Origin of the sequence: Embleya sp. NPDC020630 (assembly GCF_044334985.1) — a bacterium.
Classification (GTDB): domain Bacteria; phylum Actinomycetota; class Actinomycetes; order Streptomycetales; family Streptomycetaceae; genus Embleya.
Genome location: NZ_JBIRUB010000034.1, coordinates 1 through 55,113, shown reverse-complemented (window position 1 = coordinate 55,113; position 55,113 = coordinate 1). Strand labels below are relative to the sequence as shown.

Sequence of the window (55,113 nt, the reverse complement as noted above, 5' to 3'; positions counted from 1 at the left end):
CCCACGAAGAAGTGAGTGACATGGCGGTCGACACCGACATCGCGGCCGCGGATACGGAGCAGGCCCCCCGGGGCCTGCTCCGCCGCGTCGAGGACGTCGTCGGGGATCTGCCCGGGCCCTGGCGCGAGGCGTTCGCGGGGGTGCCGCGGCACGCGTTCCTGCCCGACGTGATCTGGCTGCGCACCGCGGACGGCCTCGGGCACGAGCGGGTGGACCGCAGGGAGGATCCGGCGCGGTGGTGGGACGCGGCCTACGCGGACGTCCCCGTGGTCGTGCAGGTGCGCGACGGAATGCCATGGGAGCCCGGGCAGACGCCGTGGCCGTCGTCGTCGGTGTCGCAGCCCTCGATCGTCGCCGCGACGCTGCTCGCGCTCGAACCGGCCGTCGACGACACGGTGTTGGAGATCGGCACCGGCGCCGGCTGGAACGCCGGGCTCCTGGCCCACCGGCTCGGCGGCGATCGGGTGGTCACCGTGGAGGTGGATCCGGTCCTGGCCGCGGGCGCGAGCGGGCGCCTGGAGGCGCTCGATCTGCGGCCGCGCGTGGTCACCGGCGACGGCGAACAGGGATGGGCGCCGGGCGGACCGTACCGGCGGATCGTATGCACCTGCTCGGTCACCCGCGTCCCCGGGGCGTGGCTGGAGCAGACCGCGCCCGGCGGGCGGATCGTCACCCCGTGGGCCACCGCCTGGACCGCCTACGGCACCCTGCGCCTGGACATCGGCGAAGACGGCGGAGCCCGGGGGAGGTTCGGTCCCGGCGGGGCGTTCATGGCCATGCGCGGCCACCGCTCCCCCGTCGCCGACGTCGCCGACGTCGTCCGCCCCGACCACCGGCCCGACACCTCGACCACGACGCTGTCGCCGTGGGCCGTCGCGGGCGGCGACCGCCACGACGAGGCCGTCATGGGCCTGCTGCTGCCCGGACTGTGGACCCACTGGAACGACGAACCCGAAGAGACCGGCGTGCGATCACGGCTGTGGGTCGGCGACGACGCCGGGACATCGTGGGCGAGCGTCGACTACGACGGACACCAACTCGACACCTTCCACGTCCGCCAACACGGACCCCGCCGCGTCTGGGACGAGGTCGAGACAGCGTGGGGGTGGTGGAACGAGCACGGACGTCCCGCCTTCGACACCTTCGGCCTCGACGTCCTGCCCGACGGGGAGCAGCGGGTGTGGTGCGACAAGGCGCCCGGTGCGGCCTGGGCGGTACCCCGACACTGACGGCAGCCTGCCGACGTACGTGCGGGGGTCGTCGGTACGAAGGCGCTCCACCCGGAGTAATCGATTCCCAGGGGGCGCGCCGGGGCGCGGGAGACCACCGCGGCACGGTCGCCCAAGCCGCTCGACCGGACCGACCGCAGACGCGACGTCGTCCCCGCGCCTGGCTGGCGCGGACCGGTCGTCCCGCGCAGGCGGTGTACACCCGCGACCGGCGGAAACGACAGGACCCGCCCCTCCCGGTGAAATCCTCCGATTCGTGCGGCATGCCGACCATGCCCCACCCGGGCCGGGAAGCCGAACGCCTGGGCACTCCGGGGCGGTTGCGGGACAAGGACGCCAGCGACGTCCTCCAGGTCATGATCGCCTCCGATCCGGGTGACGTCGCCGCCCGCGCGGCGCGCATCCTCGAGCATGGCGACAGCGCCACCGCCGCCGCTGCCGGGCTGGCGCACCTGCGCGCGTTGTTCGGTGCGCCGCGCTCCGTGGGTGTCGACATGGCCGCCCGCGCACTCGCCGGCGCCATGCCCGAAGCCCGTCTGCGCGCCACGGCCGTCGCGTTCACCGCCGCACTCCCGATCGGCTGAGCGGGGCGCTGCGGCAAGGGTGACCCCGGGCTGGTGGCGGGCGTTCGGGAGTGGTGTGCTCGGTGCCGCGCACCCCGGTCCTCTATCGGCGGGGTGCGCGGCCGGTGGGGCTTGGAGTTCAGGGGAGGGGCAGCGCCGCCGGCCAGTTCAGGAACCGTCGGGCGTCTCCTCTGATGTCCGTGCCGTACTGCGTGCCGTCCGGGCGGTGGAACGAGGTTTCGTTGAAGGCCAGTCGATCGTGTCGGGGCAGCCGTGCGGCCCGGTAGGCGGCCACTTGGGTGTCGTCGAGCATCTGCGCGACCACCATGCTGCCGTTCGGGGCGAACCGGACCAGGACAATGAAATCCCAGGACGGGTCGAACCCGCCGCGCAGGCCGTCGAGCATCGCCTCGTAGCCGCGATCGCGCTCGTGTCGGGCCGCGATCGCGAGGGCCAGGCCCGAGCGTTCATCCACCGTGGCATCCACCACGCGTCGGCCGTCGACCCGGCCGTTGAACGCACGGGCGACGGCGATCCGGGCGGCGAGTTCGACGTCGCGCTTGCTGGGGTTGGGGGTCGCGAGCCGGTCCCGCCAGGTGTCGCCGGCCCGGAGCAACTCCAGCACCTTCTGGTGGCCCAGGCCGGTGGCTTTGTGGATCTCTTTCGCGCGGTCCTTGAGGGTTTTCTCGTCCCGCTGGTTCTCGGTCATTCTGTGCTCCTCGGCTCGGAACGTCCGGTCCCCACGCAAGACCGCGCGCTCCTGCGAAGTGGGAACAGCAGGATGACGATCTGCGCGGGCCCCCGGGGACCTTCGCTGCGGAGTGCCTGAGGCGGCGTGGGACGCACGAGCGGCTGCAGCAATCGGCGAGCGCGTCGCCGTGGGCAGCACAGTAGCCCACGGCCGGCTTCCGCGTGCAACGAATCCTCGGACAGGTGGGATCGGTTCGTATCCGGCGGCTCCGGGTGTCCGCCCAGCGGTGGCTCCGGACTTGCGGCTGTGGGCCAGGCACAGGTTCGCGGTCGGTGGGGGCTCATCTCCCCTGGGCGGCAGAGTCGGCGGCTCGGGGGCTGCCGTCATGTCGGGGGCGCCTCACCGTGCCCGGGGCATCGGGATGGTTCGTTCATCGTTGCGTCGTGGCGCGGTTCGGCGCGGGGTGCGGTTTGCCGCGGGCGGCGTCGACGAGAGTTCGGGCCACGGCGCGCAGGGCGTCCCAGCGGTCGTCCAGTGGGGTGATGCCCGCTTCGGCGTCGGTGAGCATGGTTCTGATCCGGTCCTGGACGTTCTTCTTGTCGACGAGTTCGCCTTGATACTCGCGGACGTCGCCTTGGAGGAAGGAGGTCCAGCGGACGTCGACGAGGGTGCCCGTGTGGGGGTCGCGTAGGCAGTCGAGGCCGAAGTAGAACTCCACCGAGCAGGCCCGCCCGTTGACGTCGTCGCCGGACCCGGACGGTGTGGAGGGGCCCAGGGTCGGGTAGTTGCGGGCGTAGTCCAGGTACGGCAGGCGGCGCACGCGGAATCGGTCGGGCAGCGCAACCTTGGCGAGTTGCCTCTCGGCGGCATGTCCGGCCGCGTCGTTGTCCAACAGCGCGACGACCCGGTTCATCACGCCCGCCGCAGCGAACGCCTTGACGTTCGCCACGACCCTGTCGGTGCCTCCCGCGGCGTTCGTCTGCTTCATGTCCAGGAACGTGAAGTAACCGGCCACGTCGGGCCGTACGAGGCGCAGTCCTCGGGTGAGGACCTCCACGTCGAAAACGCCCTCGGTGATCACGATGATCGGTCCCGTGCTCTCCGCGGCGGCCTGAAGCTCCTCAAGGGCTGTGGCGGAGAGTTTCTCGTGTCGATCGAAGTAGTAGCCGGCGTGCAGCAGGTCGGACAGGTCCAGGCGCAGTTGGGTGGTGGGGTCGATCCCGTGCAGGAGGGCGCCCAGGAGCAGGCGCGGGTCCTGGTCGTGCTCGTATTCGCGTTCCCGGACGAAGTCGAAGACTTCGAGGCACAGTTGTTCCAGGCGTGACAGGTCCCGGGTGCGGGGGTCCGTACCCCAGGTGTCACGGTATGCGCGCAGTCCGATGTCGACCAGTTCGGCACAGGTGAGGGGGGCAGTGTCGGAGGAGTGGACGAGGTCGTAGAGATCGTTGCCGGGCTCGTAGGAGAGTTCGAAGTACTCCCGCAGCTCGTCTGTGCAGCGTGAGGCGTCGAAGCCCATCAGGTCCAGACGGGTGACGATCGTCGCGACAGGCGCGGCGTAGCCGTACAGGTCGGTTCGAGGTATGGAGTCGAACTCCTCCCAGATTCCGCCCGGATGGTCCCCCTCGCCGCCCTCGTCCGGGTCGTCGTCAGCCGACCATCGGTTCAAAGCGGTCTCGTCGCGGGCTCCCTCGTCAAGGTCGTCCTGCGGGTCGGGGGTGTCGTCGGGTCGGGCATTGAACTCGTCGATGGCGATCGCGTAGGGCTCGTGCATGTATTTGTCCTCCTCGCGGAAGACGGTGAGCAGCAACGCGGGTACGCGGTTCTTCCCCCACCGGATCTCTCGATCCGTTCCCAGCGTCAGATGCCACTTGTCGCCCATCGGTGCTTCGTTCCCGTCGTCGATCCGCAAGGGGCGGCACATCATGGCGCATCGTTTCGCCGACCGTCGAGCGCATTCCGCTCGTGGCGGCCGAGAGCCGTACCCCTGTGCGGTGGTGCGCTCGGCCGCCGCACGTTTCGCGCACGACCCGCAGTACGCGCCGCTGTGGGACCCGCCGACACTGCCGTGAACGCCATGGCGGTTCGGGGCGCGCGGCGACGGGCCGGGTGTCGTGCGGCGCCCAAAAGGACGTACACACCGACACCGCCCCCACGAACGCATCGGCGTTGCCCCGGCCGTCGACACCCACGGGCGACTCTCGACACCAAGAGATCGGATCGTCGACTGCCGCACCCGCAGCGGTACGGACCCGCCCCGGACCAAAGCCGGCGCATCGGCGGCCGAATGCCGCAGCTTCTGGGAGGATCCTCGCCGACAACCAACGGACGGGCGGGGGCACAGGGGTGAGGATCAGCAGGATCACGGCACAGGACTTCTTGTCCTTCGCCGATGTGAGCGTCGACCTGGGGCCGGACCTGACCGTGGTCACCGGCCCGAACGCCGCGGGCAAGTCGAACCTGTGCCGGATACTCGACGTCGTGTCCGCGTTCCTGGGCCGCCATCGCGACTCGGAGAAGCACGATCTGCTGTCCCTGTACGAGCAGGCAGGCCACAACGAGGCCTCCGCCTTCACGTTGACGGTCTCGTTCGAGTTGGACCAACCGTGGGAACGGGACCTGGTCACCACGTTCGTACAGGCCTCCAGCGTCAGCCACGGCGTCCGGGAGGCCGACGCGGGGGGTTGGGATCCCCCCTTCGTCGAGGATTTCGAGCAGAGCGCCGAGACCTCGATCACCGCCGAGTCGGTCGCCGCGCTGTTTCGCGGCACGCTCCGGTTGGACTTCGACTCCCACCGACCCGGCGGCTGGTCCTGCGCCTGGCAGTTCGATCACGGCGAGAACGCCTTCCACATCCAGTTGGAGGGTCCCCTGCAACGTTCGCTCCTCCCCGGAGCAGCCAAGGGCTGGAAGGCCGTTGCGATGGACCCGGTGGAGGAAATGCCCACGCTTGCGGGGGACGGCTTCCTGGGTGTCCTGGACAAGCTCGAGTATCCGATCACGTTCGACGTGCCCCCGCTGAACGCCGGAGTCCGCTCCCGGTCCGTCTCCATGGCTACGCTCGCCCGGGCGTTGCGGCTGGGCGAGCAGCATTCCGTGCCGTTCGTCGCCGTCATCGGGAAGATCTGGGCCGCGGGTGTCTCGGTGACCGTCAACCGGCGCCTGCCCGCGCGCCGACGTTTCTCCCTGGAGGAGTTGGCGGGCCCTCTGGACCTGAGCGACGGCAGCAACGTCGCAGCCCGGTTGTACCGGTTGAAGAACGGTACGCGTGAGCAGCGCGAGGGCTTCCGCAGAGCCCGGGAGATGTTCCACGACGTCACCGGGGCTCGCCTGGATGTGCAGGCCTTCGCGGAAACCGACGGGATGGTCGTCGATGTGATGATCGACGCCGGTCGGGGCGAACGTCGTGCGGAGTTCTGCGGTGCTGGACTGCAGGAGGCCGTCCTGCTGGCGGTCCTGACCGCGGGCGGGCCCGGCCGTGTGATCGTCCTGGATGAACCGGCGGTCCAGTTGCATCCGACCATGCAGCGACGCATCGCCACGACCGCTCTGCGTGCGGGGCAAGCCCTGTTGATCACCCACAGCGCGGACCTGGTCCCGGTGGCCACGACGGACGACCTCGAGCGCATCGTCCGCCTCGCCCCGGGACCGGATGGAGCGACCACTGTCCGGCGCGTCGCCCCGGCAGCGTCCGTCTCGGATCGGGCCCGCTGGATCCGTAACCTTGCCGCCGCCGACACCAGGGCGCTGCTGTTCGCTCGCGCCGTGATCCTGTGCGAAGGCGCCACCGAGACCGGCGCCTTGGGACATTGGTGGAACACGGCCGACCGGCCCGGGCCGGAGGCGGCCAACGTCCCACTACTGGACGTCGGAGGCGACAACGCCTTCGGCAGCTACATCGACTACCTCACCGCGTTCGGCATCCCCTGGGTCGTCATCGCCGACGGCCCGGCCCTGCGTTGCACCAGCGGACTCGCCAAACAACTCGCCAGGCAAGGGTTGCAACCGCCCGACCAGCCGGACGACGCGGACGACTTCACCGCCTGGAACGACTACTGGAAGTCCGCCGGCGTGTTCACCCTCGCCGACGGGTTCGGCCACGACGGCGGCAAGTCCGGTGAACTGGAGGCCTACCTGCAACGCCTGGATCCCCAAACCTTCGAGCAGGTCTGCAACGAGACGAAGAGCAAGCCGCATCGGGGCGCCCTCTTCGCCGCCCGCCACCCCGAGCCGCCGGAGGTCGCCGCCCTGTACAAGGACGTGGCCGCACACCTGGGCCTCGACTGACGGGCCCCGTGCGTGCCCGGGGCCGACGCGCTGACCGGACTTCGGTGTTCGCGCGGCCTGCCTCGGGATCCGGCGAGCGTAAGTCCGCGCGTCAACGAGGACGTCGGGGCGTGATGGCGGCCGCCATTCTTGCGGCGCATCGGGAACGAACGCCCGGTGCCGGCCCGGAGCCGTGACGTTTTTCGGGGGTTCGTCGGAGCCAACCGGCGGGAACGTAGCTCTTCCACGACGGGGGTGGATACTCTTCCGGCATGGGGAGCACAGCGATGGCAGACGCGCGGTTCGACATCCCCCTCTACACGCAGGCCGAGGTCTCGCGGTATCTCGACATGCCGGAGAAGACCCTGCAGGACTGGGCCAAGGGCTACGACCGGTCGTTCCCGAGCGGGCGCGTCGTGCATCGCGATCCGATGATCACGCGCCTGACGCCGGAACACCCGTCCGGGCCCAGCATCCCGTTCGTCGGCCTCGCCGAGGGAGTCTTCCTCTCGGGTCTGCGCCGGGCCGGGATGAGCATGCAACAGATCAGGCCCGCGCTGGAGATGGTCCGGGACAAGCTCGGCGTCGCGCACGCGTTGGCATCGCAGCGGTTGTACGTGGCCGGCGCGCAGCTGCTGTGGGAGGTGAGCGAGGACGACGACCTCCAGCGGGAGGCTCGGGATCAGGCCCGCAAGCTCATCGTCCTCAAGAACGGCCAGTACGTCTTCCGTGAGGTCGTCGACCGCTACCTGCGGCGCATCACCTACGAGAACGACTACGCGTCGCTGGTGAGCCTGCCGGAGTACGAGGTCGCCGAGATCGTCGCAGAACTGGGCATCAACTACGGGCGCCCGTACTTCACCGCCACCGGCACCCCCCTGTACGTCGTCACCGGGCGCCTGTCCGCCGGCGAGGACATCGACGAGGTCGCCGACGACTTCGACCTCCCCGTCGACCAGGTCACCGAGGTGGCCGAGAGGGTCCGGCGCGGCGCCGCGTGAGCGAACAGGCGAGCGTCAGGCTCTTCCTCGACCGCAGCACCAACTCCAAACGCTTCGCCGCCGCCGTGCGCGAGATGGTCACCGACGTCGTCACCATCGGCGACCGCTATGGCATCAAGGCCGCGGAGAAGGTCAGCGACACGACCTGGCTGAGCGACGCCTCCGCCGAAGGCCGCATATGCGTCGGCGCCGACGGCAAGATCCTGTACAACCCCCTGGAGCGACGGGCCATCTGCGTCCACGCTGCCCGGTATGTCGTCTTCTCCAACAACAACATGCCGAGCGCGACCACGATCAAACTCTTTCGCGAGCACCTGCCGAAGATCGCCGCCCTGAAGGACCGCGCGGGGCCGTGGGTGTTCAAGATCGCGCCGCACGGAATGTACGAGGCGAAACTCGACTGCCCCAAGTGGCTCGAACTCCCCGGAACCCGAGAGTAACCACCCCGACGGCCCATCCGGACGCCCAGGCCGATCACGAACGCGCCCCAGCGATGTGCGCCTGTGCCGCGAGCCGTCGGGAAGGCCGATGCGTCACTTCTTCTTCGGCGCTTTGATGAAGCTGCGAGGGAGCGGGAGAGTCATGCTGTGGATGACGACGGCCAGTGCCTCGGCTTCCTTCTCGGTCAGTTTGTCCACCAGGGGCGCGAGCTTCATGACACGAGCCGAGACCTCGGCGCCGGGTTGAACACCGAACCAGTCGGCGGCGATCATCGCGCGCACTTGGTCCCGGGTCGTGCCGAACAGTTGCGCGATCCCGTCCCATTCGTCGGGGGTTGGCGGTCCGGTGCGCCCCTGCGGGCCCTTCCACGGGCCGTATTCCACGACGTTGCGCCACCAACTGTGGGAGCGGGCCCTGTCGCAACCGACCTGCATGGCGATGTAGTCCATGCGCTGAGCGAGCGCCTTCGTTGTGTCCCTGAAGGGAGAGTCCGTCATACCCCGAGAATAGACGATATCAACGAAGCGCACTTGAGTATGACAGCAGAAGTGAACGGCGCGAATCCTGTCTTGAGAGCGGGGATGGTTGTATCCGGCGAGGCTTCCCAAGTCGGCCCGCCTTCTTGAGCGGTTGGACCGCGCCGCCTCTGCCTTCGTGCGGCCGGGGTGCGTGTCTCCCGGGCGCGGTAGCCTCCACCGGTGACCCACAGCGGGCTGCCCGAGGGGTTGCCCGAACACCGGGCGATCCTGGAGAACACCGACTGGGCTTCCCTGATGGCCCCGCAAGGGAGCGGCGGGTTCCTGCCCGAGGCGCTGACGCGACTCCTCGACGCCGACCCCGCGGTCCGGGCGGCCGCCGCGGAGGAGGCGCTGATCGGGCACCAGAACACCATCTACGAAGCCACCGTGCCCGTCGCGCGGTTCGTCGCCGCGATCCTGGATCATCCAGTCGTCGCGGCGGGCGAGGACGACACCGCGGCAGAGGTGGGCGCGTCACGTCCGCCGACTCGCGCGGTCCTTCTGAAGTGGCTGGACGACACGGCGTTCGACGCCGACGACGAAACCGTGGCCTGCGGCAACCGGGCCTGCCAAGGCCGTTACCTCGACATCCATGTGGACCTGAAGGCCTTCCGGGACCTTCGCCCCCGGTTGTTCCGCGCGGTCCGGCCGTTCCTCGACGCGGACGACCCCGCCGTGTGCGACGCCGCCGTCCTCGCCGCCATCCCGCTCGTGGAACACCCCGACCTCACCGGCCACCACGACGAACTCGCCGCGCGCACCCGCCGCCTGCTCGCCACCCGCACCGACCGCTACATGCGCGATCGCGCGCTGGACGCGCTCAAAAGCTGGGGCCGCGACATCAGCGCTCTGGAGAGCCCCGACGACATCGAGGCCCGTGAGACCTGGGCCCGTTCCCGCGCAGCACGCGAAAACCCCGGCGATGGGGAATGGGACGGTTACGCCGACGACCCGCCGTTCTGACAGCCGACAGCTCACCGGCGGACCCGGGCACGCGAGCACACGGGCCGGAAGATGCAGGTGGAAGCCCGCCGTCCTTCCGGGACTTCAACCCCCGCTCGGACCGGCTCTATTCCGCCCGGCCCTGCCGGGCGGAGACGAACACACGTTGCCGCGCCACCGTGGACAGCGCGAGTCCCCGAAGGCTCAGCCGGCGCTCCCCCGGCTTCGGTGCCCGTAGCGGCTGAGGTCCGCGGAACGCCGGCCCGGGGGTTGGAGGTCGGCGTAGGGGTGGCGGCGGGCGCCGGTGCCGTGGACCAGGACACGCCGGGGTTGGGCGGGGGTGGGGTGTGGGGCGGGGGCGCCGAGGAGGTCGAGGGCGGCGCGGGGGCCGTGGTCGCGGCGGGCGGCGGCAATCTCGTCGAGGTCCCAGGCCATGGCGGCGACGATCGTGCGCCTTCGGCCGCGGACCTGGACCTTCCCGCGAATCAGCAGGAGGCCGGAGTGGAAGACGGTGTGGGCGCAGGCGGGCTGGGAGTCCTCGAAGAAGGCGATGTCGACGAGTCCGGAGCCGTCGTCGAGGGTGACGAAGATGACGCGTTTGCCGGAGGCGATGGGTGGGGTCTGGGTGGAGGCGCGGACGCCGGCGACCAGGACGGTGCGGCCGGGGGGTGTGTCGGCGAGGTGGCGGGCGTCGACGGCGCCGATCTCGCGGAGCAGTCGGTGGTGGTGGTCCATGAGGTGGTGGGTGACGTCGATGCCCAGGATGTGCAGTTCGGCGCCGAGGGCTTCGCGGGTGGTCATCTCGGGGAGTCCGCTGGGGCGGGTCGCGTCGAGGAGGCTGTCGGCGAGGGGGAGTTGGCCGTCGCCGACCTTGCGGGTGCGGCGGTGGAGTTCGGGGAGTTGCAGGAGCAGGTCGCGGCGGGTCAGGCGCCCGTCGTGAACTGTGTCGAGGGCACCGATGCGGGCGAGGTGTTCGGCGGTGGGCAGGGTGGGGCGGGCACGTTGCCACAGGTCCGTCAGGCAGGTGTAGGGGCGGCCGGCGGCGATGCGGGCGCATTCCTCGTCGGTGATGCCGCGCACCGCCGACAGCGCCAGGCGCACACCCCACGTCCCATCACCCGTCCGTTCGAGGGCGTGGTGGGGGCGGGAGCGGTTGACGTCGACCGGCAGGATCGGCACACCATGGCGGCGGGCGTCGGCGACGATCACCCGCCGCGGCCACATCCCCGGGTCGTGCTCGAGCAGGCCCGCGTACAACGCGGCGGGATGATGCGCCTTCAACCAGGCGGACTGCAGCGCGGGGACCGCGAAAGCTACAGCGTGCGCCCGGCAGAAGCCGTAGGCGCCGAAGTTCTCGACCACCCGCCACACCTCGTCACGCACCTCCGGGGCGTAGCCGCGGGCGGTGGCGTGTTCGTGGAACCAGGCGCGGACCTGTGGCATGCGTTCGCGGTCGGACAGGGCGCGGCGGGCGACGTCGGCCAGGGCCAGGTCGCAGCCGGTCATGGTGGCCAGGAGTCCCATGATCTGTTCGTGCCAGATCGTGACGCCGTAGGTGTCGGCGAGGACGGGTTCCAGGTCGGGGTGGGGGTAGGTGGGGGCGGCGCCGTGGCGGGCGGCGATGTAGCGCTCGGGCATGCCGCCGGCGACCGGTCCGGGGCGGAACAGCGAGATGTCCGCGATGACGTCCTGCACACCCCGCGGCTGCAGACGGCCCAGCAGGTCCTGCTGGCCGGGGCTTTCGAGTTGGAACATGCCGATGGTGTCGGAGGATTGGATGAGCTTGAACGCGAAGAAGTCGTCGAGCGGCACCTGGTTGGGGTCGTCGAGGTCGATGTGTTCGCCGGTGGCGTGTTCGATTTCGGCCACCGCGTGTGCCATCGCCGACTGCATCCGCACTCCGAGCACGTCCAGCTTGATGAGTCCCAGGGCTTCGACCTCCTCCTTCGCGGCCTGGACCATCGGATAGTCCCCGCCCGGGGTGGGCTGCACCGGCAGGCGATCGAGGAGGGTGGCGTCGGTGATGATCACCCCGCACGGGTGCATCGCCATCCCGCGCGGCAACGCGTCCAATCGCTCGGCGAGGGCGAACAGGGGCCCGTACCGGGCCGCTTCCGCCGCGAGGGGCCGTAGTTCGGGCAGTTCCGCCAGCGCCGCGGTGATGCCCCGGGCGCGGATGTGCGGGAAGGATTTCGCGATGCGGTCGATGTCGCCCGGCGCCAAACCCAGGGCCAGGCCGGTGTCGCGCAGCGCGTGCCGGGCCCGGTAGGTCTCCGGCATCGCCGTGACCGCGACCCGCTCCGGGCCGAAACGCTCGAAGATCCGGTCGTAGACCTCCAGCCTGCGCGCGGACTCCACGTCGAGGTCCACGTCGGGCAACGCGGAGCGCCGCTCGGACAGGAAACGCTCGAACAACAGACCGTGGTCGAGGGGGTTGGCGGTGGCGATGTCCAGGGCGTGGCAGACCATCGATCCCGCGCCCGAGCCGCGCGCCGCCACCCGGATCCCCAGTGCGCGCACGTCCGCCACCACTTGTCCGACGGTGAGGAAGTAGGTGTCGCAGCCCAGCCGCCCGATCACCTCGAGTTCGCGATCCAGCCGCTCGATCGCCGCCGGGGCACGGTCCAGGCCGCGGCGCGCCATTCCGGCTTCGCATCGCTCGCGCAGGACGTGGCCGACGGATTCCGGTGTGGCGCCGACCACGGCCGGCTCCGGCAGATGCACACTCCCCAAGCCCAGATCCCGCGCCGGATCGACCCGACACGCGTCCGCGGTGGCCGCGGTCTCGGCCAACAACGCCGCGGCCCGCCCGGGACCGGAACCGGCGGCGTGCGCGATCCGCGCCGCGGCCTCGGCCATCGCCGAGGGGTCCTTGAGCCACCGCTCGCCGCAGTCCAGCCACTCCCGATGCCACCGGATCGGGCGCAGCAGGCGGGGCGCGTCCAGCACGTCGGCGATCTTGTGCAGGTCGGGGTCGGCGTAGCGCACGGCGTTGGTCAGCACGGCCGCTACGTTGTTCGTGTCGGCGAGTTGCAAGGTGCGGGCGGCCAGGCGCAGTGATCCCGGTCCGGTGCCCGAGAGCCCGTAGTAGACGCACTCCAGGCGCAGCGCGTCACCGAACAGTTCACGCCACGGCGTCAACAGGCGCTCTGCGATGTCCGGGCGGCCGTCGGACAGGGCGCGCACCGGCTCCGATGTCGGCCCGAGGAGCGCGGTCAGTCCGGGCCCGGCGTGCTCGCGCAGCGCCGACCACTCCAGTAGGGGGGGCCCGCCCGTGGCGTGGGCGGCCGAGACCAGACGACACAGCCGTGACCAGCCCGCCTTGTCCCGGGTGAGGAGAGTCACGCGCAGCGGGGGTTCGGCCACATGCGCGCCTCCGCGGGCGGGCGTGCGGCGACGCCCGACTCTGGGGATCTGCGGCGCAGTGGGGGCGATGGCCACGTCGATGCCGAAAATCGGGCGCACCCCGTGGGTCGCGCACGCCTTCGCAAACCGGACGGCACCGGCGACGGTGTCCCGGTCCGTCAGCGCGAGAGCCGTCATGCCTCGCGCGGCGGCCCGCGCCACCAACTCTTCCGGATGCGAGGCGCCGTAGCGGGCGGAGTAGCCCGAAGCGGTGTGCAGATGCGTGAAGCCGCCCATTGCACACCTCCGCCCTCAGCCACCCCCCGTTGTCCGAAATCCGCCTCTCTTATTCGGACACTAGTTCGAAGTGATCGACTTTGCCAACCAGGCTGCTTGTGACGCTCGGCGTTGGTTGGCCATGTGCAGCGATCGTCGGCCACTCGTCCCGGCGGCTGACCATGCGACGCGGCTTGTGGGTACGGAACCCCTTGGGAGTCTCAGGGTGCCGCAGGCGTGTTCATCGTCTTCGAAACCAGGCGAGTACACCCCGCCGGGTGGGGCGATGGGGCGCTTCCGGCACTGTCGGCGCCGCGGGTGCCGCCCGGGGAGGCGGTGAATCCGGGCGCGGTGGAGGTGTCGACGGTCGCGGCGGGGTCGGTGGGGCGGACGCCCCGATCGATGCCGGTTCGATGTGCGGCTCGCTCGCGGATACGCGCGCGGCCGCCCAGTCGTCGCCTGCGGGTGTCGAAGGCTGCTCCTGTCGAGGTTGGGTCCGGTGGGCGCGGGCGCTGGCGCCCTCGGCGGAGCGCTGGCGGGGCGGGGCGGCCCGTGGCGGTGGGACGGGGTCGGGGCAGGAAGGTGCGGTGGGGAGGCCGAACTCGTCCACGCTCCAGTGGGCGATCTGCCAGTGGACGCTCGGCCACAGGCGAATCTGGGCGGCCCCGCGCTCGGGCCGCCACACGGCCCACGGCACGTCCGGTGCACCCAGGCCGAGAACGTGAACTCCGGGAACGAGGGGTTCGAGCAGTCGCGGATCCCGGCTGCGCAGATAGACGGCCGCGTTCGCGCGCGTACCCGTCGCGTCGGTCTGCGGCGCAGCGAGACGACACCAGGCCTTGCCGGCCTTGACGCCGGCGTCCTCGACGACGCCGAGCACGGCCCTGGGGTGGCGTCGGGCCGAGGAATCCTCCAGGCTCCGCTGCAAACGGGTCATGTCCGCAGGATTCGCGGCGTCGTGGCAGAAGTCGGTCCACGGCACGATCCGGGTTCCGGACGGGTCCGGGACGCGGACGGTGAAGCGGGCGACGGTGTCGCGGTCGTGGTCGTGCAGGGCCAGGAACCGCGCGATGCGCACCGCGGTGGTGACCACCGGAGGCAGAAGGGGCCCCACGGTGTGCACGCGATGGGCGACCCGCTCGGCCGGTGGCGTCCGTACCGGCGCGCCGACGGGAGGTTGCGATTCGTGGCCGGTGTCGGTGGTGGCGGGAACGACCAGGCGCAGTGTCAGGATCTCGTCCCGGACTTCGGCGAGCCCCGCCGCGCCGCGGGCGATCGATTCGATCACCTCGTCGGTGCGCAGGGCACAACCGGGCAGGTGTGCGGCGGGGCCCGCGCCCTTGTGGGGTGCCAACCGAAAATGGGCGGCGACGGTGAACACCGTGCCCTTGGAGGAGGTGCTCGGGTAGGACCTCGTCGCGTGGACCTCGTGGTCGCAGTGGACGCAGCGCAGCGGCCGCACGAACCGCTCGACGGCGTCGTCGATTTCCCGCGCGGACACCACGCGCGCGGTGGCGTCGCGGGCCTGTCGCATCGAAGGGGCTCTCTTGTCGGCCATCGCACCGCCTCCCATCTCACGTAGTCGCAAACATACTGTCCGTCATCGTTCGGTTGCTCCGGAACGGCGTCGGGGCCGTCGAATGGTGGCCGGCAATGCGCACCCTCGACGACGAGACACATTGCGGAGCCGATCGCGCGAGCCCTGTACTCGCGACGAGGAAGGCCCGGCCAAGGGCCGGTCGTTCGTCGTGATCTGCCCCGGCGAGTCGAGGCTCGCGGCAGCGGGGCACGAGACGCAGCACCTGACGCGACGGTGGTCGAGGGCGCCGGACACCGTCCGCTCCCAGGCCCCGGCCTCGGTGGGGGGTGCGGATACCGTGCTGCCCGGCGACCGCGACCCCTGCCGCGCGTGGCGCAACCGTTGTGTTTGCCTGGACGGGGCGCAGCGGTGGGCCGGTCGGGAAGGCGGGCTCGGGTGGGAGGTCCCGCCCCACGAAAACACGAATCCACCCATCCCGTCGCGTCGCACTGCGGCGGCCGCAGCCGGCTGGGGTCTCCTGACTAGCTCGCGGAGGATTTCGCGGACGGCGGGAGGGCCATGTCGAGGAGCGCGTCGATGGTTTCCCTGCCGAGCGTGCTGTCGAGGTGGAGGGATCGGCGGATGAATCGGCCCACGATCTTGGGGTCCAGGTCCAGGCGCGTGCGGGCGTCCAGGCAGATCTCGCTCAGGACTCCTGCGGTGTGGTCCGGCTTTCGTTGGACGTACCAGTCGAAGATCTCCACCACGTCGTGGCGCAGGGTGCCGAGTCCGATCGCGCTCTCGCCCTCCTCGACGTCCTGGGCCAGGTGGGAGAGCACGGCCTCGATCAGGGTCGTGCGCAGCGCCCCCATGGGGACGAGGGGTTCGGTTCCCTCTGTGAGGGATGCCGCGGGCCACCAGGTGAGTTTCCGGGCCGCCTCCTCGGTCTGTTCCTCGTCGTCGTGGATGATCCTGGTGAGGCGATTGTGGTCGGCGACGAGTCCTCGCGGTTGCGGGGTGCCGAACGCGGTGGTGGCGGACAGGAGGACGCCGGGGCCGTGGGTGCGGCGTTGCTCCTCGGCCCAGTCCCGGGCCACGGGCTGTGACCACAGGGGTCCGTGGGTGCCGTGGGCCTGTGGTTCGGGCATCTTGTGTCGCCCGTACTCGGGGTGTGGGAGATCGTCCTCGGCGATGTTCGCGATCTTCGCCAGCCCGGCGCGGTCCACCAGGAGGTCCGGCTCGAGTTCGGGGGCTCTCAGGTCGACGACGCACCGGTCCAGCGGTCGTGCGTCCGGCACGCGCCGGCGGTGCCGCGCCCACAGCGCCAGATGGTCGCGCCAGTCGGTCAGGGTCGTCTTGGGCGTGGTGAATCCGGCGATGGTGGCCACGGTCGCGTTGCCGGGGTCGGCGTGGTGGAGCAGGAGGTCGGCGGCCGTGACGGTGAGCGCGTCCCGGACGGGGCGGGCGTCGTGGCGTTCCCGGGCGCCGTCGAAAACGATGCCGGGGCGGTGCCAGGTGGTGCCGTCCCACCAGTAGCCGCCGTGCCGGTAGAGGAAGCCGATGCGCCCGTAGACCCAGTCGTGGTGGAGCTCGCTCCAGCTGCCGTCGGTGACCAGTACGACGGTGCGGCCGTGATCGGGGTGGTAGTGGACGGCCCACGCGTAGGCGCGGTTCTTCGGCTCGGTGGTGAACGCGACCCAGCCGCCTCCGCGTAACCGGTCGGTGCGGCCCCACAGGCCCTCGCCCTGGTTCCGGCCGGTGCGTTCGATCGCATCCGGATTGTCGAGTGGCAGCCGTTCGTCGTTGATGAACGGCACGCCCGGAACGGGATGATCGGTACGAAGTCCGTTGGCCACCGGACGGAACTCACCCAAGATCGTCTCTCCTTCACGGCATGTGCCCCGCGGCACGCGAGGCCGATCGGCGCTCGCACCCCGGGCGCAGGACGTCGGCGTGCACCTCGGCACAGCATGTCGCGCACGACGTGACACCGGGAGCGGATTCACCCAACGGAAGACGGCGGCCGGCCGTGAGAAGAATTCGTGCGACTCCTCGGCGAATTCCTCACCCGTCTCACGGCATGCCACACGGGCCGCCTCGAGCGGCTTCGTACTCCACGGCATCGACCGCAGGTCACCACCGACGGTGGGACGAGTCCGGGACGCGAACGCGTCGATCCGGGTGAGCGGGCCGCACGCCACCGCCTCAAGCCTTGCCGCACCACACCGTCGCGGCCGGATGCGGGTCGCCCTGCTCAAGGCGGCCGGTCGTGGTACTCCTCCGATTCGGGTGATCTCGTATGCACTCGGCGGGCTTGTGGAAGCTCGAATCGGTGGTCGTGGCCCCTTCGAAGGCAACGGGCAACCCCTGCCGGTGGCCGAGCGAGCCGGCCAGGCTTGGATCCATGACGACACACAGGGCTCGTACGAGTCGTGATCACCAGCACATGAAGAACTGCGCTTTCTGTGCCATCGCCGTCGGGGAGGCTCCGGCCGTCATCATCCGCGAGTGGCCTGAGGCCCTCGCCGTCCGCCCGCGCAGCGGCGGCGTGAACAACGGGCACGTCTTCGTCCTACCTCGTGTCCACGTCGCGGACGCCGGCACCGACCCGGAGGTGACCGCGGCGGTGATGCGCCGGGCGGCCGAGCTGATGGCGGAGCATCCCGCCGCGAACATCGTCACCAGCAAGGGGAAGGCGGCGTCTCAGAGCGTCCTTCACCTGCACGTGCACGTCGTGCCTCGCCGGGAGGACGACGGCCTGCCACTGCCCTGGACCCCACAGCACACCGCCCGTGCCACCGCTGCACGGAACGGAGCCACGAAGTGACCGTCACCGTCGACCTCGTCATGGCCCGCGAGCCGATCCCCACCGGCCCGAGTGTGTTCCTGGCCGGGCCCACCCCGGACCGGGCCACCCCGGTACCGTCCTGGCGTCCCGCCGCCGTTGCCGCCCTCGCGGAGCAGTGGACTGGCACCCGGTCGCTCACCGTGCTGAGTCCCGAATCCCGCGACGGCCGTCGGGCCGCCCGCTACGAGGACCAGGTCGACTGGGAAACCGATGCCCGGGCCACGGCCGACGCGATCCTGTTCTGGATTCCTCGGGACCTGCGGACCATGCCCGGCATGACCACGAACGTCGAATTCGGCCTCGACGCGAGAAGCGGACGGGCCGTCCTCGGCTGCCCGCCCGATTGCCCCGACCCGGAGAGGAACCGCTACCTGATCCACGTGGCTCGCCGCCACGGCGTTCCCGTGTGTACCACCCTGGCCGACGCGACAGCCGCCGCCCTCGCCCTGGTCGCCGCGCCGGGTACCCCGGCAGTCCGATAAGAATCGGTGGCGATTGAGGAGCGGACGGCCCGGTGCCTCCGAGCGTGCGGGATCGGCGTCGAAGTCGATCATTCGGCCGACACACGCCCCGTGCGCTCGAAAAAGCGAATCGACCGGCGGGTCGCGAAGTCACAGCCGTACGGTTTCGTCTTCGCCGGTGGTGGCGACGACGGTGCCCGCGAACAAGGACGCCATCGTCCACATCGTTCCGGTGCGCCCGGTATGCCCGGTGTGCAGAGGGGCCGGCGTCCAGGGCGGCGTGGAAGGCGCGTTCGCCCAGGCTCCGTCTCCGGGGTGTGGGGGCCGCCGGGATCGGCCCCCGCGCCGACAGGCCCACGACACCGTATCCGATGCCGGCGGCGATCAGGGTGCCGTCGGGAGAGTCGGAAAAAGTCCGACTCGATGTTCCCAAACCTCGTCCCGAACGCCCACTGACAGGTGAGGCGCCGCGACCGGGACAGTCCCGGTGAGCGAAGCCGTCTCGTGAAAGGGCGTCACCTCATGGACCCGTTCGTCATGGCCCTCACCGCACTCGGTGCCGTCGTCTCCCTCGTGGGACATGTCGTGCGCGGTCACTACCGGGCGCGGCACGCCCGCGAACAGACGCTGCGCCATCATGTGCGTGTGCTGCCCGAGGGCAGCACGATGGTCGACGTGCGCGCGGGGGTCGTCCTGCGGGTCGGGGCAGACCGGGCGGGCCGATGACGAACCCGTGCGACGGATCCCGGGAGGGCGCTCTTCCCCTCGGAGGCGGATGGGATCGCGACGAAGTGACGACCGGGCACGACGACAGAAGCGCCTGCCTGGACTTCGTCGTGCGGGAACAACCCTTCGTTATCAGGTTCCTGCTGCGTCTGGGTGCTTCGGCGGCGGACGCCGAGGACGCCGCCCAGGAGGCGACCATCCAGGCGTGGCGCCTGGCGGAGAGCGGCTTTTGGGGGGACGTCCACGAGCCTCGGGGCTGGATCCGCAAGGTCGCCCTGCGGCACCTGAACCGTCCTCGGGGCAGACGCCGCAGCGTCGTGGAGATCCCGATGGTGGACATTCCCGAACCGCGTGCGGCCTCGGCCGAGGGCCCCGAATTCACAGCGGAGACCGTATCGATCGTGGCGACGTTGTCGGGTCTGCCGCAGCAGGAGGGGATCGCCGTGGCCCTGAAGATGGACGGTCTGACCTCGGCCGAGACGGGAGCGTTCCTGGGCGTGAGCGACCAACGGGCCAGGGACCTGCTCAAGCGGGCCCGCAAACGCCTGCGTCGGCAATTCGCCTCCCAGGACGGCACGGACGACGGGAGGACCTCGTGACCATCGACACCCACGGGCTCGACGACGACACCCTCGACACCCTGCTGGCGCGCGCGGACGCCGAACTCCTTGCGTACGCGCGTTCACGCGTCGATCCCACCACCGTCCTGCTCGCCCTCCTGGACGAGACACCGAACATCGCGAAAGCCGATCGCGAGGACACGGCCCGACCCCTGCCCACGTGGGCCGAGGCGCTCGAGGACCGCCGCGTCGCCTCCCGGCTGAAGAAACTGGTCGACACGTACCTCACGCGACTGGAGGACCTGGAGAGGAGATGCGACGCCGAGACGGACGTCGAGCGGGCCCTGGGGGAATGCGCCGGCGAACTCGACGCCCTGTGGACCCTCGCCCTGCGGCTGGACGTTCCCCACGGCGAGGCGGACCTTCACGACATCCTCGCCTGGTCGCGGGACCTGTTCGCCGACCTGACAACACCTCGACCGGAGACACCCACGGCCCGCCCCGTCGGGGAGGACACCGCCCCGTCCGTGTCGAGAGCGGACTTCGACCGGCTGCACAGCGCCGCCTACATGGCGATGAGCACGACCGAACGACGGATGTACCTCATGCTGCGGGAGACCGTGGACGTCTCCGACGCGGACCTGTCCGCGATGGTGTTCCCGGACCTGGAGGTCCTGGAGAACGTCGTGTGGACCGACGGCACCCGATGGCATCCCGCCGCCCGCGACGTCGTCCGCGAGTGCTCCCACGCCATCGGCGAAGGCGTCTACCGCATCCACACCGAAGGCCTTCGAGACCGCGACCGCGCATGCGTGTGACACCCGCCCGTCCGTCCGCAGGGATTCGAGAATCCGCGCATCACGGTGGTCCGGGCCGGCTTCGCGCCTGGCGGGAGTGGACGGTTCCACGGGTGTCCACGGAGCGGGTCCGCGTGTCCCGCTCAGTGGGGTCCTACGTTGTGGCGTGTGCGATGAGGGCCTCGAGTTCCGGGGCGGGCCATGGGCGGGCGTCGGCGAGGGGGACGCGGTGTCGGCCGGTGGCGATGTCCTCGAGGAGGTCGTCGAGGGTGACATCGGGCCCGACGTCGCGGGTGGTTTCGGGGGTGGTTCCGGTCCAGGCCCAGCGCAGGGCTGCGGCGAGGGCGTGGCGTTCGTCCGCGGGGGTGAGACGGATGTGGACCTCGGGTGGGGTCTGCAGGAGTCGGCGGGCGACGCCGGGTGTGGTGGCGTGGTCCATGCCGCCCCGGTAGGGGCCCGCCGGGGGCAACAGAGTGGGGTGGTGGGTGTATTCGTGGTCGACGAACACGGGCTGGTCGCCGGGGCCGATCAGGATGTTCCAGGGTTGCAGGTCGCCGTGGCGCCATCCCGCGGCATGGAGGTCGTCGAGTCCGCCGAACGCGCGGTGGGCGATCGTGGTCAGGCGAGGCGCGAAGTCGGGAGGCGGGTCGGGGACACGGCCCGGGGCGCACCACTGCCACAGGTCGACTCCGGGCAGGAACTCCACCGCGGTCCAGACCCCTTCGCCGACGCGCCCGTGTTCGGCGTCGGCGGGATGCAGACCCCGGGGGTGCAGCAGCCGCACGGCCCGGGCCTCGTGCAGGAGCAGGGCCGCGGCCTTCGGGTCGGTCGTGGTCTTGATCTTCCAGCGGCCGGCCCGCCAGGCGTCGGTGTGGTGCGTGGTCAGGGGGCGGGGCTCGTCGGTGATGTCGAGGGCTCTGAGAGCGGCGGCGAGCAGCGGGTCCATCGTCACATCCTCGCGCGCACGGGCCCCGCACGGTGTCGGATGGCGGTGGTTGCGCGGGTGGGGTGGGTGGGGTGGGTGGGGTGGGTGGGGTGGGTGGGGTGGGTGAGGAGGCGGGCGATCTCGGTGGAGATCGGCAGGCCGGTCAGGGCTTCGATCCAGCCGAACTCGCCCGCGCAGTTGGTCTCCAGGTAGGTCCAGCCGTCGGCGGTGACGACGAAGTCCAGCGCGGCGTAGACCAGGCCGAGCTCGCGCACGTGTTCCACGCAGGCGCGTTCGACGTCGACGGGTGGCGTGATCGCGGCGTGGCGGCAGTCGGCGACGGGGGCGGTGCGCCAATCGAGGGCGCCGTCGGTGGTGATCGACGCGGCGAACACCCGGTCGCCGACGACCGTCACCCGGGCGTCGAACAGGCGGTCCTCGACGAGGGCCTGGAGGTAGTGGACAGTGCCGATGATCGCGTCGAGGTCGTCGCACGCGCGCAGGCGGGTGGTGGGGATCAGGGTGGTGTGGCGTTGGGTCAGGGCCTTGACCACGACCTTGTCGTCGTGGTCGGCCACGAACGCCCGGGCCGCGTGCGGGTCGCAGGCGAACAGGGTGTCCGGTACACGCAGTCCGCAGCGTGCGGCGGAGGCAAGCTGGGTGGGTTTGTGCTCGGACGCGTCGACCGCGAGGGGGTCGTTGATCCACCGGACGGGATGGGCGCGGAGCAGGCCCAGGAGTGCGGTGGTGTTCTCGTCGGCTCGCCATCGTTCGTCCGCGTCGGTGTGGGATTCGGGGCGGGTGGGTTTGCGCCAGTACACCGAGGTGGTGGGTCCGACGGTCACGGTCCGCCGGCCGTCGTCGATCGTGGTGGTCCAGGTGCCGGCGGCGAATCGGCCGCCGGCGGTGACGGTTTCGCGCAGGCGGCCGGGGTCCAGGCGAACGAACGCGTCGGGGCCGAGGCGCCTGACAACCAGGTCGGCGGTGAGGTCGTCCTCGGCCGCGACGACGATCACGCGGGCTTCACGATGGGGCATTACTTCGGGTCGTCCTTGCGGCGCACGCCGCCCTGGTCCTGGGTGCTGGTGTAGTTCGCCACCGTCGCCGGATCGGCCGCCTCCACCAGCAGGCGGCCGTCCGCGACGACGTTCGCGCCGACCAGCGGGTCGTAGCGGTGCTCCGGCAACGGCAGCGAACGGCCGGTCGGGGCGGGAATCGGGAGTCGGCGGGTCAGGAGCAGCGGAGTTGTCACGGGGAAGTCCTTTCATGTGGGTTCGGATCGCATTGTGGTGTGGTGCGAATCGTGGTGCGTTTCCAGGAGATCGCGTCGGGGCGGGGGTGGGAAGGCGGTGTGCGGGGTGTGCATGCGGTGTGCGTGTTGTGCACATGGCGTCGACGCTGGGTGATTCGCCGGCTACGGTGGGAGCGGACATCGTCTGCGCGCCCAGGGGGTCGTGATGGTCGAGTTCCGTCCGCCGTGGGACGCACCGCGAGTGCGGGTCCTGGCCGCGCGTGGTGATGTCGGTGGCCTGGTGCGTCTCGGACGCCTGGCGCGGAACTGGCGGCAGCGCGACCTGGGTTCGATCGTCGGCTACTCCGCCTCGACCGTCTCGCGCCTGGAATCGGGCGCGCGTTCGGGCCGGGACGTGGCGGTGTTGCGCAGGTTGGCCGCCGCGGTGGACATGCCCGTCGGGGTGCTGGGCGCGGCACTGGGCGTGAGCGCACCGCTACCGGCTAGGGTGGGCCGGACCGCCGCGCGGCGGGACGAGGAGGACGATCCGATGCGCCGACGCCGCCTGCTGACCGCCTCCCTCGCCGCCGTCCCCGCCACGATGCTCGGCGGGATCGACCAGGCGCTCGCGTCCATCCCCACCCGCTCCTCCCCCACCACCGGGAACGATGTACTCGCCCTGTTGGCGCGGGCTCGCGGGTGGTACGACGGCGGCGATCACGCCCGACTGGTCGCGGGGTTGCCGAAGTTGCTCGCGGCCGGCCACACACACGCCGACACCACGGGCAACGCGGCAGCGTTCGCGCGCCTGGCCGCATGCTACGACCTCACCACCGAAACCCTCTCCAAGATCGGCCGGTACCAGCGGGCAAGGACCGCGGCCGACCGGGCGACGGTGTACGCCCACCAGTCCGGCTCACCGCTCGCCGCCGCATCCTCTGCGCGGATGCTCGCCGTCGTTTTGCGCCACCAGGGGCAGGAGGCCACCGCCCAGCGCGTGACGCTGGACGCGGCCGCGCGCGTGGAGGCCACCGGGTTGAGCACCCCGGAACAGGCCGCCGCCTACGCGCAGATGCTGTGCACCGCCGCCTACACCTGCGCCGGAGCCGGGGACCGGGCGAACGCGCTGGAGTTGATGGCCGACGCGAAACGGGCGGTGCTGCGGGTACCGGACGGGCCGCAGGCCCGGACGGTGTTCACCGTGACCCCGGCGTCGGTGGGGCTGTATGAGGTCGGGGTGCTGTACTCCCTCGGCGACGCCGGCGCCGCCCTGCACGCCGGACGCGACCTCCACCCCGGGCAGTTCCCCACCCCCGAGCGACGCGGACGCCTGCACACCGACTTCGCCCGCGCCTGGTGGCAACTCCGCAAACCCGAACAGACCGCCACAGCACTCGCCGCCGCCCACCACGAAGCACCCGGCGAAGTCCGCGACCGACCCACCATCCGCCACATCGTCACCGAACTCGCCGAACGACACCCCCACGCCATCGGCGTCCGAGACCTCCTCACCACCACCGGGATCCGTTGACGAAACCGACCACCCCCACCCGCTGGTGATCGCTTGGAACGCGCGGCTGGTCCGATCAAGGTGGCGACCGCTGGACGCCGATTTCGTCATGGGGCGCGGGGGTGACGGCCCGGGTCCGGCAAGGTTGTCTCCCCGCGTAATGTGTGCCCGGACACGGGACCGGCCGAGAGACCCGGCCCGAGTGGACCGGCCTGCGACTGCTCCGGCCTTCGCCCACCCCGACGTCGCGGCGCGCCGGTGTCCCGGGGTCCCGGCTCGCAGAACGGCGTCGGCACGGTGGGCGGTCGGCACGGTGATGGTCCCGCCCTCTCGGGGCAGGACGATCTCAAGACCCGTGAGCCCGACGCCGCACGTGGCCGGGCCATGTCGGCGCGCTCAGGACCCGAAGGACCGAGGGCACGCGGTGCCCGCCCGTGCCGGGCCGACGAGGTAGCGGATGCCCTGATTGTCGGCGGGATTGGTCCGGAGACTGTTCCCGAACACCGTCGCCGCCCTCTTCGTGTCGCCGAGCCTCCACCACGTCGACCCGAGGCCGTGCAGGGCCCGGTGGAACGGCCGGTTGTCCAACTCGCTCCAGGCCAGGACTCCGTCGAACGCCGGCGGCAGGGACAACTCGGCGACGGCCACGGCGCTCTGGTAAAACCCCAGGGCCTCGGACAACGCGGCCTCGTCGGCTTCGGCACGGTCGAAAGCGTCACTGCCGAGGTGTGCCCAGCAGTCGAGTTGCCGAGGATCCTCGCGCACGGCCGCGAGCAGCGCGGCGCGGTAGGCCCGCTCGTCCCCGGTGGACTCGCGCAGGTCCAGCGCGCGGTCGACGGGCGGCGGACCCTCGCCGACGTACGGGTCGGGCATCCGGTACGACGGCCGCGTCCCCGCCTCGCGCACGGCCCGCCACCACCCCCACGACGGCATGCCCCCCATGTCGGGTGCCGTGGAGGGGCGGGCACCCCACCCGCATTCCGAACGCGGATCGTAGTCCCGCCCGTCCGGGCGCGCCGGGGTGATCCCGGCGTGGTGGATGCGTTCGAGGACGCGGCGGGTGTCGCACCGCGCGTACCGGTCGGTGATCTCGGACAGGTACACGTACCGGCGGCCCCGGGCACTTGGCGGCCCGTCCGGCGGCGGGAGCGTGCGTCGCAGGCCGTCGAGCAGGGCCGACAGGACCTCCTCGGCCCGGTCGCCGGTCAACGGCCACGACACTCCGAACAGGCGGGGCACCTCATGCACGGGATACCAGAGCGAGGCCTCGTCCAGGCCACTGCGCCGGGCCAACATCGCGCGCAGCTCGTTCTCGCCCACCGAAGTCCCCACCGCCACCACGCACTCCCCGCTCGTTCACGGCACGCAGTCGAGCACACCGTGTCCGGAGCGTAACCGGCACCTGCCCACCGGACCTTGCCTTCGGGGAAGAGTGGTCCGTACGGGGTCGGGGATTTCTCGTCACCGGTTCGCTTCGTGTTCGCGAGTCGGGCGGGAGAATGGACCATGCCCCAACTCTTCGGATATCTCGGCCCGTCCCCCGTCTGCGCGGACGGCCGTCACGCGTTGACCGGGCCCGAACAAGGCGCGGTGTTCGTGGACCCGGCGCCGACCGAGGAGGACCTCGTCGAACTCGCCGCCCGTCACGGCCTGGACAAGGTGGAGCGCCTGCCCCCATTCCGATTTCGCCTGTGTACGGCGGTCTACCTCGACGGTCCGATGGCCGGCCAAGCGAACCCCTACACCACCGACGAGCTCGGCTCGCTCAATACGTTCGCCACCGCAGGCCACATCCACACCGGGGTCTACGAGCTGGTCGCACTCCCCGACGGGGACCGGCCCGGACAGCTCCGACTCGTCGAACTCGACGGCCGGCCCGTGACCTCGTGACAACACCGGCGGACCTCCGCACCGGTCGTGGCAGACATGGTCGAGCCATGTGCGCGGTGGCGCGGCGCCGTGGCGCGGTGGTCGGTGGTGACCCGGTGGGAAGGTCTACGGAAGGTGTGGCTCGACGGTCGCGCTGATCCCGCCGGGTCGGGGTGCTCGGGAAGGGCACTCACCCGGGGCGCAGGAGCCATCGGCACCCGCCTGGACCGGTAGCCCGGGACCACGACGTCCGCGCGTGTGCCCTTCGCGGGCCGGCCGTGCGGATCCCGCGGGTCGGGTTCGAGGTATCGCCGCTCGAGAAGGGCGCGTTGGTCGTTGGGCAGACGCACCATCACCCCGTACGGCGGGTGGGTGTCCACGACCGCCGGGACGACGCTGCCGCGCCTGTAGGGGATCACCCGTCGATTCTCGCGGACACCGCGCACCGCCGCGCCCAATCGTGGATCGCCCACGTTCGTCTCGGCAGCCGGCCGGACGAGGTCGCCGAGTGTCTGTGCGGGGTGGAAGACCGGCCGGCAACTCACGTACCCGTTGATTCCGGATTGTGTGCGCCGACCCGACCACGGGTCCGATCGTCAACACGCCACCGGCTGCTGGTCCGCACCGAATCGCAATGGCCGGCAGCAACCCGGGTGCCAGGGCAGCCGAGGCCTATCGAGCAGTCATCTGGGTCATGGACATGATGCGCTCGTTGCCCATCGCGCTCTCCACTCCGATAGACAACAGTCGTCCGTCCTCGAAGTTCTCACGAACGCCGATGGCGAAGGAAGCGACACTGGAAGTGTCATCTTCGAGCTTGAGGTCGTCTCGGACCCGGCCGTCTTCGGCCGCGAGGGTAAGGGACAAGCCATCCTCGGCCATGTAAAGGAGGGTGTACTCCGTGTGGGTCACGACCAGTGCCACGACCGACTGATCGACAGGCAAGGTCACTTCGAACCGCTGAGGGTCGAAAAGGCCGACCGCGATGACAGTGCGCACCTCCCCAACGTCAACACCGACGGACTCGTCGATGGCGACGATCACACACACGTGGCCCTCCAGCAGTACGTGATCGCCTTCGCACAACCGCGAAGCATCGACGAGGTAAGTCCGCTCATCCTCTGCGTTGACGTCGTTGACATCGCTCATCGGAACCCCCGTTGCGTTCGACCCGATCCGCGGGCTTGCGGCACTCCACCACAGTATCCGTGGGAAACGATCTCACGCCTGCCGGGAAATCGGACAAGCGTTCCCGCCAACGCCGCTGCTGGACGTCACTCGTCAACGCCCCCAATCCCGCTGAGACGACACAACCTCGGGAGTCTCATCCCATCCGCCACTCGTACGTCGACAACGGCCCCAACGACGGATCCCCGGCCGTCGCCGCCCACTCGCGGGCCACGAACACCGGCCGGGTCAGCAGTACGTCACCGGTCCGCTCGACCCTCATCACGACGCCGAACTCCTCGAGCGCCAGACCCTCCGGCGAGTAGCGGAAGTCCACGACACCGTGCGACGTCGCGTGGACCCTGAGCCGCTCCTCCACCACGGAGGGCACACCACCGACGAGATCCACGCCCTCCCAGGTGACCTGCGGGCCGCGCCGGGCGCTGATCGCGACCCCACACACGCGCCCGGCGTCTCCGTAGTGGGCGGTCACCTGGGTCTCCGGCCACAGGTCCCCCTGCGGTGCCACCTGCCAGAAATTCGCGCAACGACCGATTCGTTGCGAGCCCGCCGGCCCGATCGCCGCCACGACCTGCTCGTGGTCCATGCCGAAGCGCAACGGCCCCACCCTCACGAACGGCACGAAATCCCAGCGCACACGGTCGGTTTCCTCCATCGCGATCCCCCAGGGACCGTCCCTCAACGTCGACATGCCATCCCGTCCCTCGACAACCACACCGGAAGCCGCCCTCCCGGGTCGCACGGTTGTAGCACCTCGAAGCGACACCGGCCGGAGCACCCGTCGCGCGCCGCCGCGGCCCGGGCGTACCGCGATCACGGCGCACCGGGAGCATCGAGGACACGAGTTCCCATCCGGAACCGACCGGCGTGGGCGGGCCGGACGGACGTCGTGCAGGCGGCGTACCGCGTTCACCGCCCTGGAACGCGGCACGCCCGGCAACCGGTCGGGATCAGCCGGTAGACACCCGGCACGTCGGGGAGCGGCGGGAAGCTCGGGCGCGCGCTCCGGTCCAGGACGATCGCACCGCGAACCTCCCAGGAGAAGCACACGTGCGTTCGCCCCGGCTCCCCGTGCGGGTACGGGCTGTTCGGCGTGCCGGCGGCGTTCGTCGTCATGGAGCGACACCTTCTCCCGAAAGCTCGTCGTTCGGCGCTCCGGTCACCGCCGGGTGGTCAGTCCGTTCGGATGAGGAAGCGCTGGTCGGCTGCTTCGGTACAGGGTTCTTCGATCGCTTCGGCACCTGCGGTGGTGTCGTTGTCGAGGATGCCGATGCACCGGCTGCCGTGGTCCGGGCGAAGGCGGAAAGCCCCGTCGCTGTCGGCGGCGATGGGTTCCAGGCGGAACACGGTACCCTGCGTGCAGTCCTTGCGTGGTTCGAGCATGCCCTTGATCTCGTCGGCGCCCATGACCGTGTCGCCGTGGGCCGTCGCGGGCGGCGACCGCCACGACGAGGCCGTCATGGGCCCGCTGCTGCCCGGACTGTGGACCCACTGGAACGACGAACCCGAAGAGACCGGCGTGCGATCACGGCTGTGGGTCGGCGACGACGCCGGGACATCGTGGGCGAGCGTCGACTACGACGGACACCAACTCGACACCTTCCACGTCCGCCAACACGGACCCCGCCGCGCCTGGGACGAGGTCGAGACAGCGTGGGGATGGTGGAACGAGCACGGACGTCCCGCCTTCGACACCTTCGGCCTCGACGTCCACCCCGACGGGAAACAACGCGTGTGGTGCGACAAGACACCCGGCGCGGCCTGGGCGGTACCCCGACACTGACCGCATCCTGCCCAAGCACGTGCGGGGGTCGTCGGTACGAGGGGCACTCGACCCGGCAGGCATCGATTCCCAGGGTGCGCACCGGGGCGCGGGACACCACCGCGGCACGGTCGCCCCAGCCCGCTCGACAGCACCGACCGTCGCCCCGAAGTCGTCCTCGCGCCGGGCCGGCGCGGACCGGTCGTCTTGCGCCGGCGGTGTACACCCGCGACCGGCGGAAACAGCAGGACCCGCTGCGGTGGAAACCTCCGATTCGTGCGGCACGCCGACCATGCCCCACCCTGGCCGGGACCGGAACCCGCCCGGATGAGGCTCCCGGGGAGCACCTATACGCTGAGGCGATGACCGGGTTCGACAACACCGACCGACGGCAACTCGCCCTGATGTTGCACGAATACGCCGAACACGTCCTGGACGAGGTGGCCATACTGCGGGTGCGGACGAAATACGGGGACGTGTACCTCGAGATGTTCCGTACGTTCCCCCCGGGCACCACCGACGGCTACTTCCACTCGATCGACCCTCTGCTGCCCCCGCTCGGCGCGCGGGAGAACCGCTTCACACCCGCCCACGAGATCCGACTCGCCGTCCTGCTCCACGCGTACGCCGAACACGAACTCGACCAGTGGACCGCGCTCGAGACACGCACCACCCGAGGTCCGGTCTACATCGGCATCACCAACTCAACTCCCTACAGCGGAACCCACGACGACGCCCGGCCGCTCGACCACCTCCTCCCCACACCGGCCACCGACAACCGAAGCGACGCCCGCTGAACCCGCGGAAACCACCGGCGGCCCCTGCGAGACCATCGAGGGACGGGCCCATCCGACCGGGCGCAGGTCCGATGTCGGGACGAGGACCCCGGCGCACGACCGGGGCCGTCCCCGGCGTCGGGTCGAAGCCCTCCGTCCTCGGCCGCGCCGGGGGCGCGTCGGTGCCGTTGGGGACGGTCGTCAGATAATTCCGGGCGGGTCTTTGAGCATGTCGTTGAGGAATCGGGTTCGGCCGTCGGAGTGCCTGGTCCCGAAGCGGGTGTAGTGGTGTTCGCCGGTGAGCAGGACGATCTCGTGTTGGGCACGGGTGACCGCGACGTAGAACATGTGTCGGGCGGCCTGGAGGGCTCGCGGGCTTTGCTTGTCGTGGTAGTTGGGGACGACACCGTCCATGAGGCACGGCAGGATGACAACGGAGAATTCTCGGCCTTTGGCGTTGTGGTAGGTCGTGAAGGTCACACGGCCCGGGATGCGTCCGCCGGCCAGTTCGGCCATGGTGAGTCCCGCTTCGCACAGATCGGCGATTGCCGTGAAGGTGTGGACGTCGAGGTCGTGGGGGCTGTCGTGTGCCACGGTCTCGAGGTGGATGGCGGTGGCGAGCGACGTGAAGAATCCCTTGGCGTCGGCGCCGGGTTCTTCCCGATCCGGAGCGTCGAGGACCTCCAGGAGGAGGCGGGCCGTCGTGCGTGGGTTCTCCTCGGAGAGGAGGTGGCCCGCTTTGACGCGTTTGCGAGCCTCCCCGGCGCTGGGCGCGCGTCGGGCGCGCGCTGCGGGGTCGACGGACGAGCGGCGGAGGTTCGGCGTGGCGGGTGTGTGGGACGTGGTGGAGGAGTCGCGGCGCGCGGTGTGGTCGTTCACGCCGTTCGAGCACGTGGGCCCGCTGAGGTTCGGCATGACCCACGAGCGGGCGGCGGCCGCGCTCGACGGGGTCCTGGAGACCATCGGATCGCGTGGGGACGGCACCGGATGGGTCTCGCGGGCCAGCTTGTGGCCCGTCCACTACGGCGCGGGGGCGGGGGTGCATCTGTACTACGACCGGGCGATCGGCTTGGCCGACGGCGAACTCCTCGCCACGATGTATTGAACCCCCGTGGCGCACCAAGCGGATGTGCGCGACGGGGTGGGTTGCGAGTGCGCAACGACCGCGGATGCGGGCGCGGTTGCGGGCCACGATGGGTGCATGTCTTCGCGTCCCGATACGCGGCCGATGGGTGGTTGCCTGTTGTGGCTCGGCCGGTTCGTCCTGGCCGTGATCATCCTGGCCGTCGTGACCGTCCTCGGCGGGCTGTACGCGTGCCAACGGCAGTTCGCGGCTGACGAGAGAGAGCGGGAGGCACACGAGAGGCATCGCGCGGAGGAGCGGCGTGCCCGGATGGAGGCGGAGGTGCCTTTCCGGGCCTTCGGCCGGCCGGCGAATGCGGAGTTCGAACGCTTCGTCTTCGACCGGTGTTGGCGCGACACCACGCCCCGGATGAAGCCGCAGGCGGGCATGATGGGCGTGACATGCACGTCCATGGTCGTGTACTTCTACGGTGCGGACGATCCCACCACGGCGACGGCCGAGTTCGAGCGCGAGGCGCGCAGGCTCGGGCTGGCGCCGGGCACGGCGACCTGGGCGCGGCCACAACCGGTTCCGGACCTGCGCCCCCCGGACCCGACGCCACCGCCGGGCGCAGACGAGCAATACGGCCCGCTCGCAGGGAGCGGGAGCAGCCTGTATGCCAAGCCCGTGCGTTGGCAACACGCCTACACCGAGCACCCGTTCGTCGTCCGCGCATCCGTGACGATCCACTACCGGGCCGAACGCACCAGGCCGAAGCCCACCCCGCCGCACACCCCGATGTTCCCCCAACCACCCGCGACCTGCGCAGGCGGCAACCGCCCGTGGAGCTGCCCGTGACCCGCGACGGCCTCTGCCGCGCCCACCCATCCGGCCCGGCATGTCGGCGCCCGAACTTCGTGGACCGTCCCAGCGAGGCGCCTCCCGGGGGCGCCGCGGATCACCCGGGCCGCGAAGCCGCCGCCGACGGCGCGGGATGCGCTGAACCCGTGGGCCGTCGCCGAGGGCGAGGACCTCCGAGGGCGCCATGGCTCAGCCCGGGAGCGGCCAGACCGTGACGTGGACCAGGATGCCCTTGCCGGTGGGGAAACGAACGGTGTCGATACGGGCGACACGATTGTTGTCGGTGCGCACGCACAACACGCTGTCGCGCCCGGCCCGATCGGCCGCGGCCGTGCCCTGGGTACCCGGGAGGTCGCGACAACCGCGCTCGTCCGGCATCTGCCCCGGCGCCACCACGGCGAGGTTCGTGCTGTTCGACGCGACGAAAACCTCATGGATCGAGGTGGCGTCCGGTTGGTGACCACGCGCTGCCATCCGAGGCCGTGACCCTGCCGGCTCCTCGGCGGGACCCGACCGTACGCCGCATGCCATCGTAATCCCGGCTCGCACCCGCACCCGCACCCGTCACAGAGGACAACGGCCGAACATGTCGCATTCGTACACGCACCCGACCCCCGAACCCGACGACACCGGGCGTGGTGTCTCGCCCACCCACGGCCCGCCCGCGCCGCGTCCCTGCGACACCTGCCCGTATCGGCGCGACGTACCTTCGGGCATCTGGGCGCCCGAGCAGTACGCCAAGCTCCCTCCGTACGATGCGCCGACGCCCGCTCAGCCGGCGGCACTGTGGCAATGCCACGTGATCGACCGCGACGCGCCGGGCGCCCGCGTCTGTGCCGGGTGGGTGGGCTGCCACGGCGGTGACGACCTCCTGGCGCTGCGATTGGCCCTGCTCGACGGTCGCATCGACGCCGACACCCGATGGGCGGCGATCGAGTACACGTCCCCGGTGCCGCTCTTCGGCTCCGGCGCGGAAGCCGCGGCACACGGCCTGGCGGACATCGATCTCCCCGGCGCGGCGGCCCGCGCGGCGATCGACAAGATCACGCGGACGCGACGCCCGCCCCGAACCGCGCTCTCGCGGGAACAGCCCGATTCGGCTCGGGCGTGAACGTCGGCTGCACTATGCCGATCGATCGGCAGGTGACCGGTCCCCCCTCGACAGTGCTGCCCGAGGACCTTTGCCGGTCCGGCGCGTCGTGGGGGTCAGCCGCCTTGGCCGGCGCTGCCGATGGGGCCGACGTCGATCTCCTCGACCTGCCACACCACACGACCCTCGCGAACCCCGGCCCGAACGAGGCGGGATCCACCTCCGGTGCCCCCGACGTCCGGAGTCACTGTCGCTGCGTGGGAACTCGGCGCCGTGACCGGCGCCCGCCCGGCCTCGTCGTCGTGCCCGGTACACCCGGTCGCCGCGCTCGCCGCGAGCAACACACCTGCCAGGAAGCCGCGTTCGCGACGCCTCATGCACACCCCCGTGTCGATGCTCCGGGCGACCCTATCGCCGCACGACCGCCGTCACGAACCCCTCACCCGATTCGACGAACGCACGGCGACGCCACCACACCCGGCCGAACGTCGCCTCGTACTCAACGTTCGGACGGGGGCGTCAAACGCAGTCCGCTGTCGCGGGCGTAGCAGGCGATGGTGTGCCCGCCCGCGGCCCACTGCTGCGGATCGGGAAGGAGGTAGTGCACGTCGCCGGGGCGCGGGGCGACGCCGGAGGAGGGGATGAACTCGCGCGCCAGAGCGACGCATCGAGTGCCGGCCACGGCGTTCAGGGACTCGGCATCGACGGTGGGCGCCTGGGAGTCGAGGGTGAACACCGCGTAGATCTCGCCGGTGTGCACGCGGGTGCAGGCGACGGTGTGGACGGCGTCGAGTCGGGTCGGTGGTGTGCCGGTGGGGTCGTCGGCGGCGAAGCAGTCGCCCTTGCCGGGAATCGCGGCGGGTGCCTCGCGGGCGGGTTCGTCGTCGTCGCGCAGGCCCGTCACGATCAGGACGACGACGAACAGCACGACCAGCGCGGAGTTCATCACGATGCCGACCCAGGCGAGCCACCGGCCGCGTTCGCGGGTGTGCTTGATGCGTTGGAGGGCAACGACCCCCAGGGCCAGCCCGACGGGCAGGAACGAACAGAAGAACCCGACGATGGGGCGAGGACGGCGAGCAGGTTGTACGGCGGTTTCGGCGCGACGTCACCCGCCGGGGGTAACGGCGATTCGGTGTCGGGCGGGCTGCTCGGGGTACCCATGGGGTTTTTCCTGTGCGTGAGTGTTCGGCGGAACCTGGCACTGTGTAGGGCGCGGATCCGACGAACGCAGCGGATTTCCCGCCTCCGGGCAGCGGTTGTCGATGCCACGGTCACCGTGACCGGGGTCAAGGGGTTCAAGTTCACCAAGGCACCCGAGGATTGTCGCCGCCACCCGTACCCACGCCGCACAGCAAGCTCTCGACTGATCCACCGCCCACAACCGGACGACTACCGGGCATCGACGTGCCCGATTCCGACCGCCAAAGCGGCCATCTCCCGCAAGCGCTCGTAGTACTCGATCGCGCCGGCCTCGTCATCGATCGACGGCAGGACCTTCTCGACGGCCGCGAGACACACGAGCAGGAGTCCTTGCCTCTGCTCGTCAAGGGGGCCCGAAAGCAACGAGGAGACACAACCGGCGATGTCCGCGTCCAGCAGCACCATGTCGAACAGTCTGCCTTCGTGCTCGAACTCCCGGCCGCGAACATGGGGTGGGAACGACGCGCGCAGGTGCTCGTCCCACAGCCGCGAAAGCAGGCCCGGCTCCGATGCGTCCATGTTCGAGATCATGCCTCACCGACCCGGCACTGCGAGCGCGGATGGGGAACCCTCACGGGAGCATGCGGCGCGCGTCCGGAAGGGGACGCGGACGGTCGCGGACGACCCCGGACAATCGCGGTCGAGGTGCTCGGTGGACGTATTCCCCGGCGCCGCCCGCGGCGGCTCACCCGTCGTGCCCTGCGCTCAATCGTCGGCGCGGGGCGGCGGGGATGTGCCGCCGGCGCGCCACACGTGCCGGAGGTGGTCGGTGAGCGTGTCGACGACGTCGCGGCCGACGCGGCAGGCCAGGACGAAGTCGACGTCGGCGTAGCCGTTCTCGACTCCGTCCTCGGTGTTGAAGACGACGCTCGACACGTGTGCGGGGAGTTGTGGAAGGAACCAGGTGGTCCACGCCTCGGCGGCGGCGCGGGCGTCGCAGATGCGGATGCCCAGCGACGGCGGACGCGGGGTGTAGGAGCCCTGGAACAGCCACGGTCCGATGGGGAACCACACCTCGAGGAGAGGCTCTCCGCGAAAGCCCTCCCCGGCCCTCCAGCGGGCGTCGGATCGTTGTTCGAGGGAGGCGATGACCCGCTCGACGGCAAGGTCCCATGGTTGGTCCGGGGCCGGGGCGAAATACCAGGGGGTGGCGTAGCCGGCGGGGTCCGTCGTCACGGGGTCGTCCTTCCGGATTCGGCCGAGGCGCGAGCGTGGCGGCCGGTATTCGCGTCTAGGTTCCGGTGGCGTCGAGCGGGTGTGATTGGGCCAGTCCGCCGGTGAGGACGGTGGCCGGCGCGTCGGGTGCGGCGGGGACCCGGATCAGGACGCAGGCGAGGAATGTTTCCTTGACGGTGGTGAAGGGCCCGCTCCGGCCCAGGAACGCGATGGTCGTGGGGGCGGTGGCGGTCAGATGTGCCTCGGGTATCAGGGCCTTGGCCTCGATCGTCTTGTCCAGGACGCAGGGGACCAGGCGGTCGCCGGTGGCGGTCCGGAACGTCTGCCGGGCCACGGGGCGGGCGGTGACGGTGGTGGTCTGCGACATCCGCTCATCCCGGTGGGCATCGTCCTCGATCCGCTTGCGCAGGTCGGTGGTGTAACTACCCGGCGCGAGGCGGGCCTCGACCGCGCCGCGCCCGGCGGGCACCGACATTGCGGCGGCGTATCGCCCGCACACCGCCGCGGCATCGCCCGCGGTCGTGGTGCGCGCGGAGCCGGAGGCGTCGCGGGCCACGTCGTCGAGCGTGGGGCGAGCCAGGCGTTCGGGGCTCGCGGTGGCCGGTGGGTCGCCCACCCGGGCGTGGGCGGTGAACACGGCCTTCCACGGCGCGCCGGGCGTGTCCTGGACGAAGTGGACGACGGCCTTGTCCTCGCTGTCGGCACCGGTGGCGGCAATGGCGACGAACGTGCGGGGATGGCCGCTCGCCCGGGGGATCCAGAACTGCGGGTCGAGGTGGGTGAACGGCTTGTACGGTTCCCGGTCCGGGCGTGCCCGGTCGGCGCGGTACCCCGCCAGGGATGCCTCCAGCAGTTCGCCGCCCTCGACCCCGGCGAGGCGGTCGCCGTCGAGTGTCGCGTTCGCCGTGTTGTTCTCGGTGTCGTAGCGCTCCAGGACCTGGCGGGCCTCGGCCTCGGAGATCACCGCGGGATCGGGTACCGGCGTCACGATCGACGCGCTGGGCACGGACGGCTTGCCCGACCCGCCCCCCGAGGAGCGCCCCGGCGCGGCCCCGACCGATGCCAGAGCGATCACCGCCGTACCCATTCGTCTCGCCCGACTGTGCATCCGTTCCCCCGAACTCCCGTCCGTCACCGACGAATCCACACTCTCACGCGCCCCCGACCACGCGGACGCGCAGGCCCCAGGGGGCGGGCGGAGGGGTGGGGCGGATCGGATCAAGAGCGCGAACCGTCGGGGAACGTCGACCCCGCACGGCGTGTCCCTCACGGCGCCTCGGCCTCGGCCACGCGCAGGTTCCCGATCGGCGGGGCCGGCGTGGCGTACCGCGCGGGCGACCGGAATCGTCGGGCTCGGCACGCGGGACGGGATATCGCGGGCTGCGGAGCGCTCGAAGGCCCTCTCCGCTCTTCCGGCCCGGGCGCGTTCGCGCCGGGCCCAGGGACGAGTCGGGCACGCCGGAGTCGGATCGATCGGATCGAGCCGCCCGATTCCCGGGCCGCTCGGGCGGCGGGCAGCATGGCCGTCGCCCTGATCGCCTCGGCCCACGAGGGGTGGCCGGCGCGTCGGGCGGTGTGTTCGCGTTCGCGGACGGCCAGGGGCGCCCTCGGCGTTTGTTGCGGGCGCGTGGCAGGTCGTCGGTGTCGACGTCGAGGGGTTCGTCGGAGCCGTCGAAGTGGGGCGTCGGCACCCCGCGTCCGCTGGTCACGCCCGAGGCGCGAAGCGCTCCAGGAGCCGCTCGCGCTGTTGGACGCCCAGGCCGCGGACTCGGCGGTTCCCGGAGATCCCCAACTCGACGAGAAGTTCGGCGGCGCGTGCCTTCCCGATGGCCGGGAGGGATTCGAGCAGGGCCCGGACCGGCATCTTGCCCACGGCGAGGGTGTCGGTGGCCAACACCTCGCCCAGTGACAGCCGACCGCTCTTGAGCGCCGCCTTCACCGCGGCTCGTTCCCTGCGGACGGCGGCGGCCTTGGCGAGCGCGGCGCTGCGCTCTTCGGGACTGATCGTCGGCACGGCCATCGGGTACTCCTCGCGTCGTCCATCCGGAACGGGCCCATCATGGTCGATGCCACCGACGACGCCCGGCACGGCCGTCCGCGCCGAACCTTGCGGCCACGCACGCGACTCGGCGCGAGCGTCGGCCCCGTCCTACTTCCTCGACGTGGCGGTCGCCACCAGACAGGCCACGTCCGGCCGGGCACACATCGCCGCGATGTCGGAGGCGCTCGGGGGCGGCGACGTCGGGGAATCCGCGACCGCCGGCCGCTCCCCCGGGGCGGCCGGCGAACCCTCGTCGAGCACACGCGTCGCCGACCACGCCGCCACCACGACGAACACGTAGACCACGACGTGCTTCCGGTACCGACGCATGGCTCCCCCGTGGATGCGAACGGCAACACCGTAACCAGCGCCTCCGACACCGGCGTTCGCCGACGCACAGGGGTTCGCGATTCGGCGGGACCCGAGCGATGGTTCAGAGAAGCATGTGTCAGATGCTCACTCCTGCGGCCAGACCCCGCCCAGCGACCACGGCTGCCGGGGATCCGTGACAACCTGCCGGCCCGGATCGCCGAAGCCGACCGGGAGGGCCGGCTCGGTGAGATCGAGGGCCCCAGGTCAGCCTCGCCGGGGCCAACAACAAGATCACACAGATCGACCAGGCATGTGTGCGGAAGCCGGTGGACCTGGGCATGCCGATCATCGGCCGACCCGCGAGCCCACCGTGAATCAGGGGCGAAGGCGATCATTAGGCTCCGTCCCATGGCCACTGACCTGGGATTCACCTGCTCGTGCTGCGGCGAGCGGCACGCCGAACCGGCGATGAACTACTCGGCTGCAGCTCCCTACGTCTGGGACCCGAGCTTCGCCGACGCCCCCGACTGCCTGCTGTCGTCGGACCAGTGCGTCATCAACGGGCAGCACTACTTCGTGAAGGGACTGGTCGAAATACCGGTGATCGGCAGCGACGAGGTGTTCTCCTGGGGCGTCTGGGCCTCCCTCAGCCGCGAGAGCTTCGCCCGCATGGCGGACCTGTGGGACACCCCGGGACGGGAGGCCGAGACCCCGTACTTCGGCTGGCTGAGCACCGATCTGCCGCTCTACTCACCGAGCACGGTCAACCTGAAGACGCACGTCCACAGCCGCCCGGTCGGCGACCGCCCGTTCATCGAACTCGAACCCACCGACCACCCCCTCGCCGTCGAGCAACGCACCGGTATCACCCCGGACCGCGTGCGCGAGATCGCCGAAAGCATCCTGCACCCCACCGGCGGCAACTCGTGACCGGCACGAACGAGGGTCAGACGAAGCCTCTCGAGGAGATGAGCGATCGCGAGTACTTCGCCTGCGTCGGCCACCGCCCCGGAATGTTCATGGGCAAGGCCTCTTTCCACACGATCACCGCGTTCCTGAACGGCTACGACCAAAGCGCCGCCCGACACGGCGGACAAGGTCTCGCCGGCTGGTCGGAGTGGCTCATCGCCCGCCGAGGCCGCGACTGCAACCACGCCTGGCCGGGCCAGGTCCTGCACATCGCGCTCCCGCACGGCTGGGACACGTACTGGGACCTGCCGCCCGACGACGACAAGCACGCGATCGAGGTCCTCTTTGAACTCCTCGACGAGTTCGCAGCCGAACGCGAGGCGGCTGACGACGGGTGCGAGGCCGACGAAATCACTGGAGCGGGCATCACAGCCGACACTCTGCGGCGGACGAGCGGAGGAACGGCATGACCGACGTGCCGGTGCCCGGACCCGAACCGGACTGGCAGCCTGCAACATCCCGCCCGACGCCAGGCAGCAGTCGAGGAAATACTCAGGCGGCAGTGGGCCTGCGTCGGTAATCTCCGCGGGTGTCGTTGACTCAGTACGTCTACTTTGCGATCGCCAGCGTGGGCACCACCGCCGACGAGATCACCCAGCTGCTTGGCGTGGAACCGGACGAGGTCACGGTACGGGGAAGCCTGACGACCTCACCTCCCATCACCCCGTTCTGTCACTGCTGGAAGATTCGCTGCTGCGAGCCCGGCCTGTCCGTCGACGAGCAGATCCACCAGGTCATCGGCAGGCTCCGACCCCGCATGGAGGCGCTCACCGATCTGACAACCCGTCTCGCAACCGAGGAAGGCCCCGGCGGCACGATTCTCCAGGTCGAACGCTTCTTCAACCGGCATGACGAGAAGCCCTCCAGCTCGGTGGACGACACGAACCTCTTCGGCTGGCGCCTGGACCGCGCGGTGGTGGACTTCCTCGCCGCAACCGGCGCGGATCTGGACGTCGGCGAATACGACATGACGCCCAGCGACGACTGACCCCGCCTTTTCAAACCGGGGCCACGGCTACGTGTCGTCGGGAGCCCCTCGACCCGCATCCCGAGACGGCACCGCATGAGTGCGATTGGGGGAGATCACCTCCACTCTCAGAAGAATCCTCCAGGCTCCGCTCCAAACGGGTCATGTCCGCAGGATTCGCGGCGTCGTGGCAGAAGTCGGTCCACGGCACGATCCGGGTTCCGGACGGGTCGGGGGACGCGGACGGTGAAGCGGGCGACGGTGCACTGCGGCGGGCGCAGCGGGCTGGGGTCTCCTGACGAGCTCGCGACGGATTTCGCGGACGGCGGGAGGGCCATGTCGAGGTGCGCGTCGATGGTTTCCTTGCCGAGCGTGCTGTCGAGGTGGAGGGATCGGCGGATGAATCGGCCCACGGTCTTGGGGGCCGGGTCCGGCCGCGTGCGGGCGTCCGGGCAGATCTCGCTCAGGAGTCCTGCGGTGTGGTCCGGTTTTCGTTGGACGTACCGACCGCAGGTGTCGTCCCGGCCTCGCTGATCCTGTGGCTCCGCAAACCACAACCATGATCGTTTTGTCGGACAGGCCCTAGATCAACCCCAGCCCGGGAAGCTGAAGCGCCAGGCCCGAAAGCAGCACCGGCACCCCGATCGCGAACCGCCACCGCCGCAGACACGCGGCCGACGCGAACCCGACGAGCGTCACCACGAAGCTGAGCCCGCAGATCCCGAGCGTCCACCGGAAGTCACGTCGATACCGGGCCCGACACGCGGCGTCATCACAGACCCCCGACCCGTCCGCGACACCGTAGAGCGCCATCAGATCCGCCATCGCCATCACCACGAACACCCCGAGCATCGCGACCCCGGCCAGCGCGGCCAGGAACCCATGCATCCCACCGCGCGGCGTCGAAACCCTCTTCTCCATGCCGAACACGCTACGAGCCCGCCCCACCCCGGGGCGTCCGCACACATACTCAGCCGAGTACTCACATGACGCCGCAGGCCCGGCCGCCCGCGGCCGAGCCCCCACGTGCGGCGCGATCCGCCACCCGGCCACTTCGGGCGGACGCCCCCGAGAAGCGCCGGAGGATGCGAGCGCACACATGGCGGGACCGCACCGGGTCGGTGTCCTCCTCAAAGCGGCCGGAGCCCGCGCTGTGCCCTCGTCCGCCGCTGTGGGTCCTACGTCGAGGATGTGCCGTGGCTCGGGGAGATATCGAACGCGTCGCGGACGTGTTCCCGGAACGGGCCGATCGGCGCAGGCCAAAGGCCGTCGGGGTGCAACCGTGAGGGCGCGGAGGGGTGTTGCGCCTCCCAGTCGATGATCCGGCGCTGCAGCAGCGCCAGGTGGGCGAGGCTCCCCGCATATTGGGCCATGAGTTCGCACTTCCCCGGTTCTCGGGTCGTGGCCCGGAACTTGGGGTCAGACTGGGTCGGGTTCGGGGGGTGTCGATCGGGAGGGCGCGTCGCGTGGGGACGGAAGCCGAGGCCGGTGTCGATGTGGTGCCCGGGTGGGGCACGGCAACCACCGTCGGGCTGTCGGAGGTCGGGGAGGCAGTGCGGGAGGCGGTCGCGACACCGGCCGTGCTGTGCGTCACCGGGGTGCCGGGGGTCGGCAAGACCGCCGTCGTCGCCGCCGCGCTGGGCGAGGCGCGGGGTGAACGGGGCCGGGACACGGCGTGGTTGACGTTTCGTTCCCGCCCGACGATGGCGGGCGTGCGGGAGGCGTTGTGGGGGCGATTGTGGCCGGGACGGGTGGCCCCGCGGTCGCGGATCGACTTCGAACACGGCGTCACCCGCGCGTTCGAGCGCACCCCGCGCACCGTCGTCGTCGACCACGCCGACATCCTGCCGAGGGACGCGTTGGAGTATTTCGCGGCCCTGGCCGAGGACTCGACTTCGCCCTGATCGTCGTCGGCTCCCCCGCCTGGGGCGCGGCGCTGCCGAAACGGGCGCCGAACCTGCACTCCCACACGTATCGTCGTGTGCGGTTGGAGCCTTTGACGGACGCCGAGGCGGTCACGGTGGTCCCGGGCCTGCACCCGTTGTGGGCGGACACCACCGCCCGCGAGATCACCGGCCTGTCGAGGATGGTGTCCCCGGGACGGATCCGTGCGCCGGTCGTGACGTCGAAGAGGTGGCGGTCGGGTTCGGCCGGGTCGTGCGGCTCGCCCGGGAGACGGATTCCGGGTCAGGGACGTCGGTTCCGCACGGAGGTGCTGGGAGAGCCGGAATCCGTCTCCCGGAAGAGGCTTACGTCACGAGTCGACGCATGGGCCGTCCGTCCACCGCCCGAGCAACCCACATCGAAGCGGCTGCGTGTCCGCGCCCGGACGGCGGCCCGGGCGAAGGAACCCCGGACCGCTCCACAAGGAATCCTTGTCAAGGAAATCTTCATTGTCGTAGCGTGGTGAAATGACCACACAGGGCGAGAAGGCAGGGTCGGCCGCGACCGACCGTCTCGGCGGCGACCATCCCTCCGCGCGGATCATCACCCGCCACCGGGAGGAGATCGAGCGGCATGTCCGGCGCGCTCTCGACATGAACGCCGAGCCGTACCTGGCGATCACGCACGTCGTCGGTCATTCCCTCGCCGCGGCACCGATCGGCGACCTGAGTCGCCTGGCCGTCGAGGACGTCGCCGACGCCCTCGAGGCCTTGCCGGCGGCCCGCGTCTGGTGGGAGCACTGCGAGGCCGAGTTGCTGCGCGCCGCCCGCACTCCCGCCGCCGACGGCAAACCGCGCATGACCTGGCGTGAGATCGGCGAACGCCTGGGCATCACCGAACAGGGCGCCCAGGACCTCTACCGCCGTCGCGTCGGCAAGACCGCCGCCACCCGCCTGCGCAACCCCCCACCGCAGGGCCCCGTTCACGCCCGACCCGACGACCGCGCCCCCGGAGCGTGAGACCGCCCGCCGACCACCCGCCCCGACCGCGCCCCTCGTTTCGAACGGTCCGATCGCCCCCTGCGGAGACCCCGATGCGCCGTCCCACCCGCCCCACTCGCGCCGGCGTCCCCGCGCTGCGCCCGCACCAACGCGACGCGCTCGCCGCGATCGTCCGCGAACTGGAGAACCCGGACGACGACGCGGTCGGCAGCGCGCCGCACGGCGGGCGCCGGGCCACCGCGGTGATGGCCTGCGGGACCGGGAAGACGTGGGTGGCGGCCGGGGCGGCCGCTGCGCTGGCAGCGCGCGGGCGGGTGCTGGTCCTGGTGCCGACCCTCGACCTCCTCGTGCAGACCGTGACCGTATGGCAGCGTGCCGGGCGCACCGGCGGGACGCAGGTGGCGGTGTGCTCGCTCGGCGGCGACGCGGTGTTGGCCGCCGCCGGAGTGCGGGCGACCACCAGCGCGCCGCAACTCGCTCTGTGGACCGCGGGCACCGGGCCGGTGACGGTGTACGCCACCTACCAGTCGCTGGAGACGATCCTCGCCGCCCACCGGGGCGTCGTCGGGCTGCGTCTCGCCCCGTGGCGGCTGGTGGTCGTGGACGAGGGGCACCGCTCCAGCGGCCGGCTCGGCCGCCCCTGGACCGCCGTGCACGACGACCGGGTCCTGCCCGCGCTGGGCCGGTTGTATCTGACCGCGACCCCGCGGGTGTGGGAGCCGGCCGACGTCAGCGCCTACGGCGAGGGCGCCGGCCGCGGCGACACCGGACGGCTGCCCCTGGACGCCGACGACGACGTGTGGGACGACCCCGACGCCACCGCAACCGACGAGGGCGAGGACGAAGGGGTCGACGAGGACGAGGACTTTGCCGACCCGAACGGCCCCGACGACGAGGACCGAAAGGACGGTGGCGGGGCCCGCCCGGCTCGCGTGCGCGGCGGACGTCCGGTCCACTCGTCGATGCCCGCCCGGACGGTGGCGTCCATGGACGACGAGGCGATCTTCGGCCCCACGGTCCACCGCCTGGAGCTCGCGGCGGGGTGCCGGTTGGGGTTGCTCGCCAGGCCGAGGATCGTGGTGGTCGACGTCGCCGACCCCACCGTGCGGGACCTGGCCCAGACGAGCGGTGTCGACCCCAACCGGGGCCCGGGTCGGCGCAGTCTGGAGGAGGTCGAGGAGTACCGGGCCGCGCGGTTGTCCGCATTGCAGACCGCGGTGTTGCGGGTGGCGGCCGAGTTGGGGCTGAACACGGTGATCGCCTACCACGCCCGCACCGCCGAGGCCGAGGCCTGTGCGGAGACCCTGCCCGACGTCGCGAAGCGCCTGCACGAGGCGGATGCGGCGACGTATCCGGAGCGGGTGTGGGCGGACTGGTTGTACGGGGAGCACGAGGCGGAGCATCGGCGGCGGGTGCTGGGCGAGTTCGCCGCGCACACCGACCGGACACCCCCCGCCCTGTTCGAACTCCCGGAAACGGATGGGGCAACCACGCGGCGGGCGGTGTTGTCGAACGTGCGTGTCCTGGCCGAGGGCGTCGATCTGCGCGCGGACGCGGTCGCGTTCATGGACCCCAAGCTGAGCGTGATCGAGATCGTCCAGGCCATCGGCCGCGTCCTGCGCCAGGAACCCCACGAGGGCCGCGACGCGACCATCATCGTGCCGGTGTTCCTGGCCGCGGGCGAGAAGGCGGACGACATGCTCGTCTCCGACTCCCACCATTTCCTCGTCCGTGTGCTGCACGCCCTCGCGGCCCACGACAGCCGCGTTCTCGACATGCTCGCCACCCCCGCGCCCAGCGGCAGGCGGCAACGACTCGTCGACCACGCCGACGCGGACGGCGACACCGAGGACGCAGGCGACGACACCTCGGCCGCCGAGGAGGAGGACATCGAGACCGCCGAAGCGGGCCCCGAAGGCGACGGTGTGGGCGAGGACGTCGAGGAGCGGTTCCTCGTGCGGTTCATGACCGAGCACGACCCCGCCCTGCTCGCGGACTTCGTCAAACTGCGCGTCATCGACCCCGAACGCCGGGACTGGCGACGCGGCTACCTCGCCGCCCGCCGCTGGCACACCACCCACGGCCACCTGCGCGTCCCGCTGGACGCCGTCGACTACGAACCCGAATCGGGGACCTCACACCCCGTCGGAGCGTGGATCGCCGAACAACGACGCGCACGAACCGGCGGCGCGATGCGCCCGCGCCGGATCGAACTGCTGGACGAGTTGGGCATGGTGTGGAGCGCCGACGACGACGCGTTCGAGAACGGCCTGGCAATGTGCCGCGCCTACCACGCGAGGTACGGCCACCTCGCCGCCCCCAAGACCGCGGTCGTCGACGCCTACCCCGTCGGCCAGTTCCTCGCCAACTGCCGACGCCCCCTGACCACCAGGAAGCACCCCGACCGATGGCGTGCTCGTTGGGAACGCCTCGCCGCGATCGACCCCGGGTGGAACCCCACCGGATGGCCCCTGACCTGGCAACGCATGCTCTCCCTGGTCCGACTGCACCTCGAACAAGGCGGCACCCTCGACGAACTCGCCCCCGGACACACCATGGACGGCAGCGACGTCGGCGCCTGGCTCGACAAACAACGCCGCGAATGGACCCAACTCTCCCGAGCGCAGCGCGCCGCCCTGGGAGTCCTGGGCGTCGCCAAGGCCGCCTCCGTCGCAACGGGCCGGACGCGACGGGCGAGCGGTTCGCACGCGGACCGCTGGACGCTCACCCTCACCGCCGCACACGCGTTCGCCACCCGTGAAGGACACCTGACCGTGCCCCGCACACACAGCGAGACCATCAAAGCGGGAGGCGAGACGCACAACGTGAAGTTGGGCGTGGCGCTCGCCAACGCACGCCAACGACGCGATTCCTGGGCGCAGGAGCGCGTCGAGGCCCTCACCGTGCTCGGGATGCGGTGGGCGTAGGGGGCTCGCGGTGGGGAGCCCCCTGTGGGCAGCTGGACTGGACGGGTCGCATCACCGCGCGGGCACCGGTCGATGGGTGTGAGGATCGCGGCGAGAGACTTCCGATCGACGATGGCGTTCGTCGCGTTGCCGTGAACCGCCCGCGTCGGTGGCCGGGTCGTGCAAGGGTGGGCGGGTGCCCTGCGTGGGGTCCACACATACTCGCCTCGTGGCGTGTCGTGCGGGCTGTGCCTCGCGCGGGTCGACGGGGAAAGGCTTCGGCCGCGGCAACGCGCGGTCGGAGCCTTTCTCGTTCGTCGCACGAGCGACCCGGTGGAGGGGAAGAACCGTCTTCGGCGGCAACATCATCGAGACCGGCACCGGCTCCTGGCGCTGCGCCTTGGACGCGACGTTGGCGGCTGGTCCGTCGGCAGCCGCATCGACTCCGCGCGGCACCGGCTCGGGGACCGCGCCGTGTCGACGAACGTTCGTTCCGTTGGCGCCTGCCGCATCCGGCAGGTGCTGTTCACGCCAGGGTGACGTGCATGCCGCCGGCGGCCAGGACATCGAGAACCTCGGCGAAGAAGTCGTACGGCCGCCCGTCGGGTGACAGGGCGTGGGACAGGTGCGTGCGCGCCGTGTCTGCGTCTCGCCAGAGCAGGGTCGCGGGGCGGGTGTAGCCGAAGGTGCCCCCCAGGCAATCGCGGAGGGCTTGCGGGTCGCCGCCGAAGTAGCCGCCGGGGCCGTTCACCGCCTCCCCGAGCGCCAGGTAGAGACCCTGCTCATCCGTGGCGTGGCGGCCGTCGATTTCGTAGGCGTGTCCGGGAGGCCGGTCGCTGTGGCGACGGATGCAGGCCCGGTGCCGGACCAGGTCGAACCAGGCCTCGCGGAGCCGTGTGTCGAGGCCGGCCCAGGTGTTCGGAGTGTGCGGCGACCCGCCGAACCACTCCTCCCACACCGGCCTGGCATGCTCGGGAACCAGCGTGTGGTACCGGGCCAGTTCCAGGTCGATCAGGTCGGCCCCGCGCGCGGAAGGCCGCCAGGCTTGGACGGTCGTCCACAGTGTGGGCGCCGCGAGCAGCTCACCCCGGTCGTCACGGATCTCCAGCAGGACTTCGTCCAGGTCTCGGGCCAGGCGCGTACCCTTCGCGAGCACCGCGCGCAGCTCGTCGGTCGGGGCGAGGCCGCGCAGCACCAGCGGCGGTAGCGGCCGTTCCGACCTCGGGACGCGGGCGAACTCGCGGCAGGAGCCCAACCATCGGGACTCGTCGTGCACGCGGACGGTCCCGCGGTGTCCTTCGGGCGGGCCCATGTGGTCGTCCACGCCCGTCAGCACCAGAGTGTCCGCGCTTGGCCCGTGGTCCACCAACGCCGCATCGTCCAGGCGCCAGGCGTCGAGCGCGTCGTCGTCCGGCACCAGCCACACCCGGCTGCCGATCCAGCCCCGCGGCCCGGAGCCGTCCGAGGCCCAGCCGAACAGCTCGTACGTCGCCGGCCCGGGATCGGTGAACAACCCCTCCACAACAGAGCACACACCCAGCAGATGACCGTGCTCGGTCTCCACAAGGGTGTACCGGGGGCGACTTCGATGATCCGTTCCCTCGTTCACGAAGAAATGATGCCCGACCCGCCGTTGCGGCGCACCGGGCGCGTTCTCGCTCATCGCCACGGCCGTCGACGCCGGACTCGTGGGCATGCACGCCCACGAATCGGCGTCACCGACTCCTGCGCTCCTTCCGTCCACCCGGAGCCCGGCCGGCGACTTCGCCGAGACGGGCGCAACGAGCCCGACGCGTCGAGGGGTCGGATCCGTGTCTCGGACGGCCGCGTACCCGCAGGGCGATCGCGTCCGGGTGGTTCGGATGAATCGCCCGCCGCGGCGGGGGTGTTGCCGAAGGCTGAGCGGGCGCTGTTCGCGGGGTCCACACATTCGCCTCGCGGCATGGTGTGCGGGCCGTGCTCCCGCCGGCGGGCGACGCGGAACGGCCCCGGTACCGCCCCCTTTCTCGGGGTGCGGTTCGGGGCCGTTCCCGTGCGTCGCGCGGACCCCCGGAGGAGGGGAAGACCGGGTGCCCGCGGACGGGTTCAGGTCGACTCGCCGCGCCGGATCCGGTCCGCGATGGTCTCGATCTGTCGGTCGAACAACAGGTCCATCGTCGCCAGGAGTTGCGGGTCGATGTCGGGGCGCAGCATGCCGGGGACCAGGTCGTTGAGGCCGACGTGTCGGCCGGGGGTGTGGAGGCCTTCGAGGCGTTCGAGGACGAAGGCGTCCATGTTGGTGTTCAGGGTGCGGTTGACCGCTGCGAGTGCGGGGTCGAGCGGGGCATGGAGGGCGGGTTCGAGGCGGCGGTACATCGCGCGGTGTTCCTCGTCGGAGCGCGCGGCGGCCTCCTCGGTCATCACGGCCCGGCAGGTGACGCCTTCGTCGTTGGTGAATTCCCGGATCACCCACATCGTGTGGCCTCCCAAGATCAACGGACCGGGAACGGTACTCCGCCCCCGCGCCGAGTGGAAGGGGCCGACGGGAATCCACCGGGTCGGTACCGAACTCGGGCACTGCCGTCGAAGGGGCGACAAAGGGGCGTTCGAGGCGCAGCCGGGCAAGCCCCCTGGGTCAGGAGCGGTCTCGGATGCGGTCCAGGTCCGCGTCGAGGACGGCGAGGTCCGGGTGGTGCCGTAGCTCCTGTTCCCGTGCCCAGTCCTGGAGGTCGGCCTTGTGCGCGGCCCGTACGATGTCAACGGCGGTGTCGGTGAGGATCGCGATCAGCTCCGCGTGGGAGTCGCTCAGGCCGCGGTAGCGGTTCGCGGGGGCGAAGGAGGATGCGGCCTCGGCGGGGAGGGTGGAGCCGGCCGCGGCGAGCCCGTCGACCAGCCACCGCCGAAACGGTGTGTCCTGGGTGCTCCAGGCCGGGTCGTAGTCCTCGAACCCGGGATCGGGATCGTCGAGATCACCGGCCAACCAGCGCCGGAGCGAATCCCCGGCGCTCCCGGCCGGGTCGTCATCGTCGTGATCGGGGGCATCGGAGGCGGAACCGAGGGCGGCCATGGTCGAAGCTACCCCGCGCCCGCAGTGGCGTACGCGGGATACACCCGAACGAGTGACACCCCGACCGGGACCGTACGACGCGCGGTGTTCGGGCGCCCGGCACGGTCCGAAGGCGAGCGTCTGGGTGACGCCCCGTCAGGAGCGGTTGAACCAGCGGCGTTTAGCCCGGAGCTGGGGTGAGCCGCCGTCGGCGCGGGATTCGGGTCAGCGAGCCACGAGTTGCACGACGGTGACCAGGAGAGCCGCGGGGGTCACCTGATACGTGATGATGGCGACGCCCGCGACGTGGGTGATGCGGTGGTCCCGGCTGTTGCCTCTGGGGTAGGGCTTGGAGTCGGCGCCGTAGGGGTCGGAGGCGACGACGGACATGCCCGCCTCGAAGGCGGCTCGCGACTTGGGCGCCATGCCCTGGATCTCGATGCGTACGCGATCGGTGTACTGCACCGTGTAGCTCATTCGCCGACCCTGCCGGACCATCCGGTTCCGGTGTCGGTGAACACCTCGTCGGCGGTGTGGAGCGGCCCAAGGGTTCCTGCGTCGGCGGCCAGCAGATCGGCGTGCACCTGGGGGTCGGCGCCCATGACGGCGATCCCCCACCACAGGAACACGAGGTTGTCCACGTCGCCGATCGCGGTGTCCGCGAGTTCCCGCTCGAACTGCTCACGCAGGTCGGGGCCGAAGCCGTCGAGGGCCCGGCGGACCGCGCGAATCGTTCGCGGCAGCTCCGGCGGTGCGGGCGAGTGGTCGGCCTGGGCACCCATCGTGGTTATCCCCCTCCGGGACGGATCCGGACTCCCACGCTACCCGCAACGGGGTCGGCGGTCACCGGCGCGTGAGGGAGCGCTCCGTGCGAACGATCGCACGCGGGAGGCAACCGGGGGAACCACGCCGCGGCCCGGCGGAACGCATCGTCGCCATCATGGCTTCGCTCCCGGCGTGGACCACACGTGATCGCGGAGCCGCTCGTCTTGATCGTCTTCTGTCACCACCCCGCCCCGAACGGGCGGTACCCGCCGCCTCGACGCCCTCGACCGCAGTCGAGAGCGGCGAGGCGGCCCGATGCTGGGTACCGCCGGATGTGTTCATCGCACCCTCGTGCGGTGTTCAGCGGTCCTCGGGCGGGGTCATGCGGGTGCGGAGCAAGGTGGCGCGGGTAAGTTCGGTGCCGGCGGGGTGTTTCCGGTTGTCGTTCGCCAGTGCGGTCGCGGCGGCGGAAGCAGCCCCGGAGTCGTCGGTGTGGACCAGGCGCACGGTGCCGACGTCGGTGTGCCAATCCGTCGTCGGGCCTTGTGGGGTGCTGTGGGCGCCGGCCCAGCGGCCCGGCGCGGGGTCGGCGGTTGCGGGGCGCAGCAGGAGGGCGCCGCGGTGGGCGAAGTCGCGGTCGTGGGCGGCCCATCGGTAGACCTCGCCGGCGTCCCACACGGGGTCGTCGTCCTCGTCGAACCGGCTCCGCATCGGCGGAGGGTGTTTCACCGCCGCGGGGAAGTCCTCGCGTCGGATCACCCGCCGCAGTCCGAACGTGTTGACCCCCAGGAATTCGCGGAGCTGCGTCCTGGTGAGGTGTGTGTCGACTCCCATGGCTGGAACTCCCTGTGTCCGCTCCGTCACGACCGGTCCAGGCCAGTCGACCACCCGACTGCCCCGGCCCGCCCGGTGGTTCGCGAAGCCGCGCGACGACGGCGCGGCGGAATGCGTCCGCAGCCCGACGATGTAGCGGTCGTGCTCCTCCACGCGGCCGGACACGACGGAGTCGGCGAGTGTGCGCCGGGCTTCGAGGAGCATGGCGATCGCGTCCTGCCATTCTTCGGCTGTGCGGTCGCCGTGATCCCGCGACATCCACGGTGGCCCCCCATGATCGGCTCGGTACCGGCGCACGTCGGCCATCCGCCTGCGGGTGGGCGGGTCGGGGCGGCGAATCCGACGGGTCGAAGCCCCGGCGACGGTCCGGGGGCGGACGCCGACGCACCTACACTGGTGCCGATGCGAGGAAGACGAACGTGAAGCGTGCGCGGGCCGTCGAACTGGTCGAACGGATGCTCGGCCGGCTCGACGCGGACCAGACTTGGCCGATCGGCCTGGTGCAACAGGTCTGGGTCTTCGGGAGCTTCGCCCGGGGCGCCTGCGAGCCGCACGACGTCGACGTGGCCGTGCGTTGCGAACGCGACGAGCAGATGCGGCAGGCGGTCGTCGAAGCGATCCTCTCCGGCCGCGCCAACCCCTACGCCCCGCTGCGCCGCGCGCTCGCCGGGACATCGCGCGGGTTGCAGTTCCAGTTCGAGGACCACGCGCGGGAACGACTCCGGGTCGAAGGCACCGCCATGCTGTCGCTGTGGCAACGCGGCGACACGCTCGCGCAGGCCCTGAACGTCCTGCACTCCATCGCCGAGGACCCGGTTGCGGGCCGTGCCGAACGCCACGACATGATCGACGCGTTCACCGGCCTCGACCGTCACATCCCCCGCCCGGTGCGCGCGGAACTGATCGCCTGGCGGCAACGGGGACTCGTCGACATCGCCCGGATTCCGCTCTCGGACGTCCCCCAGGACACCGACCTGCTCGCGGACCCGCACCTGCGGTGGGCCGTCGATCGACGGTGGAACGATGACAGCCCACTGCGCCGCGCGGCCCTGGCGGGCCTGTCCCACCTGCTCGCCCTCGGGGCGGACCTCGACGACGTCGACCTGGCCGGCCAACGCCTGCCCACCCTGCGGCGTCTCGCCGGGCACCGGAGTGACGCACGCTGGTGGATCAACTGGAAGTGGCGCGGCTACTCCGGCATCCCCCACCGCGTCCCCCGCGGGAAGGCCTGGCTCGAAGTCGTCCAGCCCACCCGAACCCGCCCGTTGACGGCCCTGATGATCCGACCGGGACCACACGCCGTGACCCCACGCAAGTGAGGCCCGGCCCACTCGCCGGATGCCACGATGGTCCATCCGACGTGGACGCCGTGATCGGCGAACGCCTCGACGAACGGTGGATTCCCGTAGGGGAGGAAACGCGCGAAACGCGATGGTGCGCGTCCCTGCGAGGTGATGCGCCGACCACGCGGGCCCGCCCGCACTGTCGATCGCGGCCGGCGCGGCGGCGGACGGCGTAGGCACGGCCGGCCGAGCACTCGCCGGCTCGGGTCGTGGCCGGTCGCTCGGTCTCACACGCCTGGGCGCTGTCGGCCTTCGGCAGGCCATCGTTCACTCTTGCGGGTGATGGCGTTCGACGCTGCGACCGGCCAGTCTCGGGTTCGTGGCCAAGCGACCGGCAGGTGCCCACCCTTCGGGTACTTCGAACCCCAGACCAACTGATCAGTTGACTAGGCTGCGAATCCGACCCCGGAAGCGAACTCGAAACCGCCCCAGTCCGAACCCAGATCGGCCAACACCTCGTCGGTCCACAGGTCGTCCAGCGTTCGTTCGTCTCCGGCCGCCCAGGCGCGCACGATGGCGTCCCAGCGTCGGACGTTGACGCTGCGGTGCCCGGCCACGCCCGCTCGGCGGTGCGGTTCGCGTACACCGGACTGGTCGTGGGGGTGCAGTTCGACGCGGGTGCCGCGACCGTTGTTGTTCAGGCGACGAGTCAACGAACGCGCTACGTTGCGCCGGCGCAGGTCGCGATAGGCCGCATCGATCCGGCGCAGGTTCGCCCGGTTGGGGGTCTGGTCCTCGGCGAGCCAGGCGGCCAGGGTGCGGGGGGTGACGGCGATCCCGGCGGTGTCCATGGCGGTGTAGCCGGCGGTGGATGCGGTGAGGTAGCGCAGGCGTGCGGCGAGGCCGCGTTCGGTGTCGACGGGTGAGGTGATGCCGTCGGCGAGTTCGTCCAGGCGCTCGGCGGCCAGGGCGGAGGCGCGGGTGCCGCGCATCCCGTATTTGCCGGGCTCCAGGGAACGGTACGGCATCGGCGGTCAGTTCCTTCCCGGCGAGGCCGTGGCGGGCGCGGCGGGGGTGGGGTCGGCAGGGCGGGCGGTCAACTCTTGTCCTTGGTCTGGAGGGTGTAGGTGTCCTTGATCTTGACGTCGCCGACGCCGCGGCCCTCGGTGAAGACCGTACGCCAGTCGGTGTCGGTGTCGCCGGTGGTGAGGTGGAGTTCGTCGGTGCCCATCACCCGTACGACGGTCAGGCCGGCCCGGTGGGCCTTGAAGGCCTTGACCCACAGGTTGGAGAAGGCCTGGGAGCGGATGATGTGCATCCAGTCGGGGCGGTTGATCTCCCGGTTGTAGTTCGAACCGCCCATCGTGGACACGAGTTTGGCGTACATCTGCTTCACGTAGTCCAGGGTGACGTCGTCGCCCTCGGCGATCGCCGCGTCGCGGGCGTCGCGCAACGCGGTCCGCAACCGCTCCAGGAGGTTCTCGGTCGCCACCGCTGTCCAGGACTCCAGGATCTGCGGTTCCTCGCACAGGCTTCCGTAGGTGGGTGAGGCGCAGCGCAGGAGGAGTCGCAGGGTGGGGTCGGTGATCCACAGCGGGCCGGGTTCGTCGCGGTCGCCGAGGGGGTTGGGCAGGGTGTCGTGGTGCCAGGTGGGGGGGTCGACGAGGTAGATGCCGGCGCGGCGGCGTTTGCGGCCTCGGGGTCCGTCGTGGTCGTCGAGGTCGGGGCCGGTGCGGTGTTCGAGGGGGCCGATGGGCAGGTGGGCCTTGAGCGCGGACAGGTAGGCGGCGTTCATGTCCAGCGCGACGACGTCGTGATCCCCGGGGGGCAGGTGTTTGTTGCGCCACTTGGGGCGGGCCTCCCACACCGCGTCGGATTCCTCCTTGCTGCGTTTGCGCAGCAGGTCGGGCAGGGGTGGGTACCAGGTGTGTTCGTAGCGGGATCCGGCGCGGGACAGGCGCAGGAGTTCCATCACGTCCGGGATCGCCCGGCGGGCCAGGGCTTCGCTCGCGGCGGTGATGTCGCCCTGGGCGGCGGCGAGTTCCTCGGCGACGGCGGCGGCGATGGCGCCGGGCAGGGGGTCCTCGTCGGTGTCCGGCACGACACGGCGCGCCTTCGATGGGGCCGGGGTCTTCGGCGCGGCGGGCGCGGGGCGGGCGCCGGCGTGTGCGGGCCCGGTGGCCGTGCGGGGTGTGGGAGCCGTGTGGGGTGCGGTGGCCGGTGCGTCGGCGGCGGTGGGGTCGTTTCGGTCCCCGGCTTGCTGGTGTGGAGTGGTGGCGGGGGTTGTGGCGTTGTCGGGCGGGGTGGCGTCGATCGGCGCGTTCGGGTCGGTGGGCGTGGGGCCGGTGGGGGTGGGCGGGGGGTCGGTGAAGCGGACGTGGGCGAGGTCCGCGCGTAGTGCGGCTTCGGCGACCGGGCCCAGGTCGCGTTCCGCGACGATCGCGAACGCGAGTTCGCCCTCGCGTGTCAGGTGGACCACCGTGTCCGCCTCGGCCAACGCCGCCGCGACCTCGGGGCCTTCGCCCGCGCTCGTCTCCCACGCGGCCACCACCGGTACGTCCAACTCCGCCGCCAACCGGCGCAACGCGCCCACGGCTTCCCGGACATCGGGGCCGGGGCGCCCGGTGTCGGCGGTGGGGCGGACCAGGTGGTTGAGCGGGTCCACGGCGACCAGGCGCAGGCCCGCGATGTCGGCGGCGGTGGCGTGGAGGAGGTCGGGGGTCAGGTCGGTGCCGTCGTCCAGGAGCAGTCCCCCGGCGGCCAGGCGTGTCGACGCGGCGTCGGCGGCGGCGCGTTCGATGTCGGTGAGGGTGCCCGCGCGCAGGCGGCGGTGGTCCACTCCGGCGGCGGCTGCGGTCAGGCGGGCGGCGACGTCGGCGCGGGGGCGGCCGGGTGTGCAGGACAGCACGGCGTGGGGGGTGTCGGGGTCCTCGGCCGGGGCCAGGGTCGCGGACAACACGGTGCCCGCCGCGAGCAGGCCCGCACCGGCGCCGGGAGCGCCGACAACCACCGTCAGGCGGCCGGGCAACGCCCCGCCTCCGGCGGCCTCGTCCAAGGCGGTGGGGCCGAACGAGACCGCGCGGCGGCGGGCGGCGGTCGCCTCCCCCAACGCCGTCGCGAACCCCGCCACCCTGCGCCCGGCCTTGGCGGCGGGCCGCCCTGACGTGGGGTCGTCGGTGCTCGGGGGCGTGCCGGCCGAAGGCGGCGGGGTCGGGGCGGCGATGGCCGGCGGCGACGGGGTGGTGTCGGCCGAGGGCGTGTCCTCGGGGGCGGGTGCGGCGGCGAGGTGGGTGATCTGGGCGTGGACGGTGCGGTAGCGCAGCAGGAGTTGCGGGGTGCCCGCGGCGGCGGCGCGCACCAGGTTGCCCAGGCCCTGTCGGGCGTCGGTCATCGTGAACGCGGGCAACTCCCCCTGCGCGGCGATCACATCCGGCGTCGGCGCGGTCAGCACGGCACGCACGCCGTGGGGGGCGTGGATCACGATGCGCGCCCCGGCGGCGGCATCGGCGACCAACCGCGCCCACCGCTTGCGAACCTCCTCCACACCGAACGCCGACCCGACATCCCCGCCGGCCCCGGGCCCGGACGCGGAGTATGGGGCGGGCGTCGTGGACGCGTTCTCGTCCGACCCGCGCGATCCCTCGCTCATGCGCCCGACCACTTCCTTCCCAAGCCTCTTCCCTCTCGATCCTACCGTGATCCGACGCGAAAACCTGCCTACTTGTGGGTCGGCCGTCGCACGGAGGCGGAAACATGCGCGACTGGAGCACGCCCTCGAGGCGGCGGGCCGATGGTCGGTGTGGGCTGTGATGGTCTTCCCCGGTTCGGTACACCGGGCGGTTGCGGCAGAATCGGGAAATGCCGTCCATCTCACCGCCGTTCGAGTTGCGTCTTCGCTGGACCCGGAACAACACGAAGATGATCGCGACGGCGATCGGTGTCTGCGCGTTGATGTTCGTACCCGACATTCCGCTCGCTCTGGCGATCGCGGGCTGGGGGCTCTTCGGGCTGGGCGGGCTGCTCGCCGCGGCGATGCCCCGGATCGCGCCGGTGGCGCTGCGCATGGACGCCGAGGGCGTCGCCGTGTCCCGAGGGGTGTGGCGCCCTCGGCGGGTGGCGTGGGCGGACGTGGAGGCGGTGGTGTCCTGGCAGGTGCGCGACGGCAGCCACTGGGTCGGCATCGTCGCCACCCCCGAATACCGCCGCCGCACCGGCCTCGACACCCGACGCGGCGGCCGATGGATGGACAACATCATCGGCCTGCCGATCGCCTGGACCACCACGAAATGGGA

Annotated in this window: 58 protein-coding genes; 26 read left to right on the top strand and 32 right to left on the bottom strand. The window is 71.2% G+C overall.

Annotation, left to right across the window (positions count from 1 at the left end; all coding sequences use genetic code 11):
- Positions 1-20 precede the first annotated feature (20 nt).
- Positions 21-1,229, top strand: coding sequence for a methyltransferase (locus ACH4XV_RS45715; RefSeq protein ID WP_395800073.1), 1,209 nt, complete (start codon positions 21-23; stop codon positions 1,227-1,229).
- A gap of 263 nt (positions 1,230-1,492) precedes the next feature.
- The gene (locus ACH4XV_RS45710; protein WP_395800071.1) at positions 1,493-1,813 is read left to right on the top strand and encodes a hypothetical protein; all 321 of its coding nucleotides are present in this window, start codon (positions 1,493-1,495) and stop codon (positions 1,811-1,813) included.
- A 118-nt stretch (positions 1,814-1,931) separates the two neighbouring features.
- On the opposite strand, the gene ACH4XV_RS45705 is transcribed toward ACH4XV_RS45710, so the two are convergent.
- Both ACH4XV_RS45705 and ACH4XV_RS45700 read right to left on the bottom strand, forming a co-directional pair.
- Positions 1,932-2,501, bottom strand: a complete 570-nt coding sequence (locus ACH4XV_RS45705) for a hypothetical protein (protein WP_395800069.1) — start codon at positions 2,499-2,501, stop codon at positions 1,932-1,934.
- 412 nt (positions 2,502-2,913) lie between these two features.
- Entirely contained in the window at positions 2,914-4,362 is a 1,449-nt protein-coding gene (locus tag ACH4XV_RS45700; RefSeq protein WP_395800067.1) for a hypothetical protein, read from the bottom strand.
- Positions 4,363-4,826: 464 nt separating this feature from the next.
- Between ACH4XV_RS45700 and ACH4XV_RS45695 the strand changes: the two genes are divergently transcribed.
- The 3 genes from ACH4XV_RS45695 (at position 4,827) to ACH4XV_RS45685 (ending at position 8,187) form a co-directional block, all read left to right on the top strand.
- Entirely contained in the window at positions 4,827-6,767 is a 1,941-nt protein-coding gene (locus ACH4XV_RS45695; protein WP_395800065.1) for a TOPRIM nucleotidyl transferase/hydrolase domain-containing protein, read from the top strand.
- 266 nt (positions 6,768-7,033) lie between these two features.
- On the top strand, positions 7,034-7,747 hold the full coding sequence (locus tag ACH4XV_RS45690; protein WP_395800063.1) for a DUF433 domain-containing protein: 714 nt from the start codon (positions 7,034-7,036) through the stop codon (positions 7,745-7,747).
- Positions 7,744-8,187: a hypothetical protein gene (locus ACH4XV_RS45685; RefSeq protein WP_395800061.1), complete on the top strand. Its 444-nt coding sequence runs from the start codon at positions 7,744-7,746 to the stop codon at positions 8,185-8,187. Before ACH4XV_RS45690 ends, ACH4XV_RS45685 begins: the two co-directional genes overlap by 4 nt.
- Before the next feature lie 93 nt (positions 8,188-8,280).
- On the opposite strand, the gene ACH4XV_RS45680 is transcribed toward ACH4XV_RS45685, so the two are convergent.
- Positions 8,281-8,637 carry a hypothetical protein gene (locus ACH4XV_RS45680; RefSeq protein WP_395800059.1) on the bottom strand — a complete coding sequence of 119 codons (357 nt, stop codon included), beginning with the start codon at positions 8,635-8,637 and terminating at the stop codon, positions 8,281-8,283.
- 249 nt (positions 8,638-8,886) lie between these two features.
- Here ACH4XV_RS45680 and ACH4XV_RS45675 point away from each other — a divergent pair, with 249 nt between their 5' ends.
- The gene (locus ACH4XV_RS45675) at positions 8,887-9,669 is read left to right on the top strand and encodes a hypothetical protein (RefSeq protein ID WP_395800058.1); all 783 of its coding nucleotides are present in this window, start codon (positions 8,887-8,889) and stop codon (positions 9,667-9,669) included.
- A 183-nt stretch (positions 9,670-9,852) separates the two neighbouring features.
- Here ACH4XV_RS45675 and ACH4XV_RS45670 read toward each other — a convergent pair whose 3' ends face one another.
- The 3 genes from ACH4XV_RS45670 to ACH4XV_RS45660 form a co-directional block, all read right to left on the bottom strand.
- A complete protein-coding gene (locus ACH4XV_RS45670) occupies positions 9,853-13,290 on the bottom strand; it encodes a DNA polymerase III subunit alpha (RefSeq protein WP_395800056.1) in 3,438 nt (1,145 codons plus the stop codon).
- Positions 13,291-13,510: 220 nt separating this feature from the next.
- A complete protein-coding gene (locus ACH4XV_RS45665; protein WP_395800054.1) occupies positions 13,511-14,827 on the bottom strand; it encodes a hypothetical protein in 1,317 nt (438 codons plus the stop codon).
- 503 nt (positions 14,828-15,330) lie between these two features.
- Positions 15,331-16,662: a hypothetical protein gene (locus ACH4XV_RS45660; protein WP_395800052.1), complete on the bottom strand. Its 1,332-nt coding sequence runs from the start codon at positions 16,660-16,662 to the stop codon at positions 15,331-15,333.
- A 530-nt stretch (positions 16,663-17,192) separates the two neighbouring features.
- On the opposite strand from ACH4XV_RS45660, the gene ACH4XV_RS45655 reads away from it, so the two are divergent.
- The 5 genes from ACH4XV_RS45655 to ACH4XV_RS45635 all read left to right on the top strand — a co-directional run bounded on the left by ACH4XV_RS45655 (position 17,193) and on the right by ACH4XV_RS45635 (position 20,201).
- Positions 17,193-17,615 carry an HIT family protein gene (locus tag ACH4XV_RS45655; RefSeq protein WP_395800050.1) on the top strand — a complete coding sequence of 141 codons (423 nt, stop codon included), beginning with the start codon at positions 17,193-17,195 and terminating at the stop codon, positions 17,613-17,615.
- Between the two features lie 20 nt (positions 17,616-17,635).
- Positions 17,636-18,118: a nucleoside 2-deoxyribosyltransferase domain-containing protein gene (locus ACH4XV_RS45650; protein WP_395800097.1), complete on the top strand. Its 483-nt coding sequence runs from the start codon at positions 17,636-17,638 to the stop codon at positions 18,116-18,118.
- Positions 18,119-18,619: 501 nt separating this feature from the next.
- Positions 18,620-18,823: a hypothetical protein gene (locus ACH4XV_RS45645; protein WP_395800048.1), complete on the top strand. Its 204-nt coding sequence runs from the start codon at positions 18,620-18,622 to the stop codon at positions 18,821-18,823.
- Between the two features lie 65 nt (positions 18,824-18,888).
- On the top strand, positions 18,889-19,422 hold the full coding sequence (locus tag ACH4XV_RS45640) for an RNA polymerase sigma factor (RefSeq protein ID WP_395800046.1): 534 nt from the start codon (positions 18,889-18,891) through the stop codon (positions 19,420-19,422).
- Entirely contained in the window at positions 19,419-20,201 is a 783-nt protein-coding gene (locus ACH4XV_RS45635) for a hypothetical protein (protein ID WP_395800044.1), read from the top strand. Before ACH4XV_RS45640 ends, ACH4XV_RS45635 begins: the two co-directional genes overlap by 4 nt.
- Positions 20,202-20,334: 133 nt before the next feature.
- Here the strand turns inward: ACH4XV_RS45635 and ACH4XV_RS45630 are convergent, their stop codons facing one another.
- From ACH4XV_RS45630 to ACH4XV_RS45620, 3 genes are read right to left on the bottom strand one after another with little or no spacing between them, the layout of a single operon-like run.
- Positions 20,335-21,126 (bottom strand): hypothetical protein, encoded by a 792-nt coding sequence (locus tag ACH4XV_RS45630; protein WP_395800042.1) that lies wholly within the window; start codon positions 21,124-21,126, stop codon positions 20,335-20,337.
- Between the two features lie 2 nt (positions 21,127-21,128).
- Positions 21,129-22,142 carry a hypothetical protein gene (locus ACH4XV_RS45625; RefSeq protein WP_395800040.1) on the bottom strand — a complete coding sequence of 338 codons (1,014 nt, stop codon included), beginning with the start codon at positions 22,140-22,142 and terminating at the stop codon, positions 21,129-21,131.
- A complete protein-coding gene (locus ACH4XV_RS45620) occupies positions 22,142-22,357 on the bottom strand; it encodes a hypothetical protein (RefSeq protein WP_395800038.1) in 216 nt (71 codons plus the stop codon). The genes ACH4XV_RS45625 and ACH4XV_RS45620 overlap by 1 nt, the downstream gene beginning before the upstream one ends.
- 205 nt (positions 22,358-22,562) lie before the next feature.
- Between ACH4XV_RS45620 and ACH4XV_RS45615 the strand changes: the two genes are divergently transcribed.
- Entirely contained in the window at positions 22,563-23,867 is a 1,305-nt protein-coding gene (locus ACH4XV_RS45615; protein ID WP_395800036.1) for a helix-turn-helix domain-containing protein, read from the top strand.
- 375 nt (positions 23,868-24,242) lie between these two features.
- Here ACH4XV_RS45615 and ACH4XV_RS45610 read toward each other — a convergent pair whose 3' ends face one another.
- Positions 24,243-25,166 carry a hypothetical protein gene (locus tag ACH4XV_RS45610; RefSeq protein WP_395800034.1) on the bottom strand — a complete coding sequence of 308 codons (924 nt, stop codon included), beginning with the start codon at positions 25,164-25,166 and terminating at the stop codon, positions 24,243-24,245.
- A 186-nt stretch (positions 25,167-25,352) separates the two neighbouring features.
- Between ACH4XV_RS45610 and ACH4XV_RS45605 the strand changes: the two genes are divergently transcribed.
- Positions 25,353-25,736, top strand: a complete 384-nt coding sequence (locus ACH4XV_RS45605) for a hypothetical protein (RefSeq protein ID WP_395800033.1) — start codon at positions 25,353-25,355, stop codon at positions 25,734-25,736.
- Between the two features lie 651 nt (positions 25,737-26,387).
- On the opposite strand, the gene ACH4XV_RS45600 is transcribed toward ACH4XV_RS45605, so the two are convergent.
- The 4 genes from ACH4XV_RS45600 to ACH4XV_RS45585 all read right to left on the bottom strand — a co-directional run bounded on the left by ACH4XV_RS45600 (position 26,388) and on the right by ACH4XV_RS45585 (position 28,310).
- Entirely contained in the window at positions 26,388-26,864 is a 477-nt protein-coding gene (locus tag ACH4XV_RS45600) for a hypothetical protein (protein ID WP_395800031.1), read from the bottom strand.
- Between the two features lie 175 nt (positions 26,865-27,039).
- Positions 27,040-27,594: a hypothetical protein gene (locus tag ACH4XV_RS45595; RefSeq protein ID WP_395800029.1), complete on the bottom strand. Its 555-nt coding sequence runs from the start codon at positions 27,592-27,594 to the stop codon at positions 27,040-27,042.
- Positions 27,595-27,812: 218 nt separating this feature from the next.
- Entirely contained in the window at positions 27,813-28,019 is a 207-nt protein-coding gene (locus tag ACH4XV_RS45590) for a hypothetical protein (RefSeq protein WP_395800027.1), read from the bottom strand.
- A 57-nt stretch (positions 28,020-28,076) separates the two neighbouring features.
- On the bottom strand, positions 28,077-28,310 hold the full coding sequence (locus tag ACH4XV_RS45585) for an RICIN domain-containing protein (RefSeq protein ID WP_395800025.1): 234 nt from the start codon (positions 28,308-28,310) through the stop codon (positions 28,077-28,079).
- Here ACH4XV_RS45585 and ACH4XV_RS45580 point away from each other — a divergent pair.
- Both ACH4XV_RS45580 and ACH4XV_RS45575 read left to right on the top strand, forming a co-directional pair.
- On the top strand, positions 28,309-28,686 hold the full coding sequence (locus ACH4XV_RS45580) for a hypothetical protein (RefSeq protein ID WP_395800023.1): 378 nt from the start codon (positions 28,309-28,311) through the stop codon (positions 28,684-28,686). The genes ACH4XV_RS45585 and ACH4XV_RS45580 overlap by 2 nt on opposite strands.
- Positions 28,687-29,027: 341 nt before the next feature.
- Positions 29,028-29,462 (top strand): hypothetical protein, encoded by a 435-nt coding sequence (locus tag ACH4XV_RS45575; protein ID WP_395800021.1) that lies wholly within the window; start codon positions 29,028-29,030, stop codon positions 29,460-29,462.
- Positions 29,463-29,642: 180 nt separating this feature from the next.
- Here the strand turns inward: ACH4XV_RS45575 and ACH4XV_RS45570 are convergent, their stop codons facing one another.
- Positions 29,643-30,035, bottom strand: a complete 393-nt coding sequence (locus tag ACH4XV_RS45570) for a 3'-5' exonuclease (RefSeq protein WP_395800019.1) — start codon at positions 30,033-30,035, stop codon at positions 29,643-29,645.
- Between the two features lie 145 nt (positions 30,036-30,180).
- On the opposite strand from ACH4XV_RS45570, the gene ACH4XV_RS45565 reads away from it, so the two are divergent.
- Both ACH4XV_RS45565 and ACH4XV_RS45560 read left to right on the top strand, forming a co-directional pair.
- A complete protein-coding gene (locus tag ACH4XV_RS45565) occupies positions 30,181-30,546 on the top strand; it encodes a hypothetical protein (RefSeq protein WP_395800017.1) in 366 nt (121 codons plus the stop codon).
- Between the two features lie 96 nt (positions 30,547-30,642).
- Complete coding sequence (locus ACH4XV_RS45560; RefSeq protein ID WP_395800015.1) at positions 30,643-31,362, top strand: hypothetical protein; 720 nt, start codon at positions 30,643-30,645, stop codon at positions 31,360-31,362.
- A 192-nt stretch (positions 31,363-31,554) separates the two neighbouring features.
- Here ACH4XV_RS45560 and ACH4XV_RS45555 read toward each other — a convergent pair whose 3' ends face one another.
- On the bottom strand, positions 31,555-31,839 hold the full coding sequence (locus ACH4XV_RS45555) for a hypothetical protein (RefSeq protein ID WP_395800013.1): 285 nt from the start codon (positions 31,837-31,839) through the stop codon (positions 31,555-31,557).
- Positions 31,840-31,951: 112 nt separating this feature from the next.
- On the opposite strand from ACH4XV_RS45555, the gene ACH4XV_RS45550 reads away from it, so the two are divergent.
- Entirely contained in the window at positions 31,952-32,476 is a 525-nt protein-coding gene (locus ACH4XV_RS45550) for a DUF6283 family protein (protein WP_395800011.1), read from the top strand.
- Positions 32,477-32,954: 478 nt separating this feature from the next.
- Here the strand turns inward: ACH4XV_RS45550 and ACH4XV_RS45545 are convergent, their stop codons facing one another.
- From ACH4XV_RS45545 to ACH4XV_RS45520, 6 genes are all read right to left on the bottom strand, one after another.
- Positions 32,955-33,518 (bottom strand): DUF4190 domain-containing protein, encoded by a 564-nt coding sequence (locus ACH4XV_RS45545; protein ID WP_395800095.1) that lies wholly within the window; start codon positions 33,516-33,518, stop codon positions 32,955-32,957.
- 329 nt (positions 33,519-33,847) lie between these two features.
- Positions 33,848-34,177: a hypothetical protein gene (locus ACH4XV_RS45540; protein ID WP_395800009.1), complete on the bottom strand. Its 330-nt coding sequence runs from the start codon at positions 34,175-34,177 to the stop codon at positions 33,848-33,850.
- A gap of 186 nt (positions 34,178-34,363) precedes the next feature.
- Complete coding sequence (locus ACH4XV_RS45535; RefSeq protein WP_395800007.1) at positions 34,364-34,834, bottom strand: hypothetical protein; 471 nt, start codon at positions 34,832-34,834, stop codon at positions 34,364-34,366.
- Positions 34,835-34,889: 55 nt separating this feature from the next.
- Positions 34,890-35,909, bottom strand: a complete 1,020-nt coding sequence (locus ACH4XV_RS45530) for a hypothetical protein (protein WP_395800005.1) — start codon at positions 35,907-35,909, stop codon at positions 34,890-34,892.
- Positions 35,910-36,539: 630 nt separating this feature from the next.
- Positions 36,540-36,854, bottom strand: a complete 315-nt coding sequence (gene mihF, locus ACH4XV_RS45525; RefSeq protein ID WP_395800003.1) for an integration host factor, actinobacterial type — start codon at positions 36,852-36,854, stop codon at positions 36,540-36,542.
- 129 nt (positions 36,855-36,983) lie between these two features.
- Positions 36,984-37,205: a hypothetical protein gene (locus tag ACH4XV_RS45520; RefSeq protein ID WP_395800001.1), complete on the bottom strand. Its 222-nt coding sequence runs from the start codon at positions 37,203-37,205 to the stop codon at positions 36,984-36,986.
- A gap of 450 nt (positions 37,206-37,655) precedes the next feature.
- Between ACH4XV_RS45520 and ACH4XV_RS45515 the strand changes: the two genes are divergently transcribed.
- The 3 genes from ACH4XV_RS45515 (at position 37,656) to ACH4XV_RS45505 (ending at position 39,144) form a co-directional block, all read left to right on the top strand.
- Positions 37,656-38,117 carry a DUF2199 domain-containing protein gene (locus ACH4XV_RS45515; RefSeq protein WP_395800093.1) on the top strand — a complete coding sequence of 154 codons (462 nt, stop codon included), beginning with the start codon at positions 37,656-37,658 and terminating at the stop codon, positions 38,115-38,117.
- 38 nt (positions 38,118-38,155) lie between these two features.
- Positions 38,156-38,566 (top strand): hypothetical protein, encoded by a 411-nt coding sequence (locus ACH4XV_RS45510; RefSeq protein ID WP_395799999.1) that lies wholly within the window; start codon positions 38,156-38,158, stop codon positions 38,564-38,566.
- Positions 38,567-38,685: 119 nt separating this feature from the next.
- Positions 38,686-39,144, top strand: coding sequence for a DUF4279 domain-containing protein (locus tag ACH4XV_RS45505; protein WP_395799997.1), 459 nt, complete (start codon positions 38,686-38,688; stop codon positions 39,142-39,144).
- A gap of 561 nt (positions 39,145-39,705) precedes the next feature.
- Here the strand turns inward: ACH4XV_RS45505 and ACH4XV_RS45500 are convergent.
- Positions 39,706-40,044, bottom strand: a complete 339-nt coding sequence (locus tag ACH4XV_RS45500; RefSeq protein WP_395799995.1) for a hypothetical protein — start codon at positions 40,042-40,044, stop codon at positions 39,706-39,708.
- Positions 40,045-40,301: 257 nt separating this feature from the next.
- Positions 40,302-40,496 (bottom strand): hypothetical protein, encoded by a 195-nt coding sequence (locus tag ACH4XV_RS45495; protein WP_395799993.1) that lies wholly within the window; start codon positions 40,494-40,496, stop codon positions 40,302-40,304.
- 93 nt (positions 40,497-40,589) lie between these two features.
- On the opposite strand from ACH4XV_RS45495, the gene ACH4XV_RS45490 reads away from it, so the two are divergent.
- From ACH4XV_RS45490 to ACH4XV_RS45480, 3 genes are all read left to right on the top strand, one after another.
- Positions 40,590-41,027, top strand: a complete 438-nt coding sequence (locus ACH4XV_RS45490) for an ATP-binding protein (protein WP_395799991.1) — start codon at positions 40,590-40,592, stop codon at positions 41,025-41,027.
- A gap of 507 nt (positions 41,028-41,534) precedes the next feature.
- A complete protein-coding gene (locus tag ACH4XV_RS45485; protein ID WP_395799989.1) occupies positions 41,535-42,026 on the top strand; it encodes a hypothetical protein in 492 nt (163 codons plus the stop codon).
- A 74-nt stretch (positions 42,027-42,100) separates the two neighbouring features.
- Positions 42,101-44,935, top strand: coding sequence for a Helicase associated domain protein (locus ACH4XV_RS45480; RefSeq protein ID WP_395799987.1), 2,835 nt, complete (start codon positions 42,101-42,103; stop codon positions 44,933-44,935).
- Between the two features lie 505 nt (positions 44,936-45,440).
- Here the strand turns inward: ACH4XV_RS45480 and ACH4XV_RS45475 are convergent.
- From ACH4XV_RS45475 to ACH4XV_RS45450, 6 genes are all read right to left on the bottom strand, one after another.
- The gene (locus tag ACH4XV_RS45475; protein ID WP_395799985.1) at positions 45,441-46,523 is read right to left on the bottom strand and encodes a barstar family protein; all 1,083 of its coding nucleotides are present in this window, start codon (positions 46,521-46,523) and stop codon (positions 45,441-45,443) included.
- A gap of 476 nt (positions 46,524-46,999) precedes the next feature.
- Positions 47,000-47,368 (bottom strand): hypothetical protein, encoded by a 369-nt coding sequence (locus ACH4XV_RS45470; protein WP_395799983.1) that lies wholly within the window; start codon positions 47,366-47,368, stop codon positions 47,000-47,002.
- A 160-nt stretch (positions 47,369-47,528) separates the two neighbouring features.
- Complete coding sequence (locus tag ACH4XV_RS45465) at positions 47,529-47,960, bottom strand: hypothetical protein (RefSeq protein ID WP_395799981.1); 432 nt, start codon at positions 47,958-47,960, stop codon at positions 47,529-47,531.
- Between the two features lie 204 nt (positions 47,961-48,164).
- Positions 48,165-48,416: a hypothetical protein gene (locus ACH4XV_RS45460; protein WP_395799979.1), complete on the bottom strand. Its 252-nt coding sequence runs from the start codon at positions 48,414-48,416 to the stop codon at positions 48,165-48,167.
- Entirely contained in the window at positions 48,413-48,721 is a 309-nt protein-coding gene (locus tag ACH4XV_RS45455; RefSeq protein ID WP_395799977.1) for a hypothetical protein, read from the bottom strand. The genes ACH4XV_RS45460 and ACH4XV_RS45455 overlap by 4 nt, the downstream gene beginning before the upstream one ends.
- A 343-nt stretch (positions 48,722-49,064) precedes the next feature.
- Positions 49,065-49,796, bottom strand: a complete 732-nt coding sequence (locus ACH4XV_RS45450) for a hypothetical protein (RefSeq protein WP_395799976.1) — start codon at positions 49,794-49,796, stop codon at positions 49,065-49,067.
- A gap of 161 nt (positions 49,797-49,957) precedes the next feature.
- Here ACH4XV_RS45450 and ACH4XV_RS45445 point away from each other — a divergent pair, with 161 nt between their 5' ends.
- Positions 49,958-50,857 (top strand): nucleotidyltransferase domain-containing protein, encoded by a 900-nt coding sequence (locus ACH4XV_RS45445; protein ID WP_395799975.1) that lies wholly within the window; start codon positions 49,958-49,960, stop codon positions 50,855-50,857.
- A gap of 410 nt (positions 50,858-51,267) precedes the next feature.
- On the opposite strand, the gene ACH4XV_RS45440 is transcribed toward ACH4XV_RS45445, so the two are convergent.
- On the bottom strand, positions 51,268-51,849 hold the full coding sequence (locus tag ACH4XV_RS45440; RefSeq protein WP_395799974.1) for a transcriptional regulator: 582 nt from the start codon (positions 51,847-51,849) through the stop codon (positions 51,268-51,270).
- Positions 51,850-51,917: 68 nt separating this feature from the next.
- On the bottom strand, positions 51,918-54,470 hold the full coding sequence (locus tag ACH4XV_RS45435) for a DnaB-like helicase C-terminal domain-containing protein (RefSeq protein WP_395799972.1): 2,553 nt from the start codon (positions 54,468-54,470) through the stop codon (positions 51,918-51,920).
- Between the two features lie 209 nt (positions 54,471-54,679).
- Between ACH4XV_RS45435 and ACH4XV_RS45430 the strand changes: the two genes are divergently transcribed.
- Positions 54,680-55,113 (top strand): hypothetical protein (locus ACH4XV_RS45430; RefSeq protein ID WP_395799970.1); only part of this gene is annotated, 434 nt, incomplete at its 3' end.

What these genes read in the sequence shown, in the direction of transcription:
- ACH4XV_RS45575 (WP_395800021.1), top strand. Translation starts at nt 29,028, where the DNA reads ATGACCGGGTTCGACAACACCGACCGACGGCAACTCGCCCTGATGTTG.
- ACH4XV_RS45700 (WP_395800067.1), bottom strand. Translation starts at nt 4,362, where the DNA reads ATGGGCGACAAGTGGCATCTGACGCTGGGAACGGATCGAGAGATCCGG.
- ACH4XV_RS45680 (WP_395800059.1), bottom strand. Translation starts at nt 8,637, where the DNA reads ATGGACTACATCGCCATGCAGGTCGGTTGCGACAGGGCCCGCTCCCAC.
- ACH4XV_RS45440 (WP_395799974.1), bottom strand. Translation starts at nt 51,849, where the DNA reads ATGCCGTACCGTTCCCTGGAGCCCGGCAAATACGGGATGCGCGGCACC.
- ACH4XV_RS45550 (WP_395800011.1), top strand. Translation starts at nt 31,952, where the DNA reads ATGTCGCATTCGTACACGCACCCGACCCCCGAACCCGACGACACCGGG.
- ACH4XV_RS45655 (WP_395800050.1), top strand. Translation starts at nt 17,193, where the DNA reads ATGACGACACACAGGGCTCGTACGAGTCGTGATCACCAGCACATGAAG.
- ACH4XV_RS45540 (WP_395800009.1), bottom strand. Translation starts at nt 34,177, where the DNA reads ATGGACGCATCGGAGCCGGGCCTGCTTTCGCGGCTGTGGGACGAGCAC.
- ACH4XV_RS45670 (WP_395800056.1), bottom strand. Translation starts at nt 13,290, where the DNA reads ATGGGCGGCTTCACGCATCTGCACACCGCTTCGGGCTACTCCGCCCGC.
- ACH4XV_RS45710 (WP_395800071.1), top strand. Translation starts at nt 1,493, where the DNA reads ATGCCGACCATGCCCCACCCGGGCCGGGAAGCCGAACGCCTGGGCACT.
- ACH4XV_RS45580 (WP_395800023.1), top strand. Translation starts at nt 28,309, where the DNA reads ATGACCGTGTCGCCGTGGGCCGTCGCGGGCGGCGACCGCCACGACGAG.
- ACH4XV_RS45495 (WP_395799993.1), bottom strand. Translation starts at nt 40,496, where the DNA reads ATGGCCCAATATGCGGGGAGCCTCGCCCACCTGGCGCTGCTGCAGCGC.
- ACH4XV_RS45470 (WP_395799983.1), bottom strand. Translation starts at nt 47,368, where the DNA reads ATGTGGGTGATCCGGGAATTCACCAACGACGAAGGCGTCACCTGCCGG.
- ACH4XV_RS45605 (WP_395800033.1), top strand. Translation starts at nt 25,353, where the DNA reads ATGCCCCAACTCTTCGGATATCTCGGCCCGTCCCCCGTCTGCGCGGAC.
- ACH4XV_RS45460 (WP_395799979.1), bottom strand. Translation starts at nt 48,416, where the DNA reads ATGAGCTACACGGTGCAGTACACCGATCGCGTACGCATCGAGATCCAG.
- ACH4XV_RS45465 (WP_395799981.1), bottom strand. Translation starts at nt 47,960, where the DNA reads ATGGCCGCCCTCGGTTCCGCCTCCGATGCCCCCGATCACGACGATGAC.
- ACH4XV_RS45595 (WP_395800029.1), bottom strand. Translation starts at nt 27,594, where the DNA reads ATGTCGACGTTGAGGGACGGTCCCTGGGGGATCGCGATGGAGGAAACC.
- ACH4XV_RS45455 (WP_395799977.1), bottom strand. Translation starts at nt 48,721, where the DNA reads ATGGGTGCCCAGGCCGACCACTCGCCCGCACCGCCGGAGCTGCCGCGA.
- ACH4XV_RS45715 (WP_395800073.1), top strand. Translation starts at nt 21, where the DNA reads ATGGCGGTCGACACCGACATCGCGGCCGCGGATACGGAGCAGGCCCCC.
- ACH4XV_RS45630 (WP_395800042.1), bottom strand. Translation starts at nt 21,126, where the DNA reads ATGGACCCGCTGCTCGCCGCCGCTCTCAGAGCCCTCGACATCACCGAC.
- mihF (WP_395800003.1), bottom strand. Translation starts at nt 36,854, where the DNA reads ATGGCCGTGCCGACGATCAGTCCCGAAGAGCGCAGCGCCGCGCTCGCC.
- ACH4XV_RS45480 (WP_395799987.1), top strand. Translation starts at nt 42,101, where the DNA reads ATGCGCCGTCCCACCCGCCCCACTCGCGCCGGCGTCCCCGCGCTGCGC.
- ACH4XV_RS45510 (WP_395799999.1), top strand. Translation starts at nt 38,156, where the DNA reads ATGAGCGATCGCGAGTACTTCGCCTGCGTCGGCCACCGCCCCGGAATG.
- ACH4XV_RS45500 (WP_395799995.1), bottom strand. Translation starts at nt 40,044, where the DNA reads ATGGAGAAGAGGGTTTCGACGCCGCGCGGTGGGATGCATGGGTTCCTG.
- ACH4XV_RS45560 (WP_395800015.1), top strand. Translation starts at nt 30,643, where the DNA reads ATGTCTTCGCGTCCCGATACGCGGCCGATGGGTGGTTGCCTGTTGTGG.
- ACH4XV_RS45585 (WP_395800025.1), bottom strand. Translation starts at nt 28,310, where the DNA reads ATGGGCGCCGACGAGATCAAGGGCATGCTCGAACCACGCAAGGACTGC.
- ACH4XV_RS45600 (WP_395800031.1), bottom strand. Translation starts at nt 26,864, where the DNA reads ATGAGCGATGTCAACGACGTCAACGCAGAGGATGAGCGGACTTACCTC.
- ACH4XV_RS45590 (WP_395800027.1), bottom strand. Translation starts at nt 28,019, where the DNA reads ATGACGACGAACGCCGCCGGCACGCCGAACAGCCCGTACCCGCACGGG.
- ACH4XV_RS45650 (WP_395800097.1), top strand. Translation starts at nt 17,636, where the DNA reads ATGGCCCGCGAGCCGATCCCCACCGGCCCGAGTGTGTTCCTGGCCGGG.
- ACH4XV_RS45645 (WP_395800048.1), top strand. Translation starts at nt 18,620, where the DNA reads ATGGACCCGTTCGTCATGGCCCTCACCGCACTCGGTGCCGTCGTCTCC.
- ACH4XV_RS45665 (WP_395800054.1), bottom strand. Translation starts at nt 14,827, where the DNA reads ATGGCCGACAAGAGAGCCCCTTCGATGCGACAGGCCCGCGACGCCACC.
- ACH4XV_RS45520 (WP_395800001.1), bottom strand. Translation starts at nt 37,205, where the DNA reads ATGCGTCGGTACCGGAAGCACGTCGTGGTCTACGTGTTCGTCGTGGTG.
- ACH4XV_RS45705 (WP_395800069.1), bottom strand. Translation starts at nt 2,501, where the DNA reads ATGACCGAGAACCAGCGGGACGAGAAAACCCTCAAGGACCGCGCGAAA.
- ACH4XV_RS45690 (WP_395800063.1), top strand. Translation starts at nt 7,034, where the DNA reads ATGGCAGACGCGCGGTTCGACATCCCCCTCTACACGCAGGCCGAGGTC.
- ACH4XV_RS45450 (WP_395799976.1), bottom strand. Translation starts at nt 49,796, where the DNA reads ATGTCGCGGGATCACGGCGACCGCACAGCCGAAGAATGGCAGGACGCG.
- ACH4XV_RS45485 (WP_395799989.1), top strand. Translation starts at nt 41,535, where the DNA reads ATGACCACACAGGGCGAGAAGGCAGGGTCGGCCGCGACCGACCGTCTC.
- ACH4XV_RS45435 (WP_395799972.1), bottom strand. Translation starts at nt 54,470, where the DNA reads ATGAGCGAGGGATCGCGCGGGTCGGACGAGAACGCGTCCACGACGCCC.
- ACH4XV_RS45555 (WP_395800013.1), bottom strand. Translation starts at nt 31,839, where the DNA reads ATGGCAGCGCGTGGTCACCAACCGGACGCCACCTCGATCCATGAGGTT.
- ACH4XV_RS45625 (WP_395800040.1), bottom strand. Translation starts at nt 22,142, where the DNA reads ATGCCCCATCGTGAAGCCCGCGTGATCGTCGTCGCGGCCGAGGACGAC.
- ACH4XV_RS45515 (WP_395800093.1), top strand. Translation starts at nt 37,656, where the DNA reads ATGAACTACTCGGCTGCAGCTCCCTACGTCTGGGACCCGAGCTTCGCC.
- ACH4XV_RS45615 (WP_395800036.1), top strand. Translation starts at nt 22,563, where the DNA reads ATGGTCGAGTTCCGTCCGCCGTGGGACGCACCGCGAGTGCGGGTCCTG.